This window comes from Campylobacter pinnipediorum subsp. pinnipediorum (genome assembly GCF_002021925.1).
Lineage (GTDB): Bacteria > Campylobacterota > Campylobacteria > Campylobacterales > Campylobacteraceae > Campylobacter_A > Campylobacter_A pinnipediorum.
In genome coordinates this window covers 403700-461370 of sequence record NZ_CP012546.1, presented here as the reverse complement: position 1 = coordinate 461370, position 57671 = coordinate 403700, and the positions used below count along the sequence as shown (strand labels likewise).

Annotated in this window: 64 protein-coding genes, 2 tRNA genes and 3 rRNA genes (1 of these 69 cut by a window edge); 8 read left to right on the top strand and 61 right to left on the bottom strand. The window is 32.9% G+C overall.

What is annotated here, in order from left to right; translation table 11 throughout:
• Positions 1-343: 343 nt before the first annotated feature.
• The 6 genes from CPIN17260_RS02395 to CPIN17260_RS02370 form a co-directional block, all read right to left on the bottom strand.
• A complete protein-coding gene (locus tag CPIN17260_RS02395; protein WP_078387941.1) occupies positions 344-1003 on the bottom strand; it encodes a S24 family peptidase in 660 nt (219 codons plus the stop codon).
• Between the two features lie 79 nt (positions 1004-1082).
• Positions 1083-1838, bottom strand: a complete 756-nt coding sequence (locus tag CPIN17260_RS02390; RefSeq protein ID WP_078387942.1) for a DNA adenine methylase — start codon at positions 1836-1838, stop codon at positions 1083-1085.
• A gap of 94 nt (positions 1839-1932) precedes the next feature.
• Positions 1933-2907 (bottom strand): phage late control D family protein, encoded by a 975-nt coding sequence (locus CPIN17260_RS02385; protein WP_078440511.1) that lies wholly within the window; start codon positions 2905-2907, stop codon positions 1933-1935.
• Positions 2901-3092 carry a tail protein X gene (locus CPIN17260_RS02380; RefSeq protein WP_078440510.1) on the bottom strand — a complete coding sequence of 64 codons (192 nt, stop codon included), beginning with the start codon at positions 3090-3092 and terminating at the stop codon, positions 2901-2903. The genes CPIN17260_RS02385 and CPIN17260_RS02380 overlap by 7 nt, the downstream gene beginning before the upstream one ends.
• A complete protein-coding gene (locus CPIN17260_RS02375; protein ID WP_078440509.1) occupies positions 3089-3460 on the bottom strand; it encodes a phage tail protein in 372 nt (123 codons plus the stop codon). Before CPIN17260_RS02375 ends, CPIN17260_RS02380 begins: the two co-directional genes overlap by 4 nt.
• Positions 3451-5871: a phage tail tape measure protein gene (locus tag CPIN17260_RS02370; protein ID WP_078440508.1), complete on the bottom strand. Its 2421-nt coding sequence runs from the start codon at positions 5869-5871 to the stop codon at positions 3451-3453. The genes CPIN17260_RS02375 and CPIN17260_RS02370 overlap by 10 nt, the downstream gene beginning before the upstream one ends.
• A gap of 29 nt (positions 5872-5900) precedes the next feature.
• On the opposite strand from CPIN17260_RS02370, the gene CPIN17260_RS09100 reads away from it, so the two are divergent.
• On the top strand, positions 5901-6191 hold the full coding sequence (locus CPIN17260_RS09100; RefSeq protein WP_153300943.1) for a hypothetical protein: 291 nt from the start codon (positions 5901-5903) through the stop codon (positions 6189-6191).
• A gap of 291 nt (positions 6192-6482) precedes the next feature.
• Here CPIN17260_RS09100 and CPIN17260_RS02360 read toward each other — a convergent pair whose 3' ends face one another.
• From CPIN17260_RS02360 to CPIN17260_RS02260, 21 genes are all read right to left on the bottom strand, one after another.
• Positions 6483-6725 carry a phage tail assembly protein gene (locus CPIN17260_RS02360; RefSeq protein ID WP_069637904.1) on the bottom strand — a complete coding sequence of 81 codons (243 nt, stop codon included), beginning with the start codon at positions 6723-6725 and terminating at the stop codon, positions 6483-6485.
• 1 nt (position 6726) lies between these two features.
• On the bottom strand, positions 6727-7242 hold the full coding sequence (locus CPIN17260_RS02355) for a phage major tail tube protein (protein ID WP_078440506.1): 516 nt from the start codon (positions 7240-7242) through the stop codon (positions 6727-6729).
• A gap of 167 nt (positions 7243-7409) precedes the next feature.
• Positions 7410-8570: a phage tail sheath family protein gene (locus CPIN17260_RS02350; RefSeq protein ID WP_078440505.1), complete on the bottom strand. Its 1161-nt coding sequence runs from the start codon at positions 8568-8570 to the stop codon at positions 7410-7412.
• Between the two features lie 15 nt (positions 8571-8585).
• The gene (locus CPIN17260_RS02345) at positions 8586-8948 is read right to left on the bottom strand and encodes a DUF1353 domain-containing protein (RefSeq protein WP_226996983.1); all 363 of its coding nucleotides are present in this window, start codon (positions 8946-8948) and stop codon (positions 8586-8588) included.
• A 13-nt stretch (positions 8949-8961) separates the two neighbouring features.
• Entirely contained in the window at positions 8962-9816 is an 855-nt protein-coding gene (locus CPIN17260_RS02340; protein WP_069637900.1) for a radical SAM protein, read from the bottom strand.
• Positions 9816-11018 carry a radical SAM protein gene (locus tag CPIN17260_RS02335; RefSeq protein ID WP_069637899.1) on the bottom strand — a complete coding sequence of 401 codons (1203 nt, stop codon included), beginning with the start codon at positions 11016-11018 and terminating at the stop codon, positions 9816-9818. The genes CPIN17260_RS02340 and CPIN17260_RS02335 overlap by 1 nt, the downstream gene beginning before the upstream one ends.
• An 11-nt stretch (positions 11019-11029) precedes the next feature.
• A complete protein-coding gene (locus CPIN17260_RS02330) occupies positions 11030-11782 on the bottom strand; it encodes a hypothetical protein (protein WP_069637898.1) in 753 nt (250 codons plus the stop codon).
• 12 nt (positions 11783-11794) lie between these two features.
• Positions 11795-12949 (bottom strand): phage tail-collar fiber domain-containing protein, encoded by a 1155-nt coding sequence (locus CPIN17260_RS02325; protein WP_069637897.1) that lies wholly within the window; start codon positions 12947-12949, stop codon positions 11795-11797.
• Positions 12946-13566 carry a phage tail protein gene (locus CPIN17260_RS02320; RefSeq protein WP_069637896.1) on the bottom strand — a complete coding sequence of 207 codons (621 nt, stop codon included), beginning with the start codon at positions 13564-13566 and terminating at the stop codon, positions 12946-12948. The genes CPIN17260_RS02325 and CPIN17260_RS02320 overlap by 4 nt, the downstream gene beginning before the upstream one ends.
• Positions 13563-14648 carry a baseplate assembly protein gene (locus CPIN17260_RS02315; protein WP_069637895.1) on the bottom strand — a complete coding sequence of 362 codons (1086 nt, stop codon included), beginning with the start codon at positions 14646-14648 and terminating at the stop codon, positions 13563-13565. The genes CPIN17260_RS02320 and CPIN17260_RS02315 overlap by 4 nt, the downstream gene beginning before the upstream one ends.
• Positions 14649-14788: 140 nt before the next feature.
• A complete protein-coding gene (locus CPIN17260_RS02310; protein ID WP_069637894.1) occupies positions 14789-15073 on the bottom strand; it encodes a GPW/gp25 family protein in 285 nt (94 codons plus the stop codon).
• Entirely contained in the window at positions 15070-15612 is a 543-nt protein-coding gene (locus tag CPIN17260_RS02305; protein ID WP_226996982.1) for a phage baseplate assembly protein V, read from the bottom strand. Before CPIN17260_RS02305 ends, CPIN17260_RS02310 begins: the two co-directional genes overlap by 4 nt.
• Positions 15613-15615: 3 nt before the next feature.
• Positions 15616-15888 (bottom strand): hypothetical protein, encoded by a 273-nt coding sequence (locus tag CPIN17260_RS02300; RefSeq protein WP_069637893.1) that lies wholly within the window; start codon positions 15886-15888, stop codon positions 15616-15618.
• 1 nt (position 15889) lies between these two features.
• Complete coding sequence (locus CPIN17260_RS02295; protein WP_069637892.1) at positions 15890-16075, bottom strand: hypothetical protein; 186 nt, start codon at positions 16073-16075, stop codon at positions 15890-15892.
• Complete coding sequence (locus CPIN17260_RS02290; RefSeq protein ID WP_069637891.1) at positions 16072-16311, bottom strand: hypothetical protein; 240 nt, start codon at positions 16309-16311, stop codon at positions 16072-16074. Before CPIN17260_RS02290 ends, CPIN17260_RS02295 begins: the two co-directional genes overlap by 4 nt.
• The gene (locus CPIN17260_RS02285; protein WP_069637890.1) at positions 16304-16657 is read right to left on the bottom strand and encodes a hypothetical protein; all 354 of its coding nucleotides are present in this window, start codon (positions 16655-16657) and stop codon (positions 16304-16306) included. Before CPIN17260_RS02285 ends, CPIN17260_RS02290 begins: the two co-directional genes overlap by 8 nt.
• Entirely contained in the window at positions 16657-17076 is a 420-nt protein-coding gene (locus CPIN17260_RS02280) for a DUF5675 family protein (RefSeq protein ID WP_069637889.1), read from the bottom strand. Before CPIN17260_RS02280 ends, CPIN17260_RS02285 begins: the two co-directional genes overlap by 1 nt.
• The gene (locus CPIN17260_RS02275) at positions 17073-17450 is read right to left on the bottom strand and encodes a hypothetical protein (RefSeq protein WP_069637888.1); all 378 of its coding nucleotides are present in this window, start codon (positions 17448-17450) and stop codon (positions 17073-17075) included. The genes CPIN17260_RS02280 and CPIN17260_RS02275 overlap by 4 nt, the downstream gene beginning before the upstream one ends.
• Position 17451: 1 nt before the next feature.
• Positions 17452-17754 (bottom strand): hypothetical protein, encoded by a 303-nt coding sequence (locus CPIN17260_RS02270; protein WP_069637887.1) that lies wholly within the window; start codon positions 17752-17754, stop codon positions 17452-17454.
• Positions 17738-18670, bottom strand: coding sequence for a phage major capsid protein, P2 family (locus CPIN17260_RS02265; RefSeq protein WP_086936834.1), 933 nt, complete (start codon positions 18668-18670; stop codon positions 17738-17740). The genes CPIN17260_RS02270 and CPIN17260_RS02265 overlap by 17 nt, the downstream gene beginning before the upstream one ends.
• Positions 18667-19404, bottom strand: coding sequence for an XkdF-like putative serine protease domain-containing protein (locus CPIN17260_RS02260; RefSeq protein WP_069637885.1), 738 nt, complete (start codon positions 19402-19404; stop codon positions 18667-18669). Before CPIN17260_RS02260 ends, CPIN17260_RS02265 begins: the two co-directional genes overlap by 4 nt.
• 125 nt (positions 19405-19529) lie before the next feature.
• Between CPIN17260_RS02260 and CPIN17260_RS02255 the strand changes: the two genes are divergently transcribed.
• On the top strand, positions 19530-20588 hold the full coding sequence (locus tag CPIN17260_RS02255) for a phage portal protein (RefSeq protein ID WP_069637884.1): 1059 nt from the start codon (positions 19530-19532) through the stop codon (positions 20586-20588).
• 93 nt (positions 20589-20681) lie between these two features.
• Complete coding sequence (locus tag CPIN17260_RS02250) at positions 20682-22253, top strand: terminase large subunit domain-containing protein (protein WP_069637883.1); 1572 nt, start codon at positions 20682-20684, stop codon at positions 22251-22253.
• Positions 22254-22264: 11 nt separating this feature from the next.
• Here the strand turns inward: CPIN17260_RS02250 and CPIN17260_RS02245 are convergent, their stop codons facing one another.
• From CPIN17260_RS02245 to CPIN17260_RS09095, 15 genes are all read right to left on the bottom strand, one after another.
• Positions 22265-22705, bottom strand: coding sequence for a hypothetical protein (locus CPIN17260_RS02245; RefSeq protein WP_078387954.1), 441 nt, complete (start codon positions 22703-22705; stop codon positions 22265-22267).
• A 69-nt stretch (positions 22706-22774) separates the two neighbouring features.
• Positions 22775-23158, bottom strand: a complete 384-nt coding sequence (locus tag CPIN17260_RS02240; protein ID WP_069637882.1) for a hypothetical protein — start codon at positions 23156-23158, stop codon at positions 22775-22777.
• Positions 23155-24360: a structural protein gene (locus CPIN17260_RS09025; protein WP_099046651.1), complete on the bottom strand. Its 1206-nt coding sequence runs from the start codon at positions 24358-24360 to the stop codon at positions 23155-23157. Before CPIN17260_RS09025 ends, CPIN17260_RS02240 begins: the two co-directional genes overlap by 4 nt.
• On the bottom strand, positions 24350-24550 hold the full coding sequence (locus CPIN17260_RS02230; RefSeq protein WP_069637880.1) for an NrdR family transcriptional regulator: 201 nt from the start codon (positions 24548-24550) through the stop codon (positions 24350-24352). The genes CPIN17260_RS09025 and CPIN17260_RS02230 overlap by 11 nt, the downstream gene beginning before the upstream one ends.
• A gap of 25 nt (positions 24551-24575) precedes the next feature.
• Positions 24576-25016, bottom strand: coding sequence for a phage protein GemA/Gp16 family protein (locus CPIN17260_RS02225; RefSeq protein WP_069637879.1), 441 nt, complete (start codon positions 25014-25016; stop codon positions 24576-24578).
• Positions 25013-25651: a hypothetical protein gene (locus tag CPIN17260_RS02220; RefSeq protein WP_069637878.1), complete on the bottom strand. Its 639-nt coding sequence runs from the start codon at positions 25649-25651 to the stop codon at positions 25013-25015. The genes CPIN17260_RS02225 and CPIN17260_RS02220 overlap by 4 nt, the downstream gene beginning before the upstream one ends.
• 81 nt (positions 25652-25732) lie before the next feature.
• Complete coding sequence (locus CPIN17260_RS02215) at positions 25733-26152, bottom strand: hypothetical protein (protein ID WP_069637877.1); 420 nt, start codon at positions 26150-26152, stop codon at positions 25733-25735.
• A gap of 195 nt (positions 26153-26347) precedes the next feature.
• Complete coding sequence (locus tag CPIN17260_RS02210) at positions 26348-26713, bottom strand: DUF1937 family protein (RefSeq protein WP_069637876.1); 366 nt, start codon at positions 26711-26713, stop codon at positions 26348-26350.
• Between the two features lie 61 nt (positions 26714-26774).
• Complete coding sequence (locus CPIN17260_RS02205; RefSeq protein ID WP_069637875.1) at positions 26775-27548, bottom strand: DUF2303 family protein; 774 nt, start codon at positions 27546-27548, stop codon at positions 26775-26777.
• Between the two features lie 11 nt (positions 27549-27559).
• A complete protein-coding gene (locus tag CPIN17260_RS02200; protein WP_069637874.1) occupies positions 27560-27874 on the bottom strand; it encodes a YfdP family phage-associated protein in 315 nt (104 codons plus the stop codon).
• Positions 27875-27983: 109 nt separating this feature from the next.
• Positions 27984-28223: a hypothetical protein gene (locus tag CPIN17260_RS02195; protein ID WP_069637873.1), complete on the bottom strand. Its 240-nt coding sequence runs from the start codon at positions 28221-28223 to the stop codon at positions 27984-27986.
• Complete coding sequence (locus CPIN17260_RS02190; protein WP_069637872.1) at positions 28193-28408, bottom strand: sigma factor-like helix-turn-helix DNA-binding protein; 216 nt, start codon at positions 28406-28408, stop codon at positions 28193-28195. Before CPIN17260_RS02190 ends, CPIN17260_RS02195 begins: the two co-directional genes overlap by 31 nt.
• A 3-nt stretch (positions 28409-28411) precedes the next feature.
• A complete protein-coding gene (locus tag CPIN17260_RS02185) occupies positions 28412-29275 on the bottom strand; it encodes an AAA family ATPase (RefSeq protein ID WP_069637871.1) in 864 nt (287 codons plus the stop codon).
• 73 nt (positions 29276-29348) lie between these two features.
• Positions 29349-31616, bottom strand: a complete 2268-nt coding sequence (locus CPIN17260_RS02180) for a DDE-type integrase/transposase/recombinase (RefSeq protein WP_078387956.1) — start codon at positions 31614-31616, stop codon at positions 29349-29351.
• Complete coding sequence (locus tag CPIN17260_RS09095) at positions 31616-31783, bottom strand: hypothetical protein (protein ID WP_153300945.1); 168 nt, start codon at positions 31781-31783, stop codon at positions 31616-31618. The genes CPIN17260_RS02180 and CPIN17260_RS09095 overlap by 1 nt, the downstream gene beginning before the upstream one ends.
• A gap of 72 nt (positions 31784-31855) precedes the next feature.
• Between CPIN17260_RS09095 and CPIN17260_RS02175 the strand changes: the two genes are divergently transcribed.
• Complete coding sequence (locus CPIN17260_RS02175; protein WP_069637869.1) at positions 31856-32308, top strand: hypothetical protein; 453 nt, start codon at positions 31856-31858, stop codon at positions 32306-32308.
• A 241-nt stretch (positions 32309-32549) separates the two neighbouring features.
• Positions 32550-33356, top strand: a complete 807-nt coding sequence (locus CPIN17260_RS02170) for an XRE family transcriptional regulator (protein WP_078440504.1) — start codon at positions 32550-32552, stop codon at positions 33354-33356.
• Between the two features lie 327 nt (positions 33357-33683).
• Here the strand turns inward: CPIN17260_RS02170 and rrf are convergent.
• Both rrf and CPIN17260_RS02160 read right to left on the bottom strand, forming a co-directional pair.
• Positions 33684-33802, bottom strand: a 5S ribosomal RNA gene (gene rrf / locus CPIN17260_RS02165).
• A gap of 139 nt (positions 33803-33941) precedes the next feature.
• Positions 33942-36847: ribosomal RNA gene (locus CPIN17260_RS02160) — 23S ribosomal RNA — on the bottom strand.
• Positions 36848-37487: 640 nt separating this feature from the next.
• Here CPIN17260_RS02160 and CPIN17260_RS02155 point away from each other — a divergent pair.
• Complete coding sequence (locus tag CPIN17260_RS02155) at positions 37488-38108, top strand: molybdenum cofactor guanylyltransferase (RefSeq protein ID WP_078440445.1); 621 nt, start codon at positions 37488-37490, stop codon at positions 38106-38108.
• Positions 38101-39027, top strand: coding sequence for a phospholipase A (locus tag CPIN17260_RS02150; protein ID WP_078440444.1), 927 nt, complete (start codon positions 38101-38103; stop codon positions 39025-39027). Before CPIN17260_RS02155 ends, CPIN17260_RS02150 begins: the two co-directional genes overlap by 8 nt.
• 18 nt (positions 39028-39045) lie before the next feature.
• Here CPIN17260_RS02150 and CPIN17260_RS02145 read toward each other — a convergent pair whose 3' ends face one another.
• The 8 genes from CPIN17260_RS02145 to gltX all read right to left on the bottom strand — a co-directional run bounded on the left by CPIN17260_RS02145 (position 39046) and on the right by gltX (position 47966).
• Complete coding sequence (locus CPIN17260_RS02145) at positions 39046-39882, bottom strand: DNA ligase (RefSeq protein WP_226996979.1); 837 nt, start codon at positions 39880-39882, stop codon at positions 39046-39048.
• A gap of 397 nt (positions 39883-40279) precedes the next feature.
• Positions 40280-40356 (bottom strand) — tRNA-Ile (locus CPIN17260_RS02140).
• A 5-nt stretch (positions 40357-40361) separates the two neighbouring features.
• Positions 40362-40437: transfer RNA gene (locus CPIN17260_RS02135), tRNA-Ala, on the bottom strand.
• Positions 40438-40573: 136 nt separating this feature from the next.
• Positions 40574-42086: ribosomal RNA gene (locus CPIN17260_RS02130) — 16S ribosomal RNA — on the bottom strand.
• Positions 42087-43480: 1394 nt separating this feature from the next.
• Positions 43481-44524, bottom strand: coding sequence for a GTPase ObgE (obgE, locus tag CPIN17260_RS02125; protein ID WP_069633074.1), 1044 nt, complete (start codon positions 44522-44524; stop codon positions 43481-43483).
• Positions 44525-44688: 164 nt separating this feature from the next.
• Positions 44689-45315 carry a uracil phosphoribosyltransferase gene (upp, locus tag CPIN17260_RS02120; RefSeq protein ID WP_069636598.1) on the bottom strand — a complete coding sequence of 209 codons (627 nt, stop codon included), beginning with the start codon at positions 45313-45315 and terminating at the stop codon, positions 44689-44691.
• A gap of 4 nt (positions 45316-45319) precedes the next feature.
• Positions 45320-46576 (bottom strand): malic enzyme-like NAD(P)-binding protein, encoded by a 1257-nt coding sequence (locus CPIN17260_RS02115; protein WP_078387465.1) that lies wholly within the window; start codon positions 46574-46576, stop codon positions 45320-45322.
• Between the two features lie 13 nt (positions 46577-46589).
• Positions 46590-47966: a glutamate--tRNA ligase gene (gene gltX / locus CPIN17260_RS02110; RefSeq protein ID WP_078387464.1), complete on the bottom strand. Its 1377-nt coding sequence runs from the start codon at positions 47964-47966 to the stop codon at positions 46590-46592.
• 71 nt (positions 47967-48037) lie between these two features.
• Between gltX and CPIN17260_RS02105 the strand changes: the two genes are divergently transcribed.
• The gene (locus CPIN17260_RS02105) at positions 48038-48871 is read left to right on the top strand and encodes a peptidylprolyl isomerase (RefSeq protein WP_078387463.1); all 834 of its coding nucleotides are present in this window, start codon (positions 48038-48040) and stop codon (positions 48869-48871) included.
• Between the two features lie 61 nt (positions 48872-48932).
• Here the strand turns inward: CPIN17260_RS02105 and CPIN17260_RS02100 are convergent, their stop codons facing one another.
• The 9 genes from CPIN17260_RS02100 to caiB all read right to left on the bottom strand — a co-directional run.
• The gene (locus tag CPIN17260_RS02100; RefSeq protein WP_069633069.1) at positions 48933-49814 is read right to left on the bottom strand and encodes a cache domain-containing protein; all 882 of its coding nucleotides are present in this window, start codon (positions 49812-49814) and stop codon (positions 48933-48935) included.
• A complete protein-coding gene (locus CPIN17260_RS02095; protein ID WP_069633068.1) occupies positions 49811-50167 on the bottom strand; it encodes an HIT family protein in 357 nt (118 codons plus the stop codon). Before CPIN17260_RS02095 ends, CPIN17260_RS02100 begins: the two co-directional genes overlap by 4 nt.
• 127 nt (positions 50168-50294) lie before the next feature.
• Positions 50295-51503, bottom strand: a complete 1209-nt coding sequence (locus CPIN17260_RS02090) for an Opr family porin (protein ID WP_078440503.1) — start codon at positions 51501-51503, stop codon at positions 50295-50297.
• A gap of 319 nt (positions 51504-51822) precedes the next feature.
• On the bottom strand, positions 51823-52530 hold the full coding sequence (locus tag CPIN17260_RS02085; RefSeq protein ID WP_069637717.1) for a TetR/AcrR family transcriptional regulator: 708 nt from the start codon (positions 52528-52530) through the stop codon (positions 51823-51825).
• A gap of 136 nt (positions 52531-52666) precedes the next feature.
• A complete protein-coding gene (locus CPIN17260_RS02080; protein WP_078440502.1) occupies positions 52667-53839 on the bottom strand; it encodes an Opr family porin in 1173 nt (390 codons plus the stop codon).
• Positions 53840-53863: 24 nt separating this feature from the next.
• Positions 53864-54154 carry a ferredoxin family protein gene (locus tag CPIN17260_RS02075; RefSeq protein WP_078440501.1) on the bottom strand — a complete coding sequence of 97 codons (291 nt, stop codon included), beginning with the start codon at positions 54152-54154 and terminating at the stop codon, positions 53864-53866.
• The gene (locus CPIN17260_RS02070) at positions 54151-55437 is read right to left on the bottom strand and encodes an FAD-dependent oxidoreductase (RefSeq protein WP_078440500.1); all 1287 of its coding nucleotides are present in this window, start codon (positions 55435-55437) and stop codon (positions 54151-54153) included. The genes CPIN17260_RS02075 and CPIN17260_RS02070 overlap by 4 nt, the downstream gene beginning before the upstream one ends.
• A gap of 10 nt (positions 55438-55447) precedes the next feature.
• On the bottom strand, positions 55448-57013 hold the full coding sequence (locus tag CPIN17260_RS02065) for an AMP-binding protein (RefSeq protein WP_226996977.1): 1566 nt from the start codon (positions 57011-57013) through the stop codon (positions 55448-55450).
• Positions 57014-57021: 8 nt separating this feature from the next.
• Positions 57022-57671, bottom strand: partial view of an L-carnitine CoA-transferase gene (caiB, locus tag CPIN17260_RS02060; protein WP_078440498.1) — the 3' portion only. The gene runs 562 nt beyond the window's last position; only the last 650 of its 1212 coding nucleotides appear in the window; its start codon lies beyond the right edge, outside the window; the stop codon is at positions 57022-57024.

The window sequence follows — 57671 nt, the reverse complement described above, 5'->3', positions numbered from 1 at the left end:
TATAATTATTATATTCTAATAAATTTGCTCCTAATTATTTCTATATGGATTATAATCATAACCTTTTAGATTAAATTCTGCGCTAATTGAGCTATTAAAATTCCTCCTATAAACAACAAACCTACCATCTAGCTATTAAGCAAAAAGAATTTAAATGATTTAAAAAGAATAAAAAACAATTATCCACAATCAAATAAAATATACCACTTGTATATTAATCATAATGTAAAACCGCTTTTCAAATCAAAGTGGGTTTACGCTTAAAATCAAAGTGAGTATTTTTATACTTTGATTTCTAGCACAAATTTTATCATTTTAAACACCTTTTAAAAGCTTTTTAAAATCACTTTATAGGTATTAAATTTCGCATAAGTCCAACAAACATACCTACTATTTTATATTCATATTCTTTAAGCCTTATAGGGGTATAACTTGGATTATAAGATACAAGCATTAGTTCATCTTTTTGTTTGTAACACTCTTTTATAACTAAGCCATCATCAGTATTTACAGCATAGATATTACCATCTTTAAAAGGCATTGCTTTACCTATAACACATAAATCACCATCACATATATGTGGTTGCATACTATCACCAATAGCTGATATTATATCCACCTCATACATATCACCACAATTACCTCTACCAAAGTGCTTTAATATCTTTTTATCGATTACTACCTCTTCAAACTCTTCATCATCATTATATCCACCTCCACCAAGACTAGCTTTTACATTAAACATCTTTAGTATCTTATATCTTTTTTCTGATTTACTAAGACTATTTCCATCTTGATTGTAAAAGAATAAATTTATAGATATATTCCGCTTTGATAAGAAGTCCATTATCTCCTTATAGGGGATTGTATTCCTAAACTTCATTTGAGCATAAGAGTTTGGACTTATACCAAGCTCTCTAGCCACATCAGCATCTTTTATATTCTTCCTACCTTCCGTGGCTAGTATGTCTTTAAGCCTTTCGTTTATCTCATTCATATTCATTGTAATACCTTTAAATTTTATAATGAATTTAAACATATTTTCAAATAATATCTAAAAAATATTACAATTTGTAATGATACTAAAAATTCATAATAAGTAATTCTTTGTTAATCTTATTTGTTTTAGCATTGAGTGTGTATCTTATGCTTAGCTCTTTGATTGTAAAATCACTATAAAGCTCTCTTACTAAGTCGCAATCATTATAAGAAAGTATAAAATTAGCATTGATATTGCTTAATATATAAGATAGATTTTTATGATCTGCTAGGTTAAAATCTTTTAGGGTTTTATAATAGCTTTCAGTACCCACATACGGTGGGTCTAGATAAAATAGTGTATCTTTGCTATCATACTCTTTTATTAATCTTTCATAGCTCATATTCTCTATAATAGCACGCTTAAGTCTTCTTGATTGCAGTGTAAAATCCCGGTAAATATTTTTAGGGTTTCTGCCCTTAGCCATAGCAAAATTATTACCCTTAGATCCAAAGCTAAGACTTATAAGATAAAAGTAAAAAGCTGCTCTTTGTATGTTGTTTCTTGGTTTTAGCTTTTTATCTTTTATAAGATAAAAAATCTCTCTACTTCTTAGTATATTATTAAGCTCTATGTTTAGGCTTTGTGGTCTTGTTTTTATTATTCTATGTAAATTTATAAGTTCGCCATTTATATCATTTAGTATCTCGCATTTTGACGGTTCTTTTTGATAAAAGACAGATAAAGCCCCGCCAAACACCTCTACATACTTATCGTGCTTAGGCATTAAAGCTATTATGTCTTTTGCTAGCTTACTTTTGCCACCTACCCAGCCAAACGCTGCTTTTGTTGTTTGCATACAAACTCCTTATAAAATAAAATATTTTTGCTTGTTTATAAGAAGTTTTGCTAATATTACTCTGCTTGTTTATAAGAAGGGGCTTTTATGCTCCTTAACCCTCAAACTCAACATCTATAAAATACCCGCTACTACTTAGATTGTGTCTAACACTCTTTATGCTAAACTCTATATTCTCAACACCGCCAACATCTTTAAAGCTTATCTTGCCACCAGCTCTTAACTCTTTTCCAAGCAAAGAACAACTCCCGCTAAGCCCGCCACGCTGTAACTCATTTAGCTTTGACTCTCCCATCTTTAAAGCCTCGCTGTCAGCCTTTGGTTCCGGTATTTGCATTTTATATACTTGTTTACCTTTGCCTACTTTTACTTCATTGTCTTTACCGCTCTTATTGTCGTGCCAGCCTACCACTACACTATCATAGCTATGCCTGTTTGCCTCTGTTATGCTTAGACTCACACACTCACTCAAAGACACTACAAATCTAGGCAAACTCTCATTTTTTGCACTCACACCAGCACCGTTAAGAGCCTTGGCTTTACCTTCTTTGGTTGTTATTGTTATGGTGTTATTCTTAACTCCCATTAAGTATCCAAGCTCAAAGCAAAGAGTATATAAAAACTCTATATCAGATACATTGTTTTGAAGTTTTGATAACACTGGTATATCATCACCCACACCTTTAAAACTAAGCTTATTTTCATCTGCTATTTTGTTTGCTATACCAAAAAGTGTGGTATTTTCCCAAGTCCTTCTTTTAGCCTCTTTTTGCTTACTAGCAAAATTTACAGCAGTAGCTCTTACTTCTGTTGTATTTGCTTTATAGTTCTTTGTTACTGTTTGAACACTAAATTTACCACAATGATAAAGCCTGTCTACATAACCAAGCCAAAGCTCTAAATTATCCCCAAAAAATGGCTTTTTATAAAGTCCATTCACAACAAAGCTTATCTCATCGCTTTTATCACCTTCTTTGTCATCATAGCTTAGATTTATTAGATTAGCCCTTATCTTTGCAGTTACATCAGCTCCATTAGCAAGTAGCTTAAAATCACCAACATTTACCACAAGGCACTCTCCGTTTGCTTTGTTTCTTCTTTTATTTCTGGCAAAAGCACCTTATCCCCAGCACTTAGCACATATTTTAGCTTTGTATTTAGTTCAAGCACCATTTCAAAAAACCTAAGATGCCCATAATAAGCCTGTACCACACTATCAAGCCTATCTCCATCTTTTGCTATATATATCTTCATTCATAATCCCTTACAAGCTCTAAGCTAAAGCTTTGTGTAAAAAACAATCCATTGTCAGTAAAGATAGACTGATTTTCATTTATACTCATAATCGCAAACTTACCAAGATACTTACCATATCCAGTTACAAGTATATGGCTCTTACCACTGTTTGCTAGCTCATAAAGCTTTTTAAGCCCGCTTTGCTTATCTCTTTTATAGGGCAAGGTTTTACCCTCTATTGTTATACTTTGACTTTGCAAGCTTTGTCTAAACAAGGCAGGATTATTATTTATCCTTTCATTTTTGCTTATGCCAAACTCACTTTGCAAAGCAATGCTATTTGTCTGATCCCAGTTAAATTTAAAATCTCCAAGACTTAATACCATTTTTTTACCACTATGCTTGTATTTTTTTCATTCATAGCTTCAGTTTTTAAAGCCCTTTTAACACTTATTAAAACAGCTTTTTCAAACTCAGCCATATCAAACTTACCATCACTTGTAGCTATATTTATACCGCCATTAAAGCTTATGTTTATAGCTTGATTTACTGCATTCATAGCCTTATTTGCAAGGGTTTTGCCCTTAGGCTTTGTTTGCTCTTTTTGATACCAGGGCTTAGTCTCTTTGCCCTTATTTACTAAGCTCTCTTGCTCTGTTATTTGCTTGTTTTTTATCGTGTTTTCTTGTAAATTTTCTTGGCTTTTAAAGATAGTATTACTTTCATAGCTTTCTTTTGTGTTTATCTCTTTGTTTTGTGTAAGTTTGGTATTTTGCTCGTTTTTATCTGTATCTTTTTCATCATCTCCAAATCCAAAAAAGCTCTTAGCACTACTCCAAACACTACCTATATTATCAGTTACTGTTTTTAAAGTATCACTAACCCAGTTAAACTTATCACTAAACCAATCAAACAAACCACCAAACACACCTTCAAACCAAGAAGCAACAGAGCTAAAAGCGCCTTTTATATCATCAAACATAGCACTAAATAAACCAGCCACACCACCAAATAAGCCACTAATTACATTTGTTATAGGACTAAATACAGATGCTATAAAGCTTACAGTACCGCCAAACAATGTCTTAACCCCATTAATCAATCCACCAAAGGTGTTTTTCGCCCAGGATACAAATTTATTAAAGTATATCTTAACTTTATCCCAGTTAGCTATCAAAAAAGCAGCCGCTATACCTATACCTACTATTATAGCCCCAATGCCAGTTGAAATAAGAGCGAGCCTAAGTATTTTCATAGCACCAGCACCAGCGACCATAGCACTACGAAGCATAGCAAACCCAGCCGCCAAAGCCTTATTAGCTACATTATAAGCACTTGTTAAAACTATGGCAGCTTTTAGTCTAAGTCCGGCAAGCATCATCGCTATATTTTGTGATCTAATAGCTATTACAAGCTTACCAAGTCCGCTAAATAAAAGAGATGAGGCTATTCTTAACATCCTAAAAGTATTCATCGCTCTAAGACTAGCTACACTAACACCCATCATCAAAAAACCAATCGTAGGAAGTATTACACTAAAGCTTATAAAACCAACAACTACAAACGATATAACCTTTGCAAGTGTCTTATGTTTTTCAATAAAGCTATTTATCCAAACACCTACTTTTGTAAGCCCTTGTGTTAATGATCTTATAGCTGGCAATAAAAGCTCGCTTATATTTATAGCTATACCACTAAAAACAGATCCAAGAGCCTTAAAGTCACCCATAGCTGTATCGTTTTGGTCTTTTGCTATCTTTTTAGCTGCACCTTGTGAGTTTTTTAAGCTAGCTTCATAATCTCTTAGGTTTTTAGACCCTTGTTTTAAAAGTGCGGTTGCCCCACCAATAGCTTCCATTCCAAAAAGATTTTTTATAGCTTCTGCTTTTTCACTCTCACTCATTAAAGACATTCTACTATTTAACTCACCTATGATAGTTATCATATCTTTCATTTTTCCATCAGTCGTAGTAGTTGACACACCAAGCTCTTCAAGCATTTTTCTAGCCTCACTAGGCGGTGCTGCCATTCTAGCATACATACTTCTTAATGTTGTTCCTGCCATAGAGCCTTGGATACCAACATCTCCAAGCTTTGCACTAAGTGCTGCAACTTCTTCAATTGATGCCCCAAGACCACTAGCGACCGGAGCTACATATTTCATAGTATCACCAAGCATAGTAGTATCAACATTTGCACTACTCATAGCCTTTGACATTACATCAGCCACACGACCCATCTCGCTAGCTTTAAGACCAAAGCCTGTTAATATGTTTGAGGCTATATCAGATGTAGTAGCTAGATCGGTAGCTCCTGCACTTGCAAGTGCTAAAAGACCAGGCATAGCTTCCACGGTTTCATTAGCTTTAAAACCAGCCATAGATAAAAACTGCATACCTTGTGCGGCTTGCGAAGCTGAAAAGGTAGTAAAAGCACCAAGATCTTTAGCTGTTTGTTTTAGCTTTTCAAACTCATCAGTATTTGCTCCGGATAAGGCTTTAACTCTAGCCATGTCGCTTTCAAACTGGGCTCCTAGCTTTATAGGCATAACAACAGAAGCTCCAAGTGCTAACTTCTCGCCTATTTTTGATTTAAAGTTAGACATCTTGCTTTCTAAGCCATCTATCTTCATATTACTTAGCTTTATTTTGCTTAAAATGCTATTTAGTTTTTGTGCTTTTGTCCCTGTATTTTCTATTGCTTTTTGTAGCTTATTAAAGCTATTTTCACCAAGCTTTACAGAGCTAATACCTTTAAGAGCCAAGCCTATAGATATACCAATTAGAGCATTTTGCATTTTAATTCCTTTTTTACTATAATATGCCTATGAAAAAATTAGATGATTTAACACAGGTAAATTTATATATAGCTATAAGCTTTGTTGCAATATTTATAGCATTATTTATCAATGTTCCTTTTGAACCAGAAGATGAACTTTTTGCTAAATTTATAGCTACATTTTTTTGGTCTGTTTTAATATATATATTTTTATCCCCAATACTTATATTTTCGTTTGCAACTTTTAAAGAAATTATCTTGCCTATACTATGCTTTTCATGCAAAAAACTATTTAGTAAAAACAAAGCAAAGCAAGACTATATATACAAAGACATATAGCTTGCTTATCTTTACTTCGCAGATGAGCCAAGCTCATCTTTACGACTTATTACTTCGGCGGTTGCTTTGCAACATCGCCTTGCCTTGCAAACTACGGCTCATGCTTCGGCGGCGGATAAATCCGCATCGCCTTGCCTTGCGAAGCTAAAAACGACAAGCAGTTGTCGTTTTTTTACCGCTTCTCATTAATCTCTTCGCAAATCTTTACAAACTCACTAAATTCATCATAAGACATATTATTTATCTCTTCATAACCAAAGTGAAGTGTATAAGCCACAAGGGCTATAGCTTCTAAGCTACAACCCCTGCCACGCCTAAAAAATCCTGCACCACTTTTTGTATAGCATTAAAATCTTGCATATCAAGCTCATCAATCTCTTTTTCTGTCATATTTGCACACACAGCACATATTTTAATAGACTGTTCTATTTCACTTTTAGAACCACTACTTGCCATTCTTACAGCTCTTACTGTTGGAGCATAAACTTCTATCTCTTCGCCTTTTACTTCTAATTTAACTGTTGTTTTTCTCATACTATTCTCCTAAATTTGCTCTTACATCAGCCATATAATCAACCCCACCAACAACACATATCATATTTTCTACATCTTTTAGTATTAGTTGTGTATTGTCTATTTTTAGATCTATAAAATGAGCTGACATCTTTGCTGTTATTTCAAGTTCTTTTCCGCTCTCAAGCTCTGTTATCTCATAGCTTTTAAAATCACCTGTAATTGCTAAAGATAGTGGTGCTTTCTTCTCTTTTCCGCTTTCATATATAGAAGCTTTAAAAAGCAAAGGCACTCTGTTTTTAAACACATTAACCCCAAGTGCATTAAACTCGTTTTTATCTATTTTATTTATAGTAAACTCAATCTCTGTTGCCTTTAATACACCCATTGAATACTCAGCACTCAAAGCACCTTTAGTTTCTAGTGTTTCAAACTCTATTGTAGGAAGCTTTAGCTTTTTGGTTACCCCTAGGTAACCTTGTCCATCAACATAAACATTAGCTTCTTGCACTATTTGTGGTATTTGTCTTCTTGCCATCATTTACTCCTTATTTTTACTTTTACTTCGCAGCTAGGCAAAGCCTAGCTTTACGATGAAGGGCTAAAGCCCTTTCAAAACCCCTAAAGTTACCGTGATACGCCTTACTAATCGTAAGCCTTAATCACACCAAGTAAGGTTTTAGCCTTTTTACTCATTCTTTAAAGCTATTTCAAATCTTCTAATAACAATTTTGAATAGCTATCTACATAGATAAAATCTAGTGTTAATTGTTTCACTATAGGATTATTTTGCATTCTAACATCAAGATAAAACTTACCAGCAGTTACTGTTGCATCTGTATTTTTCTCACTCCAAGATAGCTCAAATCCAAGCAAGACCTTAGCACCCACTAATGATCTTAAAAGTTCTTCCACGCTTCTTTTAGCGTGATATAGCTCACTTGCCTTTCTATCTATCGCAAAAAGCACACCTTTTTGAGTTGCTTCGCTTATACGATCAAATATTCTAACTCTTGCTAGATCTTGCCATATACTGTCTATATCACTTGTCTCACCGCCCCAAGCACGAAATCCTTGCTCTCTTATCACAGTTGAAATTTTTGCCCCACGAAGCTCATCAGCCGTGCAAGTTTCACCTAGTTCAAAGTCTATATCAACCTCAGTGCCAAACACACCGCCCATAACTCTGTTTGAGTAGCTATCACTATATCCAAACTCACTTTGCCCATCAACATAAGCTATCATTCCAGCAATGCGAGCTGATTGTGGAGTGTATTCATACTCGTTATTTTCCTCATCCCATGTCTTTACATTTGGATAAGCAGCTATTAGCCTTCTTGTTCCAAAAGCACCCATTTTACCTATAGCTTCACTTGCACTACTTGCTTTTATATCTACTATACCAGTAGCTTTTAGCTTTTTAGCCGTGCTTTCTATCTCAACCTTTATTGCATCTTCGTGGCTAAATCCAGGTGCTATTATGATATTTGGTCTATAAGCTGTTTTTGCCTTTGCATTCTTAAAGTTGTTTATAGCTTGTTTGCAAGCCGTAACTTCATCATTTGTCTCTTCGTCATTATCTTTGCTAAATACAGATAAGATGATTTGAGTGTTTACAGCTTGATCATCTATAGCCTTTAAAGCCTTATAGATGCTGCCTTTTTTAAAGGTCTCAGAGCTTGATTTTTTCTGCTCGTACTTTTCATCAAGTGCCTCAAGTGCCTTTTTGGTTGTCATATAAAAATGTATCCCATCTTCTAGCACTTCCTCATATCCTGCTATGCCTATAGGTGTAGTACTTTCTACTGCTATAGGTCTTGCCGCCTCGGCACTTATGGTTACATTTACACCATATTTTGCTGCCATAATTCACTCCTTTTATTAAATTTCATATTTAAATTTGTGATAAAATCTACAACTATAATAAAATAGCTTAGACTTAAATTTATTCACTTTTAACTCTAAAAGAGCCTTTAAAAACATATCATCAGCATATTTAAAGCTCACATTTTTGAGTGTGTCATCTTTGATAGTGCTATCAGCTACATCACATAAATAATCATGTACGACAATAGCCGATAAATACTCAGGACTATTTGGAGGAAAGAAACACCATAAAATTCTAGGTATGTTTGCCCCATTTGTTTTATAACCTTTTGGTATCTTTACACCATCAAAGATAAAATCTTCTACAAGTTCAAACTTATCTTTACTAAAAGGCTTAACATTAACTCTATGTTTCATCATATAACTATCCTTAGTCTTCTATAAATTCGGATGGTATTTTGCTAGCATCTATAAGCCTTGCAAACACTTTATATAATTCTAAGCTCATCCCACGATTTATGAGATTAGAACAGCCATAAGTTTCAAAAGGGCTGCCATATTTGTCAGCAGTTTGTAATGTTTCTCCTTGCGGTGTAATAATTTTGCTATTTGAACAATTGCAATTATGGTGAAAAAGATGAGTAAAATCAACCATATAATACATATCTAACTGCTTAAATCTCTCTATACTTCTTACTAAATAATACGCATCTTCAATTGTTAAGTCTTTTACTTTTTCATAATTTAGTGCTATTTGCACTCTTGGTTTTTGTAAGGCTGTGTATAGCTGATATGTTTTTAGTTCAAATAAATCATCTCTAAAATTATCTATAACAATTCTTATTTTTTTGTTTTTAAGATTTGAAATACTGTTTAAAACCGATAGCCCAAAAGGTGACATATTGCATAAATTATATATATCTTTATTGTCAGTATTATCAAAAGAGATTACAAAGCTTATGTTCTCAAACTCATTGAAAGTTTTTACAAATGCATTGTCTATAAAAGTACCATTAGTCATAATTTGAATAGACTTTTCTCCATCATTATCATATTTTAAGAGTACATTTAATAAATTTTCAAGTTCTTTAATATGCAATAACGGCTCTCCACCGGATATTGTGAAACTACTAAATTCAATCCCATTGTTTAACTTCTCTTGAATATAATAATCCGCAAAAGACACTATATCTATTTTCTTTTTATTTTTCATATCTTCTTTTAAATGACAAAAGCTACAATTCATATTACAATCATTAGTCATTCTTATATTTAAATTTAGCATTAAAATCCCCTCTTTTTTTTCTTTTCTTTGATTATGTTTTGCTTCTCTTTTAATAATTTATAATACAAACTTGAAACAACTCTTGCCCAAGTAAAACCACACTGTTTTTTCTGATCTAAATATGATTTAATATCTATTTTATTGTACTCATATGGGATTGCTACACAAGTAGAACAAGCTAATTGCACTGGGCAAATTTGACACTCTTTTGGTCTTTGCTTGTATTGATTTAATATTTCATTTGCAAAATCATCTCTGTTGTTAGCAGGAGTTATCTTGCCATCTTTTAAAACGCCCAATTCAACACCATCTTTAAGCATAGTCATAAATCTTGAACAGCCATAAACCTTTTTATCAAAACCTATACAAGACATATGTTTGCAAGATCCGCAAGCATTTTCAGTAGAAACTATCTTATGTTTTAATCTTGTAAAATTTCCAATATTAACATTTGATTTTCCTTTATTAAATACAAAATTAAATATTACTTTTTCATCATAGCCAGCTTCTACTGCTTTATCCATTAAATCAAACATTTCTAAAGTCTGTGTCTCTGACCATTTTAAATCATAGGTATCTTCAAATATAAAATTAGCATTTATTGCAGTTACTCCTTTTTTAAAGATAAAATCAACTCCTTCTGCATATTTATCAGCAGTTTCTTTTGTAAAAGTTTGTTTGACATTTACATGTTCATGTCCTATGTTTTCAAGCAACCATTCAAGTCCTTCAATAACATCATCAAATGAGCCTTTCCTGCTTTTTAGATATACTCTGTTTTTATTGTGTGTTTCTTTTACACCATCAATACTCACTCCTATAAAGATATAGTCTTTGTGTTTTAATATATATTCTTGAACTTTTTTATTTTTCATTAAAGTTGTATTTGATGAAAAATATAATCTAAAATATTTAAATCCAAATTCTTTATATTTACTCAAACAATAATCTGTTATTTTTTCCAACAAATCAACCACCAAAAAAGGCTCTCCACCAATAAAATCAAGTGCCATAATTTTAAATTTGTTTTTATCTTGCTTCATACAAATATCTAAAAACTCTTTTATATATTCAAATTTATTTACTTTATTAAATTTAGACTTTTCATAGCAATACGAACAATCTAAGTTACAAGATAAATTTGTAAAAATTTGATAACATCTCTCATCTTTTATTTTATTTATTTTTTCCGTTATTTTCATTATTTACCTTTTTAAAAATTATTTGTCTTTAAAGACCATACTATTTCATCAATATTTTTTAATCTTTGTAAAATATTATTAATTTCTTGTTCTGATGGATACTTATCTATAATAAATTTAAATTGTTCTCTTTGTTGTTTATTCATCTGTTCTTTTACAATATTAAACAAGACATAAAGCAATCTGGTATTATCAGCCAATAAATCATTCAAATCACCTAATAAATTAGAGATTCTATTTCTTATTCTTCCTTTAAAAAATTTAATATAAGCATATTCATCAGGTATCTTTGTATATGTTTTTGTATTAAAATGATAACTATATTTAAAATTATTTTTATACAAATCATTAAGTTCTTTTTCATCACTTGTTTCAACTAAATAATATCTTTCATCATCTATTAAAAAATAGCCATCTTTGTGTTTTTGCATACTTGCAAATTCTGATTGTTCTATGATTAAATAGCATCCTAAATTTAATGGTAAAACATCACAATATCCAAGAAGTTCTACTAATACTATCTTGTTTTCTAATGTTTGTGATAACAAAAATTTAAATGTATCAATATCATCTTTATTTTTTGATGCCAAAAGTGTTTCATTGTAAATTTCGTAGCTATCAGCATTTTTCTCAATATCATAATTACTCGGTAAGTTATCACCAATAATTGCTTTAACATTTTTTAAATTCTTATATTCATCTATATTATTTACATAGTATGCTATTTTTGGATAATTTAATATAAATTGTTTAAACTCTTTCATTTTAACCCCTTATTAAGAATGTCTGCAACCACAACCATCAGATTTTCCTGAGCAGCCACCACTACAACCAGAACAAGCAGTGCATCCACTACTACAACTTCCAGAGCAGCTACCACTACAACCATTACAACCCATGGTAATATAAATATCCTCAGAGCCATCAAAATATGCAAATCCCTCGCGGTTTGCTTGTGTATCAGCTATGCGTATTTTCCTTCTTGTTTTAAGTTTGGATGCCATAGAAGCACTTTGTGTTGAAAGCAAGTATTTTTCATCACTCTCGCTTTTAGTATAGCTTCTACTTGTATCTGCTTTGTTATTTAACTCGCTCTTTGTTGCATAAGTGTTACTAGCTTTTGATGAAGTAAGATACCTACTATCACTCTCACTTTTGCTATAACTTCTACTTGTGTCAGCTTTGTTATTTAGATTAGATGTTAGATTATCTATTAGCTCTTTTAGCTCTTTACCCTTGTTTGCAGATAGCGCATTAGCTGTGCTTGATGATGTAAGTGAGTTTGTTACAGCGCTTTTAAGCAAGAAATTTGATTTTTCATTATTAAATGTATCTAAACTACTACTAATCTCGCTTTTAAAAACAAAATTATTATTTGCTTCTTGTTTTGTGTAAGCATCTATTGTATCTGTCTTTTTAAGATATGTTTGCTCTGCTGTTTCCGTTTTTAAAAATAACTCATCTGTTTTTATTTTTGTATAGTGCTCATCTTTTACCCATTTTCTAGTGGCCAAAACTACATTATTATCAACTACTAGATTTATTAAGTTTGTGTTTGATACTTGAATTTTAAAGCTTATGGTTATATCTTTTGCGCTGCCTTCATTAAGTAAAGGCTTATAGCTTTCAGCTACCTTTGCTATGGCAAATAAACTACCATCATCACAAAATATACCAGCTTCTCTTATATAAAAGCCTCCAACACTAGCATTTATAACACCCTCTACATCAAGGATATGATTATCTTGTGCGTTTATGGTTATCGCATTTATGCTAAATCTATGTTTCTCGTTTTGCAAAGATGTCATATCTTGGTTTATCTCGCCTTGTCCGTCTCCTACTGCCATATGTGTAAGCTGTATAGTGTTGTTATTTGATGTTGCTTGTATTAGCTTACTAAGCCCAACATTAGTTATCATTGTGCCACTCATTCAAGCTCTCCTTTTAAATTTATTATTTGTATATTTATGATCTCAGCTAGTTTTGCATAAGCCCCTATAAAGTAGTTGTCTTTTGTACTTATATTCTTAATTGATGTTGGATGTATAGTTATATTCTCGTGAGTTGATGTAAAAGAAGCTGTGTTTATATTTGTACTTATGCCTACTTTTATTGTTGCACCATCATACACAGAACGCACGTTTTTATATGCGTTTGCTATCTTGTCTACTTTTGCAAGCTCATCAAAATTAACACCGGATTTACCAGTGTCTATCTCTAGTTTAAAATGATATGGTTCTCCATCATATTTATACCACTCAATAAGCTTTGTCCCAGCATAAGATGCCTTAAGTGCTTTATCTAAGCTATAAAAAGTCCCTGAATAAAGATGAATTTCAAAAGCATTTTGTATAAGCTCTCTAGCCTCATCAGGCAAAAGTCCATCTATATCTACATCAAAAGCATTAGCTAAATGTTTTAATAATCTCTCATCACAACTTTTAGCTAAGGTATTTATAGTGTTTATATCTAGCTCATCAAGTCTTAATCCAAAAAGTTCATCAAGCCTTTTATCTATGTTTTGCTTATGTTTTGGTAGTATGCTCATAGCTTAGCCTTTGTGTAGCTTAGCTCGTAATTTATCCTAACAAAGCTATCATCACTTACTTTTATATCAGCACTTGGCTCGCTTAAATTTACCCTATAAACCCCATTTGTATGCAAAATTTTATAAACATAGCTAAGGTTTAAATCTTCCCCCAAAGATAGGCTTTGTCTGTTTTGCTTTATGCTGTTATCTATCTCATCTTGCATAAACATATCATTTAGCTCAAGCTCAGCTCTTATGCTTATCTCATTTATATTTGCATTTTTTACAACGACCTTATCAGTCAAGGGTCGCCTTTTATCTTCGTTTAGATACTCTTGTACCAAGGCTCTTGTCTCTTCGCTCATATCACTTGTTTTTAAAAAGACATTTACAACGCCGGCCCCGCCATTGCTAACGCTTACTTCTTTTAGTTTTGGAGTGGCACTCATGGCTTGATATATGTATGCCTTTTTAGCTCCTGCTGTGCTAAACCTTTCAAGTGAAAGTATCGCCCGCTCTCTTAATCTCTCATCATCTTCCACATCCTCCCCGCCATCAAAAGCACTTAATTGCTTTGCTTTTAGCACAAATGGAAAAGGTGTTTGTATATACTCACACTTAGCGTTGCTTTGTTTTACAAACTCATCAAGTATTACCTTGCCTTCGGATTCTAACCCACCTTTTGTGATAATCACATCATCTTTTAGTCTTGCTGTTTTTGCATTATCACTTGTAAGTATTGTGCCTTTTGGTATTAAAGTATCACTTTCTTTTATGCTTGATAATATAAACTTAACACTAGCCCATGGCTTTTCTCCTTTTAATCTTTCTATCCCATAAATGGCTACCACATTATCTAAATCACTTCCTTTTGCAAAAGCAAGCAGCATTGACTTAACAGCTTCATTTATCCTAGCTCTAAGCAATATCTCCCTATAAGCAAAAGCTTCAAGCATAGCAGAAAATCTATCACTCTCTAAAAGTTCTATCTCATCATCTTTTAAATAGCTTTTAAAAAGCCTTTTAACATCGTTTAAAACACTATTAAAATCAAGCTCTTCTATCATCTTTGGTGCTGGTAAATTTTTTAAAAAGTTCATATATTATTATCCTAACTTCGCAGCCGAGCAAAGCCCATCTTTACGACAAGGAGCTAAAGCTCCCTTGACCCACCTAAAGCACACCGTTGCTTTCGGCAACGCCGTATTTTTCTTGTGCTTTGCACTCTCTTTTAAAAAGTTCATATATTGACTCCTATTTCATCGCCATCAATAAGCACTATCTTAAAGCTAAGCTTGTGATCTTTTGCACTAACTAGCCTAACTTCATCTATCTTTACTCGTTTTTCCCATTTTTGGATAGCTTCTATTACATAGCAAGCAAGATTAGCCCTAAACTCATCATCTACTTTTTTATCCACAAGTTCAAAAATCCTGCTTCCATAATCAGGCAGCATAACCCTTGAACCAAGTGGAGTTAGTAAAATATCTTTTATGCTTTCTTCTATACTTGCTAAATGTTTCATCTTGGTAAGCTCTTTCCACCATCACTATCGCTATGGCTATGACCTGTAAGATCACCTTTTATATCTGTTATATTCCCAGATACATTTAAATTACCATTAAGTCTCATATCGCCTGTAAAACTTATGCTAGGACTTTTTAAAGTAGTATTTTGTGCTGTTGCATTAATGTTTTTTGCATTAAGATCTACATTAGCACATTTTATATTTATCTGCTTTGGCGAACTTATAGTAAGTGTGCTTGAGGCTGTGTTATAGCTCATCTTTATACCATCTTCAAACACAAAAAGCTGTTCTTTTGTGTCTACACCAGGTGCTTCGTGAGCTGTTTGATAAATAGATCTAAGCACAACACCAGCATTTAAACTCCCTCTTACAGGCAAAACCACAACTTGTTCTCCAACCCTTGTTGGCACAAATCCGCAAGCAAATTCATTTGCCATTTGAACTACCGGTAAAAAATCAGTCACCATAGAGCCAATGCTTACTCGCACTCTATCACCCTTTACTTCGCTAATCATGCCTACTTCTATAAAATCCACTTCCTACACCTTCTTCCTAAAAAAATCAGTAACTATATCTCTTATAAAGATAAGCCCATCACTACCCATCCAAGCCCCAAAACCACAAAGGCTAAGGCTTAGCCTAGTGTTATGAAAATTAAAAAAACTTATTTCATAAACGATATATGCCACAAAACAACCTTCAAAAACCCTATTTAAAAAACCCCTAAAACTTTTATTTGGGGTATGTAAAAAACTCACACTAGAACCCATCAAGCCAACCATCACGATATAAAAAAGATAGCTAAGCTCCATACTAAAACCTAAAAATGCTTAAAAGTCTTGCAGGGCTAAAAAACCCATTAAAAACCCCAATTGTCAAAGCCCAAGCAGTCATAGCTATATCTTTGTTATAAAATAACCACTCATAAAATGTATATGAAAAGATACTTAATGCAAATACTGCAATTGCTCCAGCAAATAAAATAAATGCCTTTTTCATTTACTAACTCCCAAACACTCTTTTAAAAGCCTTTCACACTCTAAAAGATAAAGCATTATTTGCTTGTGCGACTCAAAGCTTCTATCGTTTTTTGGTTTTTGTGGCATACTAGCTTGACATTTGATAGGCACATAAACATCTTTGTATATATATCTTGGCTCTATGTTTTTTACATCGTTTGCACAACCACTTAAAATAAGCACAAGTAAAAAACATATAAGCATTAATTTATTCATTAAATAGCTCCTTATAAGCTTTTAATTCAGCCTTGCAACTATCATCTTTTATATAGATTTTTTGCACTCTTTGCTCGTTTTTGCTTATCTTGTTTTCTTGTTTTATCTCATTTTCTTTTATTGCTTTGTTTTGTATATATATAAGTGCATTGCAAGCACTTAGGCTATTTGCCGATATATTTAACTCACTTATTAAGCTCTTTGTTTGATTTTTAAAAATTTGAATCTCATTTTCTAGTCTTGTAATTTTTATGCTCTGATAAAGAGTTACGATCATAAGGACAACAGCACAAAGCATAGGCATATTAAATATCTTTGAGCTAATAAATTTAAACAAAAAACCCATCACACACCCTTGTTATTTGATATAACAACTATAAAATCATTATCTTTTGCAAGATCTATGAGCTTATTTAGTGTTTCTTTGCTGTGATATACACCATTATCATCATAGCTACTACCCACCAAAATACACCCTAATGTATCCTTTGGATAATTGCCGGAGTGTATTAGTATCCGCCTATCTTTAGATACCAGCTCGTTATATAAAAGTGGCAATACCTTTTTAAACTTAGGCGAATAAGACCAAGTAGCCCCATACTCTCCAGCCGGTACTCTTTTATCTTGATTTGCTTTTATGCTGTCAGCTCCAGCTGGTTCTAAGGTGTAGCCTTTTAAAATAGGCTTATCATCACTTGCTAAAACAAACTCACCAAGTGTGCCATCATCTATATTTTTAAAGCGTTTTATGTATAGTTTTTTCATATCTCATCCCCTAAATAATCATCATCATTTTCTCTATATAGTGGTATCTCTAAACCTATACTATAAACATAAAGACTACTTTCAAAGCTAACAAATTCAATATTTTTAAAAATCTCTTCACCAAAAACAAAATTTGCCTTTGATATTGTTCTAGCTCTTAGTTCATCAAGTAAAGCAATTACACTATTTTTATCAGCATCTAAACTCCTAGCACCAACATAAAGTGTAAAACTAGCAATATCTTTTTTCCACTCTTTGTTGTTTATCCCGTTAAATGCCAGATATACACCAGTTTGAACACCTTCCTTGTATACAGTCTTTGCTTCTGGATAAATTTCTTTTAGCTTTTTAAAAATATCAATTATTTCTCTCATCCTAAACCGCCTGCATATTAAAATAAGCATCTGTTTTTGTCTCGCCCTCTAAAACAGATTTACCTATCTCAGCTCTTGCATTTTTTAGCATTACTATATCTTCTTCGCTTAGTGCTATTTTTAGATACACTTTAAGTCTAATCATTGCAAAATCCATCATAACCCAGCTCTTTACACTCTTTCCTTGACACTCTTCCAAGGTTTCGCCAACCGCTACATCCAAAGCATCATCTGTTATTTCATCTGGGTTTAAAAGGACACTCTGTGCCCTTTTGAGAAACAATTCTCTAAATTCCGTCACCATCTGTATCGCTCTCATTTTCTTCTGAAAGTGTTACCCACTCAGGCACAGCTATTTGATAGTCGTTATACACTTCAAATTTGTATTTAAGTGAGCTTTCTTCATTGTCATACCATCTCACTCTTCTTACAGCAAGTCCTAAGCTCATCACTAAATTTTTAAGAGGTGTCATTAAAAACTTACCTTTTGGTACAAAAGCAGCAACTTCTAAAGGCACATCAAGTATGCTTTTAGCATTAGCATTCAAAAGCACGCCTAAACCACCATTTTTAGACCCTACCTCTGTTTGAAAGGCTAAATAATCAGCTTGTGAGATAAGAATAACACTATCTTTTAGCACCTCTTCATTGTGTGCTTTCACCAATGCGGCTAACTTATCAACCATCTTTGAGGCTTTTTTATGTTCTATTTTTTTAACTCCACTTACCTCTTTTGCTAGTGTAAACCAGCCTTTGTTTAGGTTTTTAAACTCATTTGAACTATAATCATCCTTTTCGCCTATCATCCCTAAGTTTTGCAAATCAGTAGCAAAAGCCCTAGCAAAACTTTCAAATGTTTCAGACTCAAATTTAGGATTATCCGCATTATCTTCAAGTGTGTCTTGTGTGATCTTTGCAAACAACTGAACCGGCTTATTATCAAGTGTTACAGACCCAACACCTAATTTTTGTCTTTGCTCATCTGTTGGTGAATTACCTGGTGCAACCCTTACTAAAATACCCTTAGCAAGATTCCAGGTGTCAATACTAGTTTGTAACTTTTTAGTCTGATATACATTTATCTTTTTTAAAAAATCACTACTGTCAACTATAGTATTGATAACCTTCCTTGATTTATCAACACTTAAAGTGTTATTTGCGGTCATATCTGTTGGGCTTATAACACCTTTTGTTTTTATCACATTTAGTATATCTCTCATAATACCCCCTCAAGTTCATCGCTTTTATTTACATTGTCGCTTTGCTTGCTATTTTTTGCATTTTTTTCAAGCTCATCAACTCTGGCATTAAGCTTTTCTATGCTCTCTCCAAGCTTGCCAAAGCCATCACTTATAGCTTTTTGTATGCTTTCATTATCTTTGTTTTGGTTTTGCTCCACCTTTTCTCCTTTACTAAATTTTTCAAACAACACACTAAAACCTTTTGCTATGGCTTCAGCTATTCCACTATCTGATTTATTAAGCGCTTCACGCTCACCAGTTCCAGCCATAGAAATGCCTGCTATCTCGCCTTTTTTGACAGCTTGTTTTAACTCTTCACTTTCAAGCTTTATAGCCACAGCCCAGCTTCCAACTTTTTCACTTTTAAAAAGTGCATCATTTTCTCTAACTATCCAGCTTTCAGCCACATAAGCACCATCTGGCTTAAAGTTATGATCTCTATCTACATTAGCACCATTTAGCCCTTTCATAAAGGCATAAGCCGCCTTTTCTATCTCTGCCGCACTTGCTAAGTCGCCCTGAGTATCTACCTCATCTGGTGCATAAACTATCCCATAAACAACACCCTTTTCAGTGTCGCTTTTTGCTATGTTTATGGTTTTTTCATAGTTTGTTTTTACATCACTACTTTTATATATGATGCTTTTACCATTAGCACCAGCTTTTACAAGCGATATATGAGTAATGTTTAGATCTTTAAGTCTGTTTTTCATTAACTACTCCTGTAATGTTTTATGCTCATTTTATGTAATTTTTAAAAAAATGAATTACTAAACTACTATATATAGTATTTTTATAAAAAATCTTTTGTATAAAATTGTCAAAAAAGGATGCACTTATGAACAAATACATTTTTAAATCAGATACACAAAGCTTACAAACACCAAGAGATGAAGAAGCAAATGGCATTTTAGAACCATTTGTAGACTTTGATACATTACTTGCTATGCACTATGCAAATGTATATCATAGGCGTGCTATTAAAATAAAAGCTGGAATGCTTTCACAAGTAGAATTAGAAGATAGTGATATACGAAAGTTTTTACCAATTGAAGCTAGCCCAAAGTCTTTCTTATATGAGTTTGTGTATAACTTAGAGCTTTACGGCAATGCTCCAATTGAAAAGGCAGGAACCACAAATAACTATTGTTTATACAATATACCAGCAGTTGAATGGCGAACAAATAAAAATCGTGAGATTTTTCAGCTAGACAAAAATGGCACAAAAACACAGCTTGAAGGCTATTATTTAAAATACCACTCACCAAGTTCAAGGTTTTATGGTGAACCTGATTATTTGCCAGTTATGTTAGCTATCTTAACAAATCAAGAAGCAGATAATTATAATTATGCCTTTTTTAAAAATGGAGCAAGACCAGATCTAGCCATCATTCATAAAAACTCAGAGCCAAGCGAAGAACAAATTAGCACCTATAAAGAATTTTTTAGTGATAATTTTAAAGGCTCACTAAATGCACACAAAACACTACTTACTTATGCAAACTCTGCGACAGGTGATCGTGATGCAGATATTCGTTTTGAAAAATTAGGTGGCGTTGATGATCTTAGCTTTGAAAATCTCAAAAAGGTTAGCAGAAATGAAATAGCCGCAGCCCACGGCATACCGCCAAGGTTACTTGGCATTATGGAAGCTGGCGGACTTGGTGGCGGTGGTGAACTTATAGGACAGCTTCAACAATTTAACGAGATAGAGATAAAACCAAAAATAGAGCTAATTGAGGGCTTTTTTAGTAGGATAGGTATAAAACTAAGCCTAAAGGCAGTTGATGTTACTAACTTTAAAGATGATGGAGCTATCGTTACTGAACTTGTTAGTCGTGGTATACTTAGTATAGATGAAGCCAGAAGTATTTTAGGATGGCAAAAAAACATTTAAATATATATCATAAGCTTTTTAAAAGGTGTTTAAAATCGTTTAAATGCCTTTAAATAATACAAACATACATATAGGTAAAAAAAGGGGCTTAAAATGGCTTATAATGAAGATTTTAAAAATGAGTGCTTAAACCTTATAGCAAGTGGTGTAAACTCTGTGCTTGTTTCAAAGCAAATGAATGTATCAAGACCAACACTTACTAAATGGATAAAACAAGCCAAACAAGATAGTGTAAATATCCAAAATGCCATACAATCACTAGAAAAAAAGATAAACATACTAAGCAATAAAAAAGACCTACGCAGTGATGATGCTATCTTGCTTAGTGAGCTAATCATTGCACTAAATAAACTAAAGGGTGAAGATAAAAAGAAAAAAGAGCTAAGTTCTTATGTAAAACCACCTATAAATTTGGACAAAACAGCAAAAATATTAAGAGATGAGATACTAAGTAAAGGCGGCTTATTTGAGTATCAAAAAAACTTTTTAGCTTGCGAGGCTCAGTTTAGAATAGTGCTAAAATCAAGGCAAATAGGCTTTTCTTATGTAGCAGCAGCTGATGCACTAATAGGTGCTATTGGTGGTCGTAACCAACTATTTTTAAGTGCTAGTGAAGAACAAGCCCTTATATTAATGAGATACTTAAGGGGCTGGGCAGAGCGTTTTGGCATAGTGCTTGATAAAGATAGCGAAACAGAAATCACCCTTGAAAATGGTGCTATCATAAAAGCACTAGCACACAACTTTAGAACAGTTCAGGGCTTTACTGGCGATATATGGATGGATGAGTTTGCCTGGTATGCAAATCCTAAGAAAATTTGGCACGCCTTTGTGCCAAGCATTGGAGCTATCAAAGGTCGTTTAACTATACTTTCAACACCTTTTGAAGAAAAGAGCTTATTTCACGAACTTTATAGCGATGAAGCAAAATATAAGATGTTTGAACGATTTAGGGTAGATATATACACAGCTATTAAAGATGGACTTGAGTTTGACCTTGAGACTATGAAAGCGCTATTTGATGCTGACACCTGGGCTAGTGCTTATGAGTGTGTGTTTATAGATGATGAAAGCTCTTTACTCTCCATTAGCCTTATAAAATCTTGCATAGATGAAAGCTATAATTACTACACCCCAGCAAGTGATACCCCCTTGCTTTGTGGTTATGATATAGGCAGAGTAAATGACCGCTCAACCTTAGCCAGTGTAGTAAGCATAAAAGATAACTTTGTTCTTGCAAGTCTAGGCGTGTTTGCAAAGGCTAGCTTTAAAGAACAAGAAGACATACTAAGCTCACACCTAAGAAGCTACCCACTAGCCACACTTGAAATGGATAAAACAGGTATCGGACTAAATTTAACAGAGACTATGCACTCTAAGTTTAAAAGTAGGGTTCACGGCGTGTATTTTACAAACTCTATAAAAGAGCAAATGGCACTAAATTTAAAAAAGCTATTTGAAGATAAAAAGATAAAGATACCAAACGATGCTATGCTAATAAGCGACCTTCACGCCATAAAAAGAAGCGTAGGGGCTAAAAGCTTTAAATACGATGCAAAAAGAAACGAATACGGACACGCAGATAGATTTTGGGCTTTAGCTTTGGCTTGTAAGAAAATAGCAGCCGTAACAAAACGAAGTGGTGGCGGAGCTATGATAATATAAACTTGCTTTTATTACTTTACTTTTAAAGCCTTTTTAATGTCCTTTATATACTCTTCGCCTATCTTGTTTCCTAAGGCATTTGTAGCCCTTTGATAATCACTTGATTTTAAAAACTCACTAACTGCATTTTTTAGATAAGGGTTTGCCTTTGTTCCTGGGTGTCTTACTTGTTTGCCAAAAAACTGCCCTTTTTCTTTATTCGCCAAGCTTTTCATCTTTTTAACTTTTATCATATGTGGCTTTGTACCTTCGTGGACAAACTTAGCATATTTTACCCCAGCACTATTACCTATGGATACCAAAAGACTATCTAGCTTATCATCATAAATTTGTATATCTCTTTTAAGATCACCCGTCTTTATAGGTGCTTTAAACTTAGCCTTTCTTAAAGCACCAGCCCCCACACGATAAACAAAGTTTTTTAGATGTGGCTTTATATCTTTTTCATTCACCTAATAGCTCCTAAACCTTTGCCTTTGTATATCTACCTAATGCTTCATAATTCATAGCTAATCCTTTTTTTACTTCTCCAAATATCCATCTTTTCTAAGCCAAGCTAAGATCTCTTTCTCATCTGTTAATACCCCGTAGCCTTCTATTTCAAATGTTCTTTTGGCTATATAAGCAAAGGCATCTATAAAATTACCTATAAACCTAATATCCTTGTCTGCATCTTCAAATTCACATACTTCTAACATCATAGGGTCTTTTTTACCTATTTCTATGTTTTCCAAATAAAAATCACAATTCATTAGATACATAATTTTGCCATCTTTTATACAATTAAGCCCTGTATAGTATTTATTTGCAAATGCCAAACTATTATCTTTTTCATTATATTCATAATTATTAGCAACTATAAACCATACAGCATAAGAGTTTAACTCTATTTCTAATTTTCTCATATAAACCACCTTTTGATTATTTCTTGATCTAGAGTTGTACTATGCTTATTAAAGTGCTTCTTCCCATCTTTTGGTTTAAAAAAAGTTACTATATCATTACCATCAAAGACCATAAAAAAGCCATTATCCGAATAAGCATTAAATCTTTGTGGTCTTTTATTGTTTGGTGCCATAACATTTATAGAGTTTAAAGCCTTTACTACATCAGATATTTTTGCTCTTGTATACAATAATTCAGAATGCTTACCATCATAATAATTCCCCTTCCTAAGACTCCTAAGCACCCCGGTTTTATCTATATGCCTTATTAGCTCATCATCTTTTCTACCAGTATGCTTCATCTTGACACCATCTATCTCTTCTTCTTCTTCTATATATACAGGTATTAGCTCAGTTCTACAATGCATATGATATGGAGGCAAGCCAAAGTTTGATGGTAGTTTTTTGCCTAAAAACGGCTTGCTAGCCCAAGCGGCAGCAGCCTTTTTGTCTTTTATGCTTTTAGCGTTCATTATCTTATCAGCTTGTGCGTTTATATGATTTGCAGGTATAATTCTTCCATTCATTGACCTACATATTGCACTAGTCTTAGCATCTATTATAGCTAAAACTTCATAATACTGCACATCTCTTTTTCTTGCTTGATTTACCCTAGCTATATTATTTGTTTGGCTTATTATATGATCGCCCACACCCTTAAAATAATTCACACTACCATCTATGCTATCCTTTAGCTCTTCCTTCAAAGCCCCAGCTAGTTCGCTTTTTGGTATCTTACCATCAAATACCCTTTGTGTTACATCTTTTAGCTTGTTTTGAAAGTCTGCATTAAACTTATCCTTAGCCCAGACAAAGCTATTTCTCATACCTTCTATAGCTTTTATATCAACCCTATCAAAACTAAAACCCAAAGGATCTTTAACACTAGTAGCAAGTTTTTTATATATCTCTTCCAAATTTAGCGGATTTATACTTAGCCCCATTGCTGATATCTTAGAGCTTATCATATCTTTTAATGTATCTAGTGGTATATCGTGGTTCTCATTTACAAAAACTATCAAATTTACAATAGCTTTTTCTAAGTCATTTTTAACCAGCTTTGAGTTCTCGTTTGTAAACTCATCTATTATCTCATCTAAGCTTTTGTTTTGTTGTGCTTTTGATTTTAAAATCCCTTTTAATAATAAATTATTATCTATCATACATCCTCTTTAATTCGCCTTTTTTTGATGTATCTTGTGCATAAGACTTCCAATAATCATCAAAATATACAGCCTCTATTGTTGGAAAGCTCTTATTGCATTTATTGCATATTCTGTATCGTTTATTCTGTAGGCTTTTTATAGTAGTTACCACTCTTGTCTTTTCATTACCACAATACGGACAAAACAAACAAAACTCCTTTTTTTGTTTTATTCTAGCACTTTTTTAAAATTTTGCCCATTCCTGTTATTATTTTTGTTGCATCTTTTTTGTCTAGTTTATATAAAAACCTAACATACAAAAAATAAACCTTTGCTGTCCTAGCACAAAATCTAAGTAATTGTGTATCATCCCAGCAAAGCTCATTTTGCAAAGCAATTATCTTATTGATTTGAGATACACTTATCTTACTTGATTTGTTTAGATTTCTTCCTTTATAATCCGGCTTTAGGTTGATTTCATCATTACAATTAAGATTGAAAATATCAAGCACTCTATTTAGCTCATCTATGCTTAGATCTTTTGAGCTACTTACATCAAACCTAACCTTAAGCCAATCACTCCAAGCATCATTATTTTTTATTAATTTATAACTATTATGTGTATGAATTTTTGCAAGTAATTGCTTTCTATAAATCTCTTGTGCTTTTGTCATTTTATCACCTTTGTGGCTAGTAAATTTGCTAGTAATTTTTTAGTAGTAGGGCTTATTTGTCTTACTTCTTCTTGCTCTACTTCTTGTGTTTTGGCTTTATGATTAAGCCTTGTATACCATTCTTCGCTTATTCTATTTATCTTGCCTATCATATGTTGATTATCAAATAAGTATCTATATACTATGCTAGTCTCATTTGCATCAAGTCTTTGATATACTCCGTTATCTGTAACCACAAAAGAGTTTCTAAGCACTCCCTCGCTATCCATTTTGATTATCACAAACTCCAAAAAGCCATTGCCACCTTCACCAGGCTTTCCACTGCAAAGCTCTTCATTTTTATATACTTCTTTACAATAAGCTATCATATCTTCTATATTTTTAAAATATTTCACACCAGGTCTTGCTTGTTCTTCTAGTCTTTTTTTATGCCAAAACATCAAAGCCTTATGGATAACAAGATCATTATTTACAAAATTACCTCTAAATCTATCAGCAAAGATAGCAAAGTTTATAAGTTCATCAGTCTTTATGCTACTTAGCTTTTTATCAAATTTAATTAGCTTTGCTTGTGGCAAAAAGCCCTTACTATCACCAAATAAATCAGCTATTATCTTTAATCTTTTAGTGTCCATTTGCCACCTTTTCTAAACTCTTTAAAAAGCCTTTAAACCCCGTTTAAAGACTTATTAAAAGGCTTTAAAAGCAAGGGGTTTTTACCCCTTTAGCATTGAAACTGCTGCTGCTTTTTGTTTTATGCTTAAGCACTCTTTTAGTCCATTATCTTCAAGAGCTAATTCTTTTAATTTTCTCTCAGGTTTATAAACTACTTCGGTTTTTACAAGCATATCAAACTTGTCTCCCAAAAGCTCCCTTAAAAGCTCATCATCTTTTATAACAATGTCTTGTCCTAAGCTAACCTTTACACCATTATCATTATCTACTATTAGGCTTATAGTGTTTGCATCACTATCGCTTAATAGCTCATTAGCCCTAAACGCTATGTATTCTTTTGTATCTTTTAGCTTTTCATTTAGAACGTCTATTTGTGCTTTTAACTCGCAAAAATCCTCAATGCTTCTACCAAGCTTTTTATCTGTTAAATTTGTCTCTTTTTTGCCTATTTTTACTATCATTTTTTACTCCTTTTTTGTTTTTTGTTTTTCTTTTGTATCTTTTTGGCTAGTTTTTTATGTAAACTCATTCTTCCTCCTTAAAAAAATTAAATCTCCTTGCAAATCTATGCTTACAAACAAAGCCATAAGCAAAACAAACAGCGTGGTTTATCTTGTGCTTGTTTTGCTTCTTGTTTGCCTTTTTAACTACTCTTATCATAGTCCAAGACTAGGTGTTAATTGTAAATTAACATCAAAACTAAGCTCAGTTAGTCCAATTTTGCTAGCCTGTTCTTTTTCTATCTTCATTTCAGCACTATTTCTTGATGCTGGATGCTGACTAAAATAAACATAATTACAAAGCTCCATAAGATCTAAGCAATTTTTCATTACTTTTTCTCTATCTTTTGCTTCATCGTATATACCATCAAAGCAAAGAACAGGGCTTATTGGTGTATAACCGGCATCTTTTATTATCCTACAAGTATCTTTTGCTAGCCTAGTTGCAACTATAGATGTGCTATTTTTATCAAGCCCAAGTGCAGCATAAGGCGTAGCAACATATACAAACTTACCTTTCATCTTTCTCCTTTCAAATTAAAATTTAACTTTATCAAGGGCAAACAGCTTGCCCTTTGTAAAATTAAACAGTTGCATTAAATGCTTTTACACCATCGCAACGCTCACTAATATCATTGGTTAATCTTGCTAACACATCTCTTCTAACATTCTCTTCTGTAAAACAAACAAGCCTTAGACTAAATTTATTATCATCACTTATTTCCACAAAAAGTTCTGTTTCAAATGTTCCAGTAATTGCTGTATTCGCCTCATAAATAGGCAACTCAAAAGTTAGTTTCTTTGGTATTGATAGACTTTCTTTTGTGCCTGATTTAATTTCAACATCAAGCGACATTTTAGAGCTAGCATTCTTTTGCACACTGTCAAATTTCTTTACAGCTTGTAAGCTTTCAGCAAGTTCTATTACATCCATATTGTCATTTTTAACATCATCAATTTTGCTTATAAACATAAAAATAGACTTTAAGAAAAACACAAATTCTCTTTGAGATAGCGGCTGAGATATGTTTTTGCTAAAAAGACCGTAAAAAGGTGTATATCTAAGTTCAAGGTTTATGAGTTTGTCGCAAAACTCGGCTTTTTCTTTTGTGTTAAAATCTATCACGCAAGATATTTTTCTATCATTGTAAAATAGCTTTGAACTAGGCTCTTTGTATTCATTGACTAAATTTACAAAGCTATCCACATTAAGAGCATCTATTGTGTATTGATTTCTTAGTGGCTCTTTTAGTAAGCTCCTATTTAGTTCATATTCTTTATGAACTAATATAGCTCTTTTATCTTTGTCTATTTCGACACTTGGTATTATTTCATTAAGTATTTTTACTTCTTGCATTTTTTTATCCTTTAAAATGTCATAACTAATTGATCTGGGGCAGTTCTTGTTGGCAAAAACTCTCTAGATACATAAAATCTTGTTTTTATTGGCTCTTTTGGAAGAGTTACTCCAGTTGTCCCAAAAACAACAATCTCATTTTCAGAGTTTGGATCAGTTTTTACTGTTATTTTGATATTAACACTTGCTGTTTTTTTAGTACTTTGCACAGCACTGATAGCATCTTTTAGATTATTTGCAGTTTGAGCCAAAAGCGACCCACCGCCTAAACTTCTTAAGGCTTCTATTAGAATGTCTATATCGTTATTTACTACTGTCTGATTCATTTTATTTACCTTTTTTTATATTTTGTTAGGATTTCTCCACCTCATGCCTAAAGCATTTTTGAGCTCTTAAATACTTAATCAGACCGCCAAAGGCGATCTTGTTAAATATTTATTTTCTTATAGTGTCTACTATCCGACCATCACTTTTTCTTGCTATAAAGCAATTATCCACAACTTCATAATAAGCCCTATTGTAAGATGCCATTAAGCCCAAAATCTTGCTACTTTTTACACCGTAATAGCCCCTTTTTGTCTTCCAAAGCTTAAAACCTTTCTCTTCTTGCAAGCTTATAAAATCCTCTATGCTCATAAGCTCTTCTAATCTTGCAGCTTGGGTATGTTTATACATCCTACATCCTTTTTTAAATTTACTCTTTTTGCTTTTTCTTGCTCTATCTCATCTATGCTTTGTTTTATTTGCTCCCATTTTCTTGTATTTCTAGGATGTGACAATTTTGCTATAGCTGTTTTTTCTATCTGTCTTACACGTTCTTTGCTAAGCGATAAAATCTGTGCTATTTGCTCATAAGTCATTTTTTAGCCTAGAACAACCATTGAGCTAGCACGTGCAACTATTTCAGCATTTATGCTAGTTTTATTAAACTCAGCAAGTCTCTTTGCCTTTTTATAAAGCTTTGATGAGCTTCTAAAATTACCCTTGCTCCACTCATATATAAAAGAACCAAAAAAATCGTTACACTCTTGTTTGCTAAGTCCACGCATAAGCCACTTGCCACATATCCTGCTATATAGTTGTTTTAGCTCCTTGTTCTTACCCATTAGGTTTTTAAGCAATATCTCAGTCCCGCAAAGTATCAAAGGCGTTCTTGAAAAATCGTGTATCCTTCTTAAATCTTCCAAAGCCCTAAGTGGCAAATGCTCCGCCTCATCAACCACCAAAATCTTGTCACTTTGTTTTAAAAACCTAGCCACAGCTTTAAGCCTTGCATTTAGCCCATTTGGTGCATCAATCTTCAAAGCCTCGCACAAATCTTCAAGTATTGCCTTTGCACTTGTATGGCAAGTTGCCTCTATCAGCACAGCATTTGAGTGCTTTTTGCAAAACTCTTTTAGCACAGTAGTCTTACCAGAACCAGCCTCTCCATATATCAAAGCTATCTCTTTTTCAGCCACAGCCTCATCTATGACAAAATTTGCCGTTACAAAGTCATCACTTTGATACACTTCTTCGCTCAAAGCTACCACTTTTTGCTTTTTTTGGCTATAATTGTCTATATAATTTTCAATCTTTTTAGCGACAGTTGCGATGTCGCCTTTATATTCTGCTTTGCGAAATTGACTTATCGTAGCAGGACTTAAACCAAGTGCACGAGCTAGTGCACTTGCACTTATCTCGTTATCGCTTAAAAAACATTCAAGTTTTTTTATAACATCTTGCATTTTTTTACTCCTTTTAAATTGCTTTTAAAAACTTTTTAAAACCCGTTTAAATCGCTTTTAAAAACAATTTTTACTAGCTCACTTTTTTCCTAGCCTTTGCCATATCTTCAAAGCCTTTTATCTCGCTCTTTTTACTAGCCCTTTCTTGCTTCATATACTCTTTATCAAACTGTGCATTTGTTCTATTATTTCTATCTATTACCGCCTTTTGCTCATACTCATTTACAGCTTCTTGCTTAGGTCTTAATGCCTTACTTGCATTAACTTCTTTGACATAATTAACCATAAATTCTTCAATCTCTTCTCTATCTTTTACAACCCTATCTTTTAGCCTTTTAACCCTTTGTGTTATGATTTTTTGAGCCGCTTTTGCATTTTCCACACTCTCACCGTGTTCTAAATCAAGCGGAGTTGCAACACCTATAAACTTATCATTGCTATCAAACACAAATTGCTCGTTTATGTTGTTTAAATTAGCCCTTACATAGACATTAGAATGATTAAACATATCCACATTGCTAAACCAAACACCATCGCAGCTAACACCTTTTTTGCATACACTCTTGCTATTTCTCTGTGCTAGATATAAGCTAAGCTCAAACTCATTCATCCCTACAGCATCATCTATCTTTTCATCATAAGCTTCCCTAGCACTCTTGCCAAGTCTTTCTAAATAACGATTGTTTAAAAACTTCTCAGTGTATTCATCTATAAGGCAAGAAACTTCATCCAAGCTCTTTAAATTTCTTAGATTAGTCTTGTAGCCTTTTTTAAGTCTTCTCTCTTTTTTAGACATAAAAAACTCAATAGCCTGTCTTTGTGTGATACTATGCCCTATGTAGCCCCTTAGCCACTCACTAAGACCATTTTGCAAAGCCCCAAAGTTCTTTTCTACATAAGGCTTAAGCCAACCACTATAAGCTCTAACCGCTTCATACTTAACCCCTATGGCCGACAAAAAGCTAAAGTTAGCCTTTGATTTAAATGCTTTTCCGTTATCACCCTTAATTACCTTCATCTTTCCATAACGGCTTATGTATTTTGCTGTGGCTCTTGCTATTGCTGTGCTATTTTCACTTTCACTTATATAAAAACTAGCAACACCGCTATAAGTATCTATAAGACCTATAAGCGTATATCTCTTTTGCCACTCTTTTACAAAGCTTTCAAACTCATCCTTGCTTTCAAATACATTATTTACAGCCCCAAAGCCTATCTTCTCGCACAAATCACTAGCATTACATATCACATCAAAAGGACTAGCATCGATCTCTACTATTTCATTTATGCTACTAACAGCCCAGTTGCTAACACCAAGACCAGCAAAATGCTTGCTTATAACACCATCTTCGCCTTTTTCTATTAGAGTTTTTAGCATAGGATTAGCTTTTAAGTATTTATTTACAAACCTATTCACCACTTCATAACTAACGATTTCATCTTTTTTAGCCAAAAAGTCCATATGGCTAAGCTTATTCTCATTTATGGCGTGATAATTAAGCACTTTGTGTATATTTTTTGAATTTACCCTGCCTTTTTGTGCGTGTATAAGCTTTACAGCAAGCTCACTAAGTCCAATCCTTTCAAGTTCGCTCTCTTTATTGTTTGTTCTTTCATCTACCAAACCATCAATCCCAGCACTTTTATAAGCTCTTTGCCAAGCATAAAGCTTATTAGCAGTTAATTTTATGCAGTATATTTTCTTAGCATTTATATACTCTATAAAATCAGCTTCTTTTATCTTGCCCTTAGCCTTTTCCCACTCATTTACTATTAGCTTTTTAGTGAGTGCAAGCTCTTTTTTAGCTTCGCTTGCACTTGCAAACCTGCCGGCTCCATTTACATAACCCTTGGCTTTTTTATCCACTTCGTTTAAATGACCTTCGCTTAAAGAGCCTTTGTTTAAAGCCCAGCTAGCCTTTTGAACTACCAAGCAATCATCTACTCCAGCATACTCTTCATTCTTTTCCCAATCACCCCTTTGTCCATTATCATTATCACAAATCCTAGCTTTTTCATCTGTGCCACAAAGTGTAAAATCTCTGATTGCTTTTTTATCTCTTGCTCCCTCATCATCTTTACTATCCCAGCCGCCTGTGTTTTCTCTAACCCCATCATTATCTATCCTTTCTATATTATTTTTATTAATCATCTCATCATCTATCCATATTTGTAAGACTTTTCCACCCCTACCTTTGCCATCGGCATAATTAAAGCCTAAGATGTTATGCTTTACAGAGCAAAATTTTTTACATTTTTTTAATGACAGCTTGGCAGATTTTTGCAAAGCCCTATCGCTTACACCTAAAATGTCAGCTGCCTGCTTAGAATTTACCCACATTATGCTACCTTTATACCATCTTTTTCAAGTATTCTTCTAGCCCTTTTACTTACATATCCTTTGTAAAGACTAGCAAGACTAAGCCCACGCATTTGACAATAATCTTTAAGGTCATATTTAGTCTTTTTCTTTACCGCTTTTGTTATCGGTTTTGTCATAATTCCCATCATTACTCCTTTTATTCTTGTTTATTTTATTGTTAAATTTTTATTATATAATTTGTAAAAAAAGGCTATATTATGCGTAAAGCTATCCTATATTATGAGTATTTTAAAGACATAGTAAGCGAAATATTGCTTCAAGTATCAAAAGATACCTTATATCTCTTACAAGACTACATAAACGAACTTTTACAAGATGAAAACCTACTAATAGAACCTTTTAATGAAGAAACTATTAAACAAATAGCTTCTTACATTAAAAAGACTAAAAAGCAAAGAGAGTTAATGCTTAAAAGTGCAAACCCACAAGAACAAATTGCTATATTATTTCCTGTTGTTTATTCTCTAACAAAAACTTATCTTATCCACTCAAAAAGCACGGACTTTTTGTTTTACAATACTAGTGTTCCCTACAAGACATTTGCCTCAAAAGTTGTTTATGATCTACTTTCGATCTCTTCTCACGATGTTTTGAAGAAGTTGAATTATTATTTAGGCACTGTGATTGCATGTGATCAGATACTGTATTAAGCATAAGGCTAATCGCAGTATCTTTGCCAAAAAAATCATCACAACTAGCTATAAACCCTATAGCTCCTAAAATTTCCTCAATACGCTCATTATTTATATGCATATTTACTCCTTATAGAAAAATTTAACAATAAAATATAAAAGAACCTAATTAAGATTTTTTTGCCTTTTTTATGCTATTATTTCTTAATTAATTTAGAAATTATAGCATAAGATATTATGCTATGTCAAGGTAGTGCATATGAAATTAGGCTTAAGAATTAAAAACTTAAGAGAAGAAAGAGGATTAACTCAAATAGAGCTAGCAAATTTAAGTGGAATATCAAGAGCAAGTATTCAATTATATGAAGCAGATAAGGTTGAAATCCCAGTTAAAAAATTATCAGATATTTCAAAAGCTCTTAATGTTGATACTGATTTCTTTATAAAAGAAAAAAGTTCGTTAGTAGTTCGTAAGTATGATCAGGATTTAGTTCGTAAGTCGTTCGTTAGTAATTCTAATCTTAAAGAAGAAAATAGTAAAAATAATGTCCCGCAAAATGTCCCTGAAAAAAATAAAATAATGTCCCGCAATGTTGATTTTTTGTCCCCCAATGCTAATAAACTTAAAAAATCACAAATAGAACAAATTCAAAACGACCAAATATATATAAGACAACTAAGCTCAAGCGTTGGAGCAGGAGAGAGTGTAGATATTGATGGCTTAGAGATTTACGACACAGATGTTTTGATACCTTTTTCAAGAATGCTATTTAAACTAAACCCAGACGAAGAAAGACTGCGTTGTATGCGTGTAGATGGCTATTCTATGATACCTATGCTATATCCTGATAGCTGGGTTATAGCAGACATTACTAAAAAATTTACAGGCGATGGACTTTATATTATTAACTACTGTGGCAACTTTATGGTAAAGCTTTTACAAAAAGCACCAAATGGTATATTACATATAAATAGCGTAAACAAAGACTATCAAAGCTACGAGATAAACGAAGACAGCCAAACAGAAGTAATAATAGTAGGAAAAGTATTAAGATGTGTCATTTAAACGCCTTTTAAAGGGCTTTTAAAAGCATTTGTAAAAAAATGTAAAGCTTATGTAAAGTAATGTAAAGTAATTTTTCTCACTTTGATTTTAACAAAACAACCCCCAAACACCCATATTATAGGCATTATCGCTAAATTCTCCCCACTTTATTTTCTAACAATACTTTACACATAACCAAGTAAAACACAATAAAATAAAAGAATAAAAAGAATTTAAATTTATTAAATAAAAAAACATAAGAAAGAATAAGAAATAAAGATATACAATAAATAAAGATATATGAATAAAGAGAAACTAATTGGATTTATAAAAAGAAAGAATAAACAAAGCTCGCAGCGACTTACTTTCCCGACATCCCAGTAAGAGAGAGTATCATCAGCCAGGACGAGCTTAGCTTCTTGGTTCGAGATGGAGCAAGGCGTTTCCTCGTCTGTATAGCCACGAGCAGTGTTAAATAAAAGATTTAAATATAATCTCTTATTTAACACTGTTTGTGTTAAATTATATCGTTAAGAGTAAAGCTTGTTTTATCAAACAATCTTTTCTTGTATAAGGTTTTACCCTTAACAAGGAAGTGATGCTTAAAAAGATAAGCAAACGAGCTATTAGTACTGGTCAGCTAAATGACTTTCATCAATTACACACCCAGCCTATCAAACTAGTAGTCTACTAGAGCTCTTAAAAGAAGATTCATCTTGGAGTTGGCTTCGAGCTTAGATGCTTTCAGCTCTTATCACATCCGAACGTAGCTACCGAGCGATGCCCTTGGCAGGACAACTCGTACACCAGTGGTTCGTTCAACCCGGTCCTCTCGTACTAGGGTCAACTCTCCTCAATCTTCTTACGCCCACGGCAGATAGGGACCGAACTGTCTCACGACGTTCTGAACCCAGCTCGCGTACCGCTTTAAATGGCGAACAGCCATACCCTTGGGACCTGCTCCAGCCCCAGGATGCGATGAGCCGACATCGAGGTGCCAAACCTCCCCGTCGATGTGAGCTCTTGGGGGAGATCAGCCTGTTATCCCCGGGGTACCTTTTATCCTTTGAGCGATGGCCCTTCCACACAGAACCACCGGATCACTAAGACCGACTTTCGTCCCTGCTTGACATGTACGTCTTGCAGTTAAGCTGGCTTATACCTTTATACTCTACGAACGATTTCCAACCGTTCTGAGCCAACCTTTGTAAGCCTCCGTTACATTTTGGGAGGCGACCGCCCCAGTCAAACTACCCACCAGACATTGTCCTGCATGAGGATAACTCATGCCAGTTAGCTATCAGAATAAAGAAGAGTGGTATCTCAACAATGGCTCATATACAACTGGCGTCATATACTCAAAGCCTCCCACCTATCCTGCACATCTTTATCCCAATAGCAGTGTCAAGCTGTAGTAAAGGTCCACGGGGTCTTTCCGTCTTGCCGCGGGTAGGAGGAATTTTCACCTCCACTACAATTTCACTGGATCCCTCTTCGAGACAGCTCCCATCTCGTTACGCCATTCATGCAGGTCGGTATTTAACCGACAAGGAATTTCGCTACCTTAGGACCGTTATAGTTACGGCCGCCGTTTACTCGGGCTTCGATCAAATGCTTCGCAGAGCTAACATCATCAATTAACCTTCGAGCACCGGGCAGGCGTCACACCCTATACATCCTCTTACGAGTTAGCAGAGTGCTGTGTTTTTGGTAAACAGTCGGGAGGGACTCTTTGTTGTAACCTTCAATGCTTACGGAGTAAATCCTTAACAAAGTTAGGCACACCTTATACCGAAGATACGGTGCTATTTTGCAGAGTTCCTTGAAGAGAGTTCTTCCACGCGCCTTAGAATACTCATCCCACCCACCTGTGTCGGTTTACGGTACGGGCAACATTATCTAAACTTAGAAACTTTTCTTGGCTCGACAGTATCAAGGATTCAGACTCGATTCCGAAGAATGTTGTCTGCCTGTGGGGTCTCGGCTTAAAAAGAACCGGATTTGCCTGATTCTTAACCTACACCTTTCGACCAGCACTTCCATCCGCTGGCTCCTTTAACTCTAAGCGTCCTTCCATCGCACAATAATGTTGGCATTGGAATATTAACCAATTTTCCATCGCATACCCCTTTCGGACTTTGCTTAGGACCCGGCTAACCCTACGATGACGAGCATCGCGTAGGAAACCTTGGGTTTACGGCGTTGGGGATTCTCACCCCAATTATCGCTACTCATGCCTGCATGCTCACTTCTATCCGCTCCAGCGCTCCTTACCGGTACACCTTCAACGCTGAATAGAACGCTCTCCTACCACTTAGTAAAACTAAGTCTAAAGCTTCGGTACTCATTTTAGCCCCGTTATATTTTCCGCGCAAAATCACTAGACCAGTGAGCTATTACGCTTTCTTTAAAGGATGGCTGCTTCTAAGCCAACCTCCTGGTTGTTACAGTAACTTCACATCGTTTTCCACTTAAATGAGATTTAGGGACCTTAGCTGTTAGTCTGGGTTGTTCCCCTCTCGACGACGGATTTTATCACTCGCCGCCTGACTGCTGTGATTACACACTAGGTATTCGGAGTTTGATAGGGTTTGGTACATTGGTGTATGCCCTAGCCCATTCAGTGCTCTACCCCCTAGTGTTACGACACAACGCTATACCTAAATATATTTCGGAGAGAACCAGCTATCACGATGTTTGATTGGCCTTTCACCCCTATCCACAAGTCATCCCATAGCTTTTCAACGCTAGCGGGTTCGGTCCTCCACTGGCTCTTACACCAGTTTCAACCTGCTCATGGATAGATCACATCGTTTCGGGTCTGCAACATCTGACTAATCGCCCTATTAAGACTTGCTTTCGCTACGGCTCCGGGTTTCCTTAACCTCGCCAGACATCACAACTCGCAGGCTCATTATGCAAAAGGCAGTCCATCACCCTGATAAATCATAGGGCTCTGAATGATTGTAAGTAAATGGTTTCAGGTTCTATTTCACTCTGATCACCTCAGTTCTTTTCACCTTTCCCTCACGGTACTTGTTCGCTATCGGTCTAGTAGTAGTATTTAGGGTTGGATAGTGGTCTACCCAGCTTCAGACAGAATATCACGTGTTCCGCCCTACTCAGGATACTGCTAAGTAAAACATCGCTTTCATATACGGGAGTATCACCCTCTACGCTTAACCTTTCCAGGTTATTCTATTAGCTTTGTTTAGTCTATGTTGCAGTCCTACAACCCCACTAGTAAACTAGTGGTTTGCCCTCTTACGCGTTCGCTCGCCGCTACTAGCGTAATCTCTTTTGATTTCTCTTCCTGTTGGTACTAAGATGTTTCAATTCCCAACGTTTGCTCCATTATATGGTAACTGACATCGCTATCAGTTGGGTTGCCCCATTCGGAAATACCCGGATCAAAGCCCCTTGACGGCTCCCCGAGTCTTATCGCAGCCTGGCACGTCCTTCATCGCCTCTACTAGCCAAGGCATCCACCATTTACTCTTAGTAGCTTACCTTTTTTACCTATTAATACATAATAAGTTGTTAGTATATTTTTTGTTATATTCTAATTCGCATCACTTCCTTGTTAAAGGTAACTGTTATACATAATAAATAAAATATAATAATTATACTTTTACTATGTAGTTACTAAATCTAAACACATAATCCCCAAGACGGAAAGCATTAACAGATAATATAGATAAGTTTTAATCCTATAATATCTTGTGATGTTAAACTTCTGTATTTATATACAAGAGATTAGATATTTAAATCTTTAACAAGTCCTGTAAAATTGTTTTTATTAAAACTTGCTTGTGACTCTTAACAATTGTAATTAAAAGAACAACGATTTGTTTAAAAATAAAATATTGACTTAATATTTTAAAGGAGATAAACTCCGTTTCTCAAATCGTGAGCTGGAATTATATAAGAGTAATGCTTAATATGTGCTTAATGTTATAAAAAAAATAAAAATATTTTAGTGGGTGATATTAAATAAAAATACGTTATCTATAAATCATAGTTAATAATTAATTTTAATTGCTACAATAATTTTAGCATTGTGTATTTAATTTTTTTATATTTTAAGATATCATAAGGCGACAAAAAGTCAATAATAGATAAAATAAAAATAAAAAATCAACAAGGATTAAAATGGAACATAGTTGCAAAGATAATGGTTGTGATGGGTTTTTATTAATGAAACAACAGCAATCTTGTGTGGTATTAGCTGGTGGCAAAAGTAGTAGGATGGGAATAGATAAAGCATTAATGCCTTTTAAAGACAAGGCAAGTCTATCTGCATATGTAACAGATAAGCTATCATCTATTTTTAAAGAGGTTTATATAAGTGCAAAAAATAATAAATTTAACAATGCTAAACTTAATCAAAGCATTAAATTTATAGCCGATGAAAGCGATGAAAGTTCTCCAATGATTGCACTTGCTAGTATACTTCATCATTTTAATGAACCAGTTTTTATACAACCTGTTGACATGCCTTTTTTAAAACCCGAGAGCATCAAAGATATGTCTAAGCTAAAAGATGATTTTGAAATCGTAATAGCTTGTGAAGCAGAAAGAGATCATGTACTTTGTGGTTATTTTTCTCCTAGCGTAGCAGATAAAGCAAAAAAATTAGCTAAGGATGGAAAGCATAAAATAAAAGAGCTTTTAAAAATTTGTGATGTAGTTAGGGTTGAACTTTCTGGTGATAATGAAGGGATAAACCTAAATAATCCTGATGATTTAAAAAAGGCTTTAAGTTATGAATAAATCATTATTTATATTATTTATTTTTTCTTTTTATTTATTTGCAAATGATGCTGATAAATTTAACCTTGCGAATGAGCTAGAAGAAGCAGGCGATATAAAAGGTGCAATGAATATCTATAAAAGCTTAGCCTCTAAGAACATAGAAAAAGATTCAAGTTCAGAAGAACACATTAAATCAGATATTATAAACAATTCAAAAGCAAAAGATGAAGCACTTTTTAGGGAACTTTTTGCTGGAAGTAGTATAAGTTTTCATGAATTAAACTATTTGCTCTTAGGTACATATGCTTCTAGTGTCCCTAATAACGATAGACAAAAATTTGAAACCAAATTTAACATAAGTATTAAAAAACCGATAGAAATTTCACTATTGCCGAAATGGGCCAATCTTTATATGGCATACTCTCAAACATCATGGTGGCAAACAGGAAAGCATAGTTCGCCTTTTAGAGAAACAAATTATAGGCCAGAAGTTTTTATGCGTCTATATACAAACAATGAACGGATAAATAGCTTTGATATAGGTGTTTTACACGAATCAAATGGACTAGGTAAAGATAAAAGCAGAAGCTGGAACAGGGTATATGCTAGCTCTAAATTAAATTTTAGAAATCTATCCATAACTCCTAGAGTTTGGTATCATATAGGAGACTTGAGCGACAATAAAGACATTTATCGTTATTTGGGTTATGGTGACATAAAAGCAAAGTATACTACAAAAAATATATCACTTGAACTACTATTGCGCAACAACTTTCATTTAAAAGACAATAAAGGAGCGGTTCAAGCAAGTCTTGTATTTCCACTATTTGGTGGAATTTTGGGATACTTACAATACTTTAATGGATACGCTGAAAGTTTAATAGATTATAACCACAGCACAAATAAAATAGGCATAGGTTTTACGTTACTTAGATAAAAGCAGAGGGTTAGAAACTTAATCTTTTCTAACCCTTAAAAAAGTAGCAAAGCGTGGTATGCCGTTTTTTGTTAAATTTTGATATTTAAAAGTAACAACACTTCCTATCTTTGGTGGATTTTTACGATTATCATCACTAAAGCCGGATCCTATTTTAAATCTAATATTATTTGCTAACTCACAAGTTATTGATCCCATCATATCTTTATACTTACCTTTGCCTTTATTTATAGACACTACCTTACACTCTTCATCAATAAATCGTTTATACTTTAAATTTAAATTACTTCTTGATTTTATGTATTTAGAGTTTGGCTCACGAATTACAACACCCTCTCCGCCACTACTTATAATCTCATCTAAAAAGCTATCTAACTCTTTTTTATCTTTTATAAGTCTTTGTGGTATAAGTTTTATATATCTTTGTATATTATTATTGTTATTGTTTTTATCTATATAATCATTGAGTACTTTTAAACGTTCAATCAATCCACCATTTGTATTAGGCACATCAAATACATTGTATGTTATATTTTCCCACTCTTTTTCATTTGGTATTTGATCCATAACTATACTTTGTATTTTTTCAAATTCATCTGTTTTAGTATACAGTTCTCCATCTAATGCAAAGTCTGGAAGTGCTTTTAAAAAATAAGAAGGTGCATTTATAATCTTACCTTGTCTACTTAGTAAATTTTTACCATCCCAATAAGCTCTTATGCCATCAAGCTTCTCACTAGCATACCATCCACTTATATTCTGATCTTTATATGTGCCAAGCTTCATTAATTCAATAGCATAAATACTTTGAATACATATAAAGACAATAACAATTAACTTTAAAATTTTATCCACCAATATCCTTTATGATTTTTAATATTTTTTATTAAATTGACATTACACAATCATATCTAAAAAACAACAAACAACCAAATAAGATAAAAAAATAAAAAACATTAAATTAAAATATATAAGAATTTAAATAAAATAATCTAAGCAAAGAACTATTATAAAAATCAAACAATAAGAAATAAAAAAAATAAAGAATTTAAAAACTAATCTAATATAGTTTTATATTTATAAATTAAGAAATAAAATAAAAAAAATATATAAAAGTTAAAAAAGAAAAAGTAATAAAAACAAAAAAAGAAAAAAGTAAATTAATAGTTATAATATATTAGATATAAATAAAATAAACAATGATAAAAAAATATGGAATAGTTAAAAAGAGTATATTGTTAAACTATATTAATGGTGGGCCTAACAAGACTTGAACTTGTGACCTCACCCTTATCAGGGGTGCACTCTAACCAGCTGAGCTATAGGCCCTTAAATGGTGGAGAATAGCGGGATCGAACCGCTGACCTCCTGCGTGCAAAGCAGGCGCTCTCCCAGCTGAGCTAATTCCCCAATATTAATTTCTAAATACTAATAGAAATAAAATATATTTAATTATTAGCTGTCAATCTTTCAAAACTAAACAAGGATCAATTGATATATTTTCCTTTGATGTATATCTTGTGAGAGAATATACATTGTACTCTAGAAAGGAGGTGATCCAACCGCAGGTTCTCCTACGGTTACCTTGTTACGACTTCACCCCAGTCGCTGATTCCACTGTGGGCGGTAGCTAGTTTAGCATTCCGACTTCGAGTGAAATCAACTCCCATGGTGTGACGGGCGGTGAGTACAAGACCCGGGAACGTATTCACCGTAGCATGGCTGATCTACGATTACTAGCGATTCCGGCTTCATGGAGTCGAGTTGCAGACTCCAATCCGAACTGGGACATATTTTATAGATTTGCTCCATCTCGCGATATTGCTTCTCATTGTATATGCCATTGTAGCACGTGTGTCGCCCCGGACATAAGGGCCATGATGACTTGACGTCGTCCACACCTTCCTCCTCCTTACGAAGGCAGTCTCATTAGAGTGCTCGCCCTAAGCGTTAGCAACTAATGACGTGGGTTGCGCTCGTTGCGGGACTTAACCCAACATCTCACGACACGAGCTGACGACAGCCGTGCAGCACCTGTCTTAACATTTCTGCAAGCAGACACTCTTCCATCTCTGGATGATTTGTTAGATATCAAGTCCGGGTAAGGTTCTTCGCGTATCTTCGAATTAAACCACATGCTCCACCGCTTGTGCGGGTCCCCGTCTATTCCTTTGAGTTTTAATCTTGCGACCGTACTCCCCAGGCGGTATACTTAATCCGTTAGGTGCATTACTGCCTTGACTAGCAAAGCAACAACTAGTATACATCGTTTAGGGCGTGGACTACCAGGGTATCTAATCCTGTTTGCTCCCCACGCTTTCACGCCTTAGCGTCAGTTGAGTTCCAGCAGATCGCCTTCGCAATGGGTATTCCTGGTGATCTCTACGGATTTTACCCCTACACCACCAATTCCATCTGCCTCTCCCTCACTCTAGATTATCAGTTTCCCAAGCAGTTCTATGGTTAAGCCATAGGATTTCACAAAAGACTTGATAATCCGCCTACGCGTCCTTTACGCCCAGTGATTCCGAGTAACGCTTGCACCCCCCGTATTACCGCGGCTGCTGGCACGGAGTTAGCCGGTGCTTATTCGTTAGGTACCGTCATGGTTCTTCCCTAACAAAAGGAGTTTACGCTCCGAAAAGTGTCATCCTCCACGCGGCGTTGCTGCTTCAGGGTTTCCCCCATTGAGCAATATTCCCTACTGCTGCCTCCCGTAGGAGTCTGGACCGTGTCTCAGTTCCAGTGTGACTGATCATCCTCTCAGACCAGTTATGCGTCATAGCCTTGGTAAGCCATTACCTTACCAACTAGCTGATACAATATAGCCTCATCCCTTACCGAAAAACTTTCCCGACCAAACTTATGTTTGGAAGGAGTATAGAGTATTAGCAGTCATTTCTAACTGTTGTCCTCTTGTAAGGGGCAGATTAGCTATACATTACTCACCCGTGCGCCACTAAGATTAAAAAAGCAAGCTTAATTAATCTCCGTTCGACTTGCATGTATTAGGCACGCCGCCAGCGTTCACTCTGAGCCAGGATCAAACTCTCCATATAATTTATATGAAGTTTTTAATCTAAAAAACTTTAATTTTTTTGTTAATCAGTTTTAAGTCTATAAACAATATAGACTGGCTCAATCGATCACTTGTTTAGATTTCAAAGATTGACTAATAGTTTAACATTTATAATTTAACAGAACAACGATATTTAAAAAGAAAAGCTTTATTAACTAAAAGTTAAAGGTGGTTTCTCAAATCGTGAGCTGGAATTATATAAGAGTAATGCTTAAATGCTACTTAAATATAAAATAATATTTTAAATAATTTGAATTTGGGTGAGTTTGGGTTGGTTTTATGTAAAAGTATGGAAAATAATAGAAATTATGATTATGTTTCTATGGGTATATATAGGTTGATGATTGTTGTGTGAGGGGGGGGGTGATTATTTGGTATTATGTGAAAATAGAAATATTTTCACACTAGTTATAAGATATATTTTATAATCATAGCTAGGCGCAACTAATATTTATTTGTATGATTTATGGCATTTATAAAATCATATATTTATAGCTATATAGCTTCAATAGCCATATTAATATATTATTCAATACCAATCAAAACAATAACTAGAACAATACTACAAAAACATATATCCAATAAGTATAAAATTAAACAAATAATGTAGCTTAAAGTTAAGCTTGCGAGTAATATAGCATATGATTTTAGATATTTTTATTGTAAAAGCTTGCTAAGATTTTAACAAAGAACAAGAGAGATAGTATATTTAAGTTATTTAGAAAGAAAATCATACAGGTTATTTAACAGTAAATTATCCTTGTTTTATATAGTTTATTTTATATGATTTAAACAAGTTAGTAAAAGTATGGTTTAAGAATAAAGAGATTTTATAAAAGTTATTGGGTAGTTTTATATAATTTATTGGCGTGAGTGTTTGCGGATAATATTATATCTCTGTACTATTTCCATATATCTCTACACAAGTAGAAGATAAACCAAAAAATATAGCTTAATGGTGAGTTTATGTTGTAATATTGTTTTTTAGATATTTAATTAGGTTTTTAAATTCATGGATACATGGTACTACAAGAATATATAATATAACAATTATATAGATATAAATTTATATAAATAATACTTTGTTTTATATACCTGCAATGACTATAAATACCAATAATTAGTTTTAGTGATTATATGATGTTTTGTTATTTATTATAAATCTTAGAAAGTTAATTATTAAAAAATAAAATTATAGTTTTATTTATATAGATTGAATAAACTAGATAAATATATGTTTGTTGTTTAGATAGTAGTGGCTTGGGAAGTATAAATATAAAAGTGTAGTAGAGATATATGGTGGTAATTTGGGTTTATTATAAAAAATTAATCCCAAAAAAGACTTTTGTGAAAAAATCACAAAAGCTTAAAAAATCAATCTTGTTTTATAAGTTCAAGTAAATTAAACTTAAGTTCATTTATATGCTCTCCACTTGCGGATGATATAGGAAGTATAAAAAAAGGCTTTGTGATATCATAATCATAAATATCTTGTTTAAACTCAAGCAAGCCATCTCCAAGCCCGAGATCGCTTATAAATTGTGATATTATCGTGATATCTTCACAAGCATCCATTCTAGTAAGTGCAATAGCATAACTTCTTTGCGAAAGCTCGTTTGAAAATTTCAAAACTTCTTCTTTTAATGTTTCAAACTGCTCTTTTAAACTTCTATAATTAGCCAAATCTATCATATAAAGTAAAATTTTAGTTCTTTCTATGTGCTTTAAAAACTGTATTCCAAGTCCTCTACCATCACTTGCACCTTCTATGATACCCGGTATATCAGCCATAACAAAACCGCTATACTCATCAACTTCAACAAGTCCTAATTTTGGAGTGAGTGTTGTAAACTCATAATTTGCCACTTGTGGCTTTGCATTTGATATAGTTGATATAAGTGTGGATTTGCCAACGTTTGGAAAACCAACAAGTCCTACATCTGCTATTAGTTTTAGTTCAAGCCTAACCTCGCGAACCTCTTCAGGAGTGCCTTTTTGAGCATACTCTGGCGCTTGATTTGTTGAGCTTTTAAAATGCACATTTCCAAGACCACCTTTTCCACCTTTTAAAAGCATTTGCCTATCGCCCTGCTGTGTAAGGTCAAGCAAAACCTCATTTGTCTGAGCGTCATATACAACGGTTCCTGGTGGGACTATCAGCTCCAAACTCTCGCCTTTTTTACCTGTCATTCTCTTGCCCATACCAGGATCCCCATTAGCTGCCTTTAAAGCTCTTTTGCCTTTATAAGCAGCAAGAGTGTGAGAGTTATTATCTACAACAAAATAAACATCGCCACCATCGCCACCATCGCCACCATCAGGACCACCAAGCAAAACATGCTTTTCACGCCTAAAACTCACAGCCCCTGCACCACCGTGCCCAGAACTAAGAGTTAATTTAACACTATCTACAAACATAAAATACCTTTTGAATTTTTTAAGATTATATCAAATTTTAAAAACAAATTTTAAAAACTAACAAAAATAGAGTTGAAATTTAAAAATAAGTAAGTATAAAACATAGCATATTCAACAAGAAAAATCAGCTAACTTTGTAAAAAATAAAGTTAGCTAACTAAAAATCATATAGTATTAAAAACCCTATCTCCAGCATCACCAAGACCCGGAACTATATAGTTTTGTTCGTTTAATTTTTCATCTATACTAGCTGTATAAACATCAACATCTGGATAAATTTCACTAAAACGTTTAAGACCTTCCGGTGCTGCTATTATAGATATAAACTTTATATCTTTTACACCATTGTCTCTTAAAAACTTAACAGCATCTATGGCTGTGCCGCCAGTTGCAAACATAGGATCTATTATTATAGCTGTTCTATTTTTATGATCCGATGGTAATTTGGCATAAAAAAACTCAGCCTTTGCTGTTTTTTCATTTCTTTGAAAACCCAAAAACCCAACACTAGCATCTGGAATCAGCTTAAATACGCTATCTAGCATACCAAGAGCAGCTCTTAATATAGGACAAATCATAAGCTTTGTGGATAGTTTTTTAGCTTTTGTCTTTGTAACTGGGGTTATTACATCCACTTCTCTAAGCGCTAAATCCCTAGTAGCTTCAAACATCATTAAATAACTTATCTCATCTATAAGCATTCTAAATTGAAATGGTTCGGTTTTTATATCCCTTAAAATCGCTAATTTATGCTCTATAAGTGGATGATTTATGAGTTTTACATTTTTCATAGTATTATTTTTTCCTTTTCAACAATTGTTCTTTATATGCTTCTGAGTCAAAATTTTTAACTCTTGCAACGCCATCTTCAACTGCCGCCTTAGCAACAGCCATACTAACCCAAATATAAGCACGAGGGTCAAATGGTTTTGGTATTATATACTCTTTTCCAAACTTAAGCTCAGAAATTTCATAAGCTTCTAAAACCTCTTTACATACAGGCTCTTTTGTCAGATCAGCAATAGCCCTTGAAGCTGCTTTTTTCATATTTTCAGTTATCTTTTTAGCCCTAACATCCAATGCTCCACGGAAAATAAATGGAAATCCTAAGACATTATTTACCTGATTTGGATAATCACTTCTTCCTGTTCCAATAATAGCATCTTGCCTTACTTCAAGGACCTCTTCTGGCGAAATTTCAGGAATAGGATTTGCAAGTGCAAAAATAATAGGAAACTCATTCATAGAAGCTATCATATCCTTTGTCAATACCCCTGGTCTTGAAAGTCCTAAAAACATATCAGCACCATTCATAGCATCAGCCAATGTTTTTTCATTTGTTTGTACAGCAAATGGAATTTTTTCAGGCGTCAAGTCATTTCTATCCTTGCTAACAACACCCCTACTATCAACCATAACGATATTTTTTACACCCATACTTTTATACATATTAGCGCAAGCTATACCGGCAGCACCAGCACCACTTACAACTATCTTTATATCTTTTATATCTTTTTTTGATATCTCACAAGCATTTATAAGTCCAGCGGTAGTTATGATAGCTGTTCCGTGCTGGTCATCATGCATTACAGGTATATCTACTGCTTTTTGAAGCTCTTGCTCTATATAAAAACACTTTGGCGCCTTAATGTCTTCAAGATTTATTCCACCAAATGTCGGAGATAAAGCTTTACAAATTTCTACTATTTTTTCAGGGTTTTTCTCATCAAGTTCTATATCAAAGGCATCAATATCCGCAAATTTTTTAAACAAAACAGCCTTGCCTTCCATTACAGGCTTGCCAGCAACAGCACCTATATCACCAAGTCCCAAAACAGCAGTGCTGTCTGTAATAACAGCAACTAAGTTTGATTTATTTGTGTATTTAAATGCAAGCTCTCTATCTCTTGATATCTCTTTGCACGGCTCAGCCACACCAGGAGAATATGCCAAAGAAAGATCATGAGCTGTTTCACAAACCACTTTTATATTTGTGCTTATTTTGCCGCCCAAATGATATTCTAAAGCCTCTTCTTTTGTTACCTTACCCATGTGTTGCCTTTTATTATTTTTTATTTAAAATCGCATCTATACGTTTTTTTATCTCTTCACTTCCTATAACTTCCAAAACTTCAAATATACTAGGGCTTACACTATTTCCAGTTAAGCTAACACGCAAAGCCTGAGCCAAATCTTTTAGTTTCAAGCCATTTTGTTCTAAAAATTCTTTTGTGATAGTCTCATATCCACTAGCATCTAAATTAAGTGTCAATATATCTTTAAATTTAGATAAAATTTCCAAGCTTTGGGGTGTTATAAATTTATCATAAGCCTTTTGATCATAATCCGTTGGTACATTTATTATGGATAAAGCTCCATTTGCCATATCAACAAGTGTTTTTGAACGCTCTCTTAAAATATCTAATAATAGTTCGCCTTTTTTCAAAGAATCAAAATCAACGCCAAAAAATTTCATCTCCTTAGCAAGTCTTTCATAAGGAAAAGTTTTTATATAGTGAGCATTCAACCAGTCTAGTTTTTGAGCATTATATGTGCTTGAAGATTTATTTATATCATGTGGATCAAAAAATTTAAGCATATCTTCCATGCTAAAAATTTCATCATCTCCGTGACTCCAGCCAAGACGAACAAGGAAATTCAAAAGTGCTTCTGGCAAATAACCCATTTTTTTATATTCCATCACATCAGTAGCACCATGTCTTTTGCTAAGTTTTTTACCGTCTTCGCCGTTTATCATAGCAACATGGAAAAACTCAGGCACACTAAACCCAAGAGCATCATACAAAACTATCTGTTTTGGGGTATTTGATAAATGATCATCACCTCTTATGACATGAGTTATCCCCATCAAAGCATCATCTACAACAACAGTAAAGTTATAAGTAGGTGTGCCGTCACTTCTTGCTATTATAAAATCATCAAGAATATCTTCTACATTAAATTTAACATCGCCTTTTATACCATCTTTAAATCTTATCTCACCACTTAAAGGTGCTTTTATTCTAATTACAGGGTCTATTCCTTCTGGTGGTGTACCTGTAAAATCACGATATCTTCCATCATATTTAGGTCTTTGCTTATTGGCTTCTTGTGTAGCTCTAAGTTCATCAAGTTCTTCTTTTGTCATATAGCATTTATACGCTTTGCCTTCATCAAGAAGTTTTTTTACATACTCAGCATACACATCAAATCTTTTTGACTGATAAGTAACCTCTCCATCATAATCAAGCCCGCACCACTCAAAAGCTTCTCTAATAGCAACAGTCGCTTCTTCTGAGTTTCTCTTTAAATCAGTATCTTCTATACGAAGAACAAATTTACCTTTATTTGCTCTTGCATATAAATAGCTATATAGTGCCGTTCTAAGCCCACCAATATGTAAATATCCAGTAGGAGAAGGCGCAAATCTTGTAGTTAACATTTTTCAACCTTAAAAATTATGTTATAATAAATCAAATTATATTTACAAATTACTTAAATAAAGGTTTTATGATGATAAAGAAGATTTTTTTGGCATCTTTGGTGTGTAGTTTAGGATTAGCTTCACAGATGATAAATGGCATAGCAGCCACAGTAGAAAATGAACCAATTACAACATTTGAAGTCGAGTCAGTAAAAGAACAATTAAAAGTAGATGACAAAAAAGCACTTGATATACTTATAAGAGATAGACTAGAGCAAGTTCAAATAAAAGCATTAGGTATAGTGGCATCGCCATTTGAAATAAATCAGAAAATAGAATCTATCGCAAAACAAAATGGATTTACTATGGCCCAATTTAGAAATGAGATAGAACATAAGCAAAATATAAATTATAATGATTTTAAAAATAACATACAAAAGACGATTTTGCAAGAAAAACTTTACAAAAGCATATTTGCAGATATTGGTAAAAATATAACAGAAGATAATGTAAAAGCATATTTTGAAGCAAATAAACAAAATTTTAGTGTTTTTAAAAATATAAAAGTTATGATTTTTAAATCAAACAGTGAAGATAAACTAAAAAAACAAATGAATGCTGGAACAAAAGCTATAGATGGTGTGTCAGTCCAAACTTTGAGCTTTGATTATAAAAATATAAATCCAAGACTGGCCTCATTGCTTGCTAATACGAACAACAATTCTTTTACACAAATTTTAAAAGGTGAAAAAACCTTTGATATGTTTTATGTATTAGAAAAAAATGGTATTCAAACGCCGGACTACGAAAGCATGAAAGAACAAGTTGCTTCAATGCTTTACTCTTCAGAGCAAGAAAGAGCTGCTTATGAGTATTTTGAAAAACTAAAAGCAAAAACAAAAGTAAAGATAATAAGAAAATAAAGTATTATTGGCATTTTTATATATTTATATATTTATATAATCTGCCAATAGATTTAGATTTTTAAAGCAAAGAATTAAGTAACATATAATCTTGCAATATATTTTGTTCTTTTATGTTTTTATTAATATGAAGAACAAAAAAACCTATTCTTTTTTCACTTGCATCTAGTATTGGAGATAGTGAAAAATAATGAGTTTTATATATAAAGAATGTTTTTTTAGTTAGATCAATATCTTTTAATATCTCTACGACATTTAAATTAGCACTATTTAAATTTGCTATATAATAATCTTTCAAAAGCTCGTCTGTGCGATAATCACTATCAATAAGCATTTTATCTTTATCTACAAGCACAAAAAGATCCACACCTTGATCCTTAAAAAAATTACTAATATGATCAAAATCAAGCATAATTTCTATAGTTCCAAGTTTTTGTTTTTGATATACTATATTTGAAACAGCTCTAGTAAAAACACCACCAACACCAATCTCTACTCCAGATACAGATTTTTTATTTTTATTTGCTTCAAGTAATAAATTTCTAAAAGAAGATAGATTATCTCCAAAGTTATTTGGACTCCAGCTTCGCAAATAACTTTTTAGATCCTTTGTATGAAGATGAATTTTGATATTTTTATACATTAAAACAGAACTTAAATTAGATATTATATCATTCATATTTGATATGCAAAGTGAGCGATTTAAATCTAAAAAGCACTCTTGAATTTTATTATTTTGACTTAATATAACAGAAAGAGCAAGTGATGACAGCTTTTGATCTTCTACATTTTTATGAAGTTGTTTGATTTGATAATCAAAGAAAATTTTAGCAGAATTAAGCTCTCTTTCTTTGATGTATGAGTTATAAAAAAATATAACAGATATAAAAATAACAACAAAAAATAATACTAAGATTTTAATAAAAATTGAATTTTTTATCATAATAATTTTATTAGTTTTTTACAAAATTCATCAAAACTAGGAAGTTTTAATTCACTCTCTCTTTGTTTTTGGCCCCACATGCTCTCAGGAAAATAATCATCTTCTTTAAATCTAGCAATAACATGTATATGAACAAATGGATAGATATTTCCAAAACTAGCTATATTGATTTTTTCTGGTTTATAAAAATCAAGCATTGCTTTTTCTACTATAAGCATAACATCAAAAAGCCTTTTTCTAGTCTCTTCATCACATTCACTAAGCTCTTTATACTTCTTTTTAGAAAATATCTTTATCCAAGGGAGTTTGTTTTGTTCTTGCTCTATTATTATATATTCATCTTCGTATATCACAAATGCCTCCAAATTTATTTAATAATTAAATAACATTATTATAGCATTCATATAAAAAAATCACAATTTTAAAAAAGAAAAAAGACTGAAATTATTATAAAATAAAATCAGTCTTGTGTTTTATAAATTAAAATTTATAAGTTAATCCGGCACTAACTTGTGTCATAGTAGGTATATTTTCATAATCACCAAATGTTTTATCAAATTTCAAAGAAGCTGATAAGCTTTCTGTTAAAGGATAGCCTAACCAAGCACTAAATTCGCTTTGTTTGTATTTTTTATTTTTATTATCTTTCATAGCAACATAATTAGTTGTTCCTATTATACCTGCAACAGATAGTTTTTGTATATTTGTTGATAGCATTGCATAAACTGTTTTAGCATCATTCGTATACATTGCATCACCCTCTTCAAATTGGACGATGGTATCGCCTACATAATTTTGACCTTTTAGAGTTCCCCAACCACTTTGTTTATCAGCTGCAACATATCCTAAAGTAAACTTAGTATCATTATAGCTTACATATGCAATACCTTCAAATACATCGCCATCGCCATCTTTGTAAACACCAACTCTTTTGTCTTGATCTAAATATCTACCTTTTTCATCTATTTTGGCATAGTGAAGCTTACCACCAAATCCAACATTTTCATTTAGCTTGCCATCATACATAATTTTTCCACCAAATACAGAAAGAGCATTATCCATATAATTTTCATAAGCCCTGAATGCCAAACCATTTTCAAAGCTATAAGTTGCACCGACACCAAAAAGGCCTCTACCACCATTAACTCTTTTGATCTTAGTCATTTCGTTGATCCTAACACTACCTCTTGCACGAGCCCATAGTGCATCTAATGTTAGATTTTCTATAGAGTTATTTACTATAGTAGCTCCGTCCATTACTTTTGTAATCCAGTCAGAGTATATATCTTGACGACCTAATTTAATGACAGTATCATTTGCATTGTATTCAAGATATAATTTTGATAGATTGTATTTATAATCTTCATAAAATCTCTCAGTAGAGTCACCTGTCCCATGATCGGTTTTTATATTTTTATCTTTCTCATAAGCAGGAAGCGAAGCTCTCAAACCACCTACCAATTTAAAGTTTTTATAATAATCTGTTTCGTAATTTATGCCTATGTTCCCAACTGCCCAAGCGGTATTTTGGTAATATTTACGCTTTTCAACTTTATTAGCATGTCGACTTTCATAATAAACAGAAACATCACCGCTCATTTTACCATTTTTAAAAGCCTCTTCAATTGAAGAACTCTCAGCTATAGCAAAAGATGAAAGTGCAAGCATAGCAATCAAACTTTTTTTCATTTTTTCTCCTTTAAAATATTCAAATATATTTTTAATTTTTATATAACTAAAAGTAAATTATTATTAAATAATTTTAGTCGTTAAAATTGTATAATAATTGTTACTTTTTTGTCAAGCAAATTTAAGAAATTATAAATTTTAAAAACATATCTATATATATAAATTAAACTATGTTTTAATAAAAAGTAATACAAAAAACTATAAATAATTATCCAATAAATAAAATTATTTTTACATAAGTAACTTTTTAATATTGCATTTTAATTGCAATATTTTATTTTACAATGCTCCAATTTGCTTTGTTTTCATACATACAAACTTATAAATTTATATTATAATAGCATTCATCCAAAAGATGAGCATACTCTTGTTTTATATAAAAACGAAATAACTTATAATAATATCTTAATGTTATATTTGTAGCTTCTTTTTTTGACAATATCTTTTCTTTAACATCTTGCAGTATTGTTTTGTTAAATCTCAAGCAAATATCATTAAAATCACTCACTTCTTCTTTATTTATAAAACCATCTTTTATGCAATTTTCTAGCATTGATAAGCTTCTACTATGCAAATTGTTTGAATTAAGCATTCTATTTAAAAAATCTGGTATTTTATTTTTGTTTTTATCTGGAAATAAAGTATAGTATTCTTTTATGTAATTATTAAATTTATCATCGTTATGTGAAAAAAACAACATTTCATAAATTTCAGGTTTTTCATAAGAGTACTCACAAAAACACTTACAAACATTCATATAAACTTCAATTGAATTTTTAGAATTAAGTATACAATGATACATAGCTTGATTATATTCTTCTAATTGATTAAATGTAGCCAAAAAAACTAAATGTGTTAAATTATCAAAATAATTATATAGTGTTGCACTAGAGTATCCAGCCAAATGTGCAGTATTTCTTATATTTACAGAATTTATACCATCTTTTTGTATAATTTGATTGGCAGCATTTATGAAATAATGCATCATTCTATTTCTTTTTATTTCACTTCTTTTTTTTGTAGTCACTAAGAATTACACCTCCGCTTTAAAAATTTTTATATAAAAATAGAAATTGTATTAAAATTTTTCTTAATAAATTTTAACAAGATACATTTTAAAGTAAAACCAAATCTACTTTAGATTTGGTTTTACAAATTATATATTAAAATTTATAAGTCAATCCAGCGCTAGTTTGCGCATAAGTAGGAGTGTCTTGATAATCACCAAATGTTTTATCAAATTTCAAAGAAGCAGATAAGCTTTCTGTCAAAGGATAGCTCAACCAAGCACTAAATTCACTTTGCTTATATTTTTTGTTGTCTTTACCAGCAACATAATTAGTTGTTCCTATTATACCAGAGACAGATAATTTTTGTATATTAGTTGATAGCATTGCGTAAATAGTCTTGGCATCATTTGTATACATCACATCACCCTCTTCAAACTGAACAATAGTATCACCTACATACATTCCACCTTTAAAGCTTGAACCCCAACCGTTATCCTTGCCGGCTGCCACATATCCTAATGTAAGTTTAGTGTCATTATAGCTTACATAGGCTACACTTTCGAACACTTCACCATCTTTAATATCTTTAATTTTTTCATCCATTTTAGCATAATGAAGTTTACCACCAAATCCAACATTTTCATTTAGCTTGCCATCATACATAATTTTTCCACCAAATACAGAAAGAACGTTATCAGCATGTTCTCCATAAGCCCTAAATGATAAACCATTTTCAAAGCTATATGTTGCACCGGCACCAAAAAGGCCTCTAGTATCATTAAATTTTTCCACTTGAGTCATTTCATTTATTTTAACTTTACCTCTTGCGCGTGTCCATAATGCATCTAATGTCAGATTTTTTATAGAGTTATTTACTATTGTAACCCCATCGTTTATTTGAGTAACCCAATCAGAGTATATGTTTTGGCGACCTATCTTTATAACTGTATCGTTTGCATTATATTCAAGATATAAATTTGATAGATTATATCTATAATTCTCAGAAACCCTCTCAGTAGAATCACCAATACCATGAAATGTTTTTGTATTTTTATCCTTTTCATAAACCGGGAGAGCAGCCCTAAATCCTGCTACAAATTTAAAGTTTTTATAATAATCTGTTTCATAGTTTATGCCTATACTTCCAACCGCCCAAGCAGTATTTTGATAATATGTGCTCTTTTCACCTTTGTCAATATGACGACTCTCATAATAAACAGAAACATCGCCACTTGTTTTACCATTTTTAAAAGCCTCTTCAAGTGAAGAACTATCAGCTACAGCAAAAGATGAAAGTGCAAACATTGCAATCAAACTTTTTTTCATTTTTTTCTCCTTAAAAAATAATTTTTATCCAAATCTATATTCAACACCAAAAGTACCATTAGGATATTCCCATTTTTTCAAAATAGTAGACCCGCACAAAACTCTACATGTTCCACACTCCAAACACCCAGCATAATCAAAATGAAACGCTCCATTCTCATCTCTTTTATACAAAGCTGCAGGACAAGCAACTTCAAGCTTTGTAAATTCTTCTTCGCTGATATCTCTTATCAATTCTATATGGGCATTTGACTCATCTACAAAAAACTTATTAATACTTAATTTTGCATCTACATTTAAATCTACATTTTTCATATCGATTTTACTCCATTAATCATATCTTTCACTATATTCAAATAACCAACTTCTTTTAATCTAGGTAAAATTTTATTCCTTAACGGCTTACTGTCTCCGTTTACAACAAACAAATCTCTCATTATCCCATTAACCATTTTTGGATATTCATTAAATATTCTATTATTATTTAAAACATTTGGTAAATTTTTATACAGTGCTAAATCATTCATAACAAAACTATCATTGAGTTTTTTCTTATACTCAGATAAAGAAGCGATACTAAAATCATTATTCTGTTTTGCTTTCACAATAGCTTTGGCAGCACAAACTGCACTTTCAACAGCCAAATCCATACCGCGCACTGAGTATCCAACATTCAAACAAAGTCCGGCACAATCACCAACAACCAAAACACCATTATCTGATATTTTTTTAATAGCACCCAAACCTCCCTCTGGGACTATGTGAGCTGAATATTCTGTCGTTTTGCCGTTTTTAATCAAAGGTTTTACAGATGGATGATTTTTAAAATTTTCAAGCATTTCAGGAACGGTTACATTTGAATTATGAGAATTATGCAACCCAAAAACAACACCCAAAGATATAGAAGTTTTATTCGTATATAAAAAACCACCTCCCATATGTCCAGCAGAAGGACTTCCAGCAAATAACCAAGCAGCGCCCTCATTTTCATTTACATTAAAAATATCTTCAATTCTATCTTTTCCTAGTTCTATAATTTCTTTTACCCCAACGGCACATGTATGCGGATTTAACTCATATCCCAACCCATATTTAGAGCAAAGTGTTGAGTTTGCGCCATCTGCTAGAATTACAACATCGGCCTCCATCTCTTCGCCTCCAGCAATAACACCGCAAATTTTATTATCTCTTTGAATTAAATCATCTACCCTGATACCAGTTATTATACTTGCTCCTGCATTTTCAGCTTGTTCTCCCAACCATGCATCAAATTTTACCCTTAATACAGAATATGAAAGTTCCATTTTATTTTCTGTTGGTTTTAAAGTATAATCCATTGTTAAATTTTCATCTTCACTCATAAAAGACAATTTTTCATGAGTAATCAATCTTTCAATAGGAGCTATATTACCAAAATCTGGAAATATGGGTTCTATACTATGTGCATAAATCCTACCTCCACTTGTATTTTTAGCCCCAATAGTATTGCCTCTTTCTATTATCAATACCTCAAGACCATCTTTTGCTAATAAATAACCAGCAATACACCCAGCTATTCCTCCACCAACTATAATCACATTAAATTTTTCTTCAGCCATCAAAACATCCTTATTTTAAATTTTCTTTTAAATGATCACTTCTAAGTATATTTTTTCTTACTTTTCCAGTACAAGTTTTTGGCAAATATGAATAAAACTGAACAATGCCAGGGACTTTAAATTTCGCTAACCCACTTAAACAATACTGTACAACATCATCCTTAGTCATTTCTTCTTTATCTTTTAAAACAACACAAGCTTTTATAAGCTCATTATTAAACTTATCTGGTATACCTATAACAGCAACTTCAAAAATTTTATCATGAGAGCTTATAAATGTTTCAACCTCAACGCTAGAAACATTTTCTCCAGCAACCTTTATAAGATTGATATTTCTATCAACAAAATAAAAGTATTCATCATCATCAAAATATCCAATATCTCCTGTTTTAAGCCACCCATCTTTACTTAAAACTTTATTTGTAGCATCCTTGTTATCAAAATAGCCTTTAAAAATAGTTTTTCCTATTTCACCTTTTATACAAATTTCACCTGATTTGTTTGATAACAACTCATTACCTTCACTATCCAAAATTTTAGCCTCATAACAAAATCCGAGCTTTCCTATAGAAGGAAATCTTCTTTTTTCATCAGGTCTATCTCCTATCAAACCAACAATAGTTTCAGTCATACCATATGAATTCAAACAACTTGGAATATTAAAACGATCTAAAAATTCCGTCATGTCTTTATTATTTATATTTAAATAAAAAAACATTTCTCTTAGATTATGTTTTTTTTCATTATCTTTTATAGGTTGAGCCATGAGCGTGCATATCATTTTTGGTATACATTCTGTTATGGTTGCTTTGTAAAATAAAACCTGATCCCAAAATTTATGAGCTGAATATTTTTCAATCAAAACAAATGTAGCGCCACGAGAAAATGCTGGCATCATCATTGTGCATTGAGCATCTATATGCCAAAGTGGCATTGCTGTTAAACATATATCATTATTATTAAAATTACCTTGCCAAGAAGTATAAAAACCAGCAAATATTAAATTATAATGAGTTATCTCAACACCTTTTGGAAAAGAAGATGTTCCAGATGTAAAAACAATTTCAGCTGTATCCAGATTATCTATATCATTATTTTCAAAATTTACACTATATTTTACAAACTCTTTTTGATATTGAGTGTGCTTACAGGAACAATTGTCAACAAGCATAATACCATTTTTAAAAGTAAAATTATTTTCTATCATATCATCGTAAATATGCACAAATTTTGAATTTGTTATAACAAGAGTAGGTTTTGTTTTTTCCACCATAAATAAAGTATCAGCATAAACATAATTTGCATTGACAGGAACACTTATTGCACCTATTTTTGCTATAGCTATAAAATTTACTATATATTCTATACTATTACAAAGATGAATTATTACCTTATCGCCTTTTTTTAATCCCATATGTGTGAGCAAATTAGCCGTTTGGTTAATTTGCTCGTTTAATTGTACATATGATAGGCTAGTAGTTCTACACTCTACATCTTCACAAATGATAGCGGTTTTATTTTTATGTGTTAATGCTAACTCTTCAAAATAACCACCAAGATTTTTTTTACCTATCATATCCATGATTATTTTCTCACTTTAATTATCTTCTCATCATTTAGTTTTGTTATTTCAACTTCACTGTAGCCAAGATGAGACATTATATCAGCAGTATCTTCTCCATAATCAGGCATAGCGCGCCAAATTTTGCCAGGGTTGTTTTTAAACTTAGGCATAATATTTGGACCAGTATAATCTTTACCAGCTGAGTTTTTCCAAGTAGTAAAACTATCTCTAGCTATATATTGAGGATTATTTTGAAGCTCACTAACTTCCAAAACTTTTGCTCCAGCAACTTTTAAATCAGAAAGAACTTTTAAAGACTCTTCTATGCTTCTTTCTTTAAAGAACCTATCCAAAGCAGCTTCAAATTCATCATTGACTTTCATTTTTCTACTTATTAGTTGAGTGCCTTCTGGAACATCATCAGTACCATAATACTTAGATATACCTATTAAATTAAACATCTCTTTAACTTGATTTACACCAACAATTTCAAAAACTATATAGCCGTCTTTACAAGAATAAAGACCGCAACCAGCATATAATGGATCTTTACCTTTTATCATCCTAGGACACATCTCACCACCATTAAGATAATCCATCATATAATACTGCCCCATTCTGAGCATAGTTTCATACATAGCAACATCTATACTCTCACCGACACCTGTTT

Coding starts and splice junctions, on each gene's coding strand:
- CPIN17260_RS02395 (WP_078387941.1), bottom strand. CDS start 1,003: ATGAATATGAATGAGATAAACGAAAGGCTTAAAGACATACTAGCCACG.
- CPIN17260_RS02390 (WP_078387942.1), bottom strand. CDS start 1,838: ATGCAAACAACAAAAGCAGCGTTTGGCTGGGTAGGTGGCAAAAGTAAG.
- CPIN17260_RS02380 (WP_078440510.1), bottom strand. CDS start 3,092: ATGAAGATATATATAGCAAAAGATGGAGATAGGCTTGATAGTGTGGTA.
- CPIN17260_RS02375 (WP_078440509.1), bottom strand. CDS start 3,460: ATGGTATTAAGTCTTGGAGATTTTAAATTTAACTGGGATCAGACAAAT.
- CPIN17260_RS02370 (WP_078440508.1), bottom strand. CDS start 5,871: ATGCAAAATGCTCTAATTGGTATATCTATAGGCTTGGCTCTTAAAGGT.
- CPIN17260_RS09100 (WP_153300943.1), top strand. CDS start 5,901: ATGAAAAAATTAGATGATTTAACACAGGTAAATTTATATATAGCTATA.
- CPIN17260_RS02360 (WP_069637904.1), bottom strand. CDS start 6,725: ATGAGAAAAACAACAGTTAAATTAGAAGTAAAAGGCGAAGAGATAGAA.
- CPIN17260_RS02355 (WP_078440506.1), bottom strand. CDS start 7,242: ATGGCAAGAAGACAAATACCACAAATAGTGCAAGAAGCTAATGTTTAT.
- CPIN17260_RS02350 (WP_078440505.1), bottom strand. CDS start 8,570: ATGGCAGCAAAATATGGTGTAAATGTAACCATAAGTGCCGAGGCGGCA.
- CPIN17260_RS02345 (WP_226996983.1), bottom strand. CDS start 8,948: ATGAAACATAGAGTTAATGTTAAGCCTTTTAGTAAAGATAAGTTTGAA.
- CPIN17260_RS02340 (WP_069637900.1), bottom strand. CDS start 9,816: ATGCTAAATTTAAATATAAGAATGACTAATGATTGTAATATGAATTGT.
- CPIN17260_RS02335 (WP_069637899.1), bottom strand. CDS start 11,018: ATGAAAATAACGGAAAAAATAAATAAAATAAAAGATGAGAGATGTTAT.
- CPIN17260_RS02330 (WP_069637898.1), bottom strand. CDS start 11,782: ATGAAAGAGTTTAAACAATTTATATTAAATTATCCAAAAATAGCATAC.
- CPIN17260_RS02325 (WP_069637897.1), bottom strand. CDS start 12,949: ATGAGTGGCACAATGATAACTAATGTTGGGCTTAGTAAGCTAATACAA.
- CPIN17260_RS02320 (WP_069637896.1), bottom strand. CDS start 13,566: ATGAGCATACTACCAAAACATAAGCAAAACATAGATAAAAGGCTTGAT.
- CPIN17260_RS02315 (WP_069637895.1), bottom strand. CDS start 14,648: ATGAACTTTTTAAAAAATTTACCAGCACCAAAGATGATAGAAGAGCTT.
- CPIN17260_RS02310 (WP_069637894.1), bottom strand. CDS start 15,073: ATGAAACATTTAGCAAGTATAGAAGAAAGCATAAAAGATATTTTACTA.
- CPIN17260_RS02300 (WP_069637893.1), bottom strand. CDS start 15,888: ATGGAGCTTAGCTATCTTTTTTATATCGTGATGGTTGGCTTGATGGGT.
- CPIN17260_RS02295 (WP_069637892.1), bottom strand. CDS start 16,075: ATGAAAAAGGCATTTATTTTATTTGCTGGAGCAATTGCAGTATTTGCA.
- CPIN17260_RS02290 (WP_069637891.1), bottom strand. CDS start 16,311: ATGAATAAATTAATGCTTATATGTTTTTTACTTGTGCTTATTTTAAGT.
- CPIN17260_RS02285 (WP_069637890.1), bottom strand. CDS start 16,657: ATGGGTTTTTTGTTTAAATTTATTAGCTCAAAGATATTTAATATGCCT.
- CPIN17260_RS02280 (WP_069637889.1), bottom strand. CDS start 17,076: ATGAAAAAACTATACATAAAACGCTTTAAAAATATAGATGATGGCACA.
- CPIN17260_RS02275 (WP_069637888.1), bottom strand. CDS start 17,450: ATGAGAGAAATAATTGATATTTTTAAAAAGCTAAAAGAAATTTATCCA.
- CPIN17260_RS02270 (WP_069637887.1), bottom strand. CDS start 17,754: ATGGTGACGGAATTTAGAGAATTGTTTCTCAAAAGGGCACAGAGTGTC.
- CPIN17260_RS02265 (WP_086936834.1), bottom strand. CDS start 18,670: ATGAGAGATATACTAAATGTGATAAAAACAAAAGGTGTTATAAGCCCA.
- CPIN17260_RS02260 (WP_069637885.1), bottom strand. CDS start 19,404: ATGAAAAACAGACTTAAAGATCTAAACATTACTCATATATCGCTTGTA.
- CPIN17260_RS02255 (WP_069637884.1), top strand. CDS start 19,530: ATGAACAAATACATTTTTAAATCAGATACACAAAGCTTACAAACACCA.
- CPIN17260_RS02250 (WP_069637883.1), top strand. CDS start 20,682: ATGGCTTATAATGAAGATTTTAAAAATGAGTGCTTAAACCTTATAGCA.
- CPIN17260_RS02240 (WP_069637882.1), bottom strand. CDS start 23,158: ATGAGAAAATTAGAAATAGAGTTAAACTCTTATGCTGTATGGTTTATA.
- CPIN17260_RS09025 (WP_099046651.1), bottom strand. CDS start 24,360: ATGATAGATAATAATTTATTATTAAAAGGGATTTTAAAATCAAAAGCA.
- CPIN17260_RS02225 (WP_069637879.1), bottom strand. CDS start 25,016: ATGACAAAAGCACAAGAGATTTATAGAAAGCAATTACTTGCAAAAATT.
- CPIN17260_RS02220 (WP_069637878.1), bottom strand. CDS start 25,651: ATGGACACTAAAAGATTAAAGATAATAGCTGATTTATTTGGTGATAGT.
- CPIN17260_RS02215 (WP_069637877.1), bottom strand. CDS start 26,152: ATGATAGTAAAAATAGGCAAAAAAGAGACAAATTTAACAGATAAAAAG.
- CPIN17260_RS02210 (WP_069637876.1), bottom strand. CDS start 26,713: ATGAAAGGTAAGTTTGTATATGTTGCTACGCCTTATGCTGCACTTGGG.
- CPIN17260_RS02205 (WP_069637875.1), bottom strand. CDS start 27,548: ATGCAAGAAGTAAAAATACTTAATGAAATAATACCAAGTGTCGAAATA.
- CPIN17260_RS02200 (WP_069637874.1), bottom strand. CDS start 27,874: ATGAATCAGACAGTAGTAAATAACGATATAGACATTCTAATAGAAGCC.
- CPIN17260_RS02195 (WP_069637873.1), bottom strand. CDS start 28,223: ATGTATAAACATACCCAAGCTGCAAGATTAGAAGAGCTTATGAGCATA.
- CPIN17260_RS02190 (WP_069637872.1), bottom strand. CDS start 28,408: ATGACTTATGAGCAAATAGCACAGATTTTATCGCTTAGCAAAGAACGT.
- CPIN17260_RS02185 (WP_069637871.1), bottom strand. CDS start 29,275: ATGCAAGATGTTATAAAAAAACTTGAATGTTTTTTAAGCGATAACGAG.
- CPIN17260_RS02180 (WP_078387956.1), bottom strand. CDS start 31,616: ATGTGGGTAAATTCTAAGCAGGCAGCTGACATTTTAGGTGTAAGCGAT.
- CPIN17260_RS09095 (WP_153300945.1), bottom strand. CDS start 31,783: ATGGGAATTATGACAAAACCGATAACAAAAGCGGTAAAGAAAAAGACT.
- CPIN17260_RS02175 (WP_069637869.1), top strand. CDS start 31,856: ATGCGTAAAGCTATCCTATATTATGAGTATTTTAAAGACATAGTAAGC.
- CPIN17260_RS02170 (WP_078440504.1), top strand. CDS start 32,550: ATGAAATTAGGCTTAAGAATTAAAAACTTAAGAGAAGAAAGAGGATTA.
- CPIN17260_RS02155 (WP_078440445.1), top strand. CDS start 37,488: ATGGAACATAGTTGCAAAGATAATGGTTGTGATGGGTTTTTATTAATG.
- CPIN17260_RS02150 (WP_078440444.1), top strand. CDS start 38,101: ATGAATAAATCATTATTTATATTATTTATTTTTTCTTTTTATTTATTT.
- obgE (WP_069633074.1), bottom strand. CDS start 44,524: ATGTTTGTAGATAGTGTTAAATTAACTCTTAGTTCTGGGCACGGTGGT.
- upp (WP_069636598.1), bottom strand. CDS start 45,315: ATGAAAAATGTAAAACTCATAAATCATCCACTTATAGAGCATAAATTA.
- CPIN17260_RS02115 (WP_078387465.1), bottom strand. CDS start 46,576: ATGGGTAAGGTAACAAAAGAAGAGGCTTTAGAATATCATTTGGGCGGC.
- gltX (WP_078387464.1), bottom strand. CDS start 47,966: ATGTTAACTACAAGATTTGCGCCTTCTCCTACTGGATATTTACATATT.
- CPIN17260_RS02105 (WP_078387463.1), top strand. CDS start 48,038: ATGATAAAGAAGATTTTTTTGGCATCTTTGGTGTGTAGTTTAGGATTA.
- CPIN17260_RS02100 (WP_069633069.1), bottom strand. CDS start 49,814: ATGATAAAAAATTCAATTTTTATTAAAATCTTAGTATTATTTTTTGTT.
- CPIN17260_RS02090 (WP_078440503.1), bottom strand. CDS start 51,503: ATGAAAAAAAGTTTGATTGCTATGCTTGCACTTTCATCTTTTGCTATA.
- CPIN17260_RS02080 (WP_078440502.1), bottom strand. CDS start 53,839: ATGAAAAAAAGTTTGATTGCAATGTTTGCACTTTCATCTTTTGCTGTA.
- CPIN17260_RS02075 (WP_078440501.1), bottom strand. CDS start 54,154: ATGAAAAATGTAGATTTAAATGTAGATGCAAAATTAAGTATTAATAAG.
- CPIN17260_RS02070 (WP_078440500.1), bottom strand. CDS start 55,437: ATGGCTGAAGAAAAATTTAATGTGATTATAGTTGGTGGAGGAATAGCT.
- CPIN17260_RS02065 (WP_226996977.1), bottom strand. CDS start 57,013: ATGATAGGTAAAAAAAATCTTGGTGGTTATTTTGAAGAGTTAGCATTA.